Raw genomic sequence first — 54504 nt, forward strand, 5'->3', positions numbered from 1 at the left:
TAAGAGACAGGTGGTGTGGAGGCGGCCCCGGCAGAAGTCGGCGAGGTCCTCGGCATTGCGGATGCGTCCTGCCTCGACGGCCGGTTCCGCGCCGCCGGAGTGCGCGTGGCCGCCGGCCGGGAACCGGCCGTCGGCCAGGACGAGCAGAGCTGCACGACTCATCGGTGGCCTGTTCTCAGAAGAGGAAGTAGCGCTGGGCCATGGGGAGTTCGGTGGCGGGCGCCGGTTCGACCGGTTCGCCGTCGATCGTCACGGCGAAGCTGTCGGGGTTGACGTCGACGCGCGGCAGCGCGTCGTTCTCCCGCATGTCGGCCTTGCCTACTCCCCTGGTGCTGGTGATGGAGACAAAGCGCTTCCCCAGCGCCAGCCGCTCCGGCAGCCCGTCCTCGATCGCGGCGGCTGCCACGAAGTTGAACGAGTTGGCGCCCGGGGCCCGGCCGACCGCTCCGAACATGGGCCGGGGCAGGACTGGCTGCGGGGTGGGGATGGAGGCGTTGGCGTCGCCCATCTGCGCGTACGCGATCTGGCCGCCCTTGATGACGGTCTGCGGTTTCACCCCGAAGAACGCCGGTTCCCACAGCACCAGGTCGGCGAGCTTGCCGGTCTCGACGGAACCGATCTCGCGGTCGAGTCCCTGGGCCACCGCGGGGTTGATGGTGTATTTGGCGACATAGCGACGAACCCGCCGGTTGTCGGCACTCCCGTCGCCGGGCAGCGCGCCGCGCCGCTTCTTCATCACGTGCGCGGTCTGCCAGGTGCGCAGGACGACCTCGCCGATGCGGCCCATGGCCTGGGAGTCGGACGAGATGATCGAGATGGCGCCGAGGTCGTGGAGGATGTCCTCGGCCGCGATGGTGGAGGGCCGGATCCGTGATTCGGCGAACGCCAGGTCCTCCGGTACCGCCGGGTTGAGGTGATGACAGACCATCAGCATGTCGAGATGTTCCTCGATGGTGTTGACGGTGTGCGGACGGGTGGGGTTGGTGGAGCTGGGAAGGACGTACGGCTCGGACACGACGCCGATGATGTCCGGGGCGTGCCCGCCGCCCGCACCCTCGGTGTGGTAGGCGTGGATGGAGCGCCCGGCGATGGCGGCCAGGGTGTCGGCGACGAAGCCGGCCTCGTTGAGCGTGTCGGTGTGGATGGCGAGCTGGGCCCCGGTCTCCTCGCAGACGGACAGGCAGGCGTCGATGACGGCGGGGGTCGCCCCCCAGTCCTCATGGATCTTGAACCCGAGTGCTCCTGCCCGCAGTTGGGAGCGCATGGCATCGCGCGACATCGTGTTGCCCTTGCCGAGCAGGCCGATGTTGACGGGGTAGGCGTCCAGCGCCGCGAACATCCGGGCGAGGTGCCAGGGGCCCGGGGTGATGGTGGTGGCCTTGGTGCCCTCGGCCGGTCCGGTGCCGCCGCCGACAAGCGTGGTGATGCCGGAGGAGAGTGCCTGGTCGATCAGGGTCGGCGAGATGAAGTGCACATGTGCGTCGATGGCGCCCGCGGTGATGAACTTGCCGTTGCCCGCGATGATCTCGGTCTCCGGCCCGATGACCAGCTCCGGGTGGACGCCGTCCATGGTGTCCGGGTTGCCGGCCTTGCCGATGCCGGTGATCCGGCCGTCGCGGATGCCGATGTCCGCCTTGACGATGCCCCAGTGGTCGATGATGACGGCGCCGGTGATCACCGTGTCGGGGGCGCCTTCGGCGCGGGTGGTGCGCGCCTGGCCCATCGATTCACGGATCACCTTGCCGCCGCCGAACACCGCCTCGTCGCCGGCGAGTCCGGGTCCGCCGCTGCGGTCCTCCTCGATCTCCACCAGCAGATCGGTGTCGGCGAGACGGATCCGGTCACCGGCGGTGGGGCCGAACAGGTCCGCGTACACGGCGCGATGGAGTTCAGCCATCGAGAGCACCTCCGGTCTCGCCACGCAGGCCCGGGACGATCCGCCGTCCGGCCAGGGGCACGAGTTCGATGTCGACGGGTATGCCGGGCTCGAAGCGGACGGCGGTTCCGGCGGCGATGTTCAGCCGCAGACCGCGGGCCGCGGTCCGATCGAACTCCAGCCCGGGATTGGCCTCGGCGAAGTGGTAGTGCGAGCCGACCTGGACCGGCCGGTCGGCCGCGTTGAGGACGGTGAGGAGGGTGACGGTCCGGCCCTCATTGAGCGGCACCGGCCCGTCCGCGTACAGGATCTCGCCCGGGATCATCGGCGGCGGCCCTTCAGACGATCGGGTCGTGGACGGTGACGAGCTTGGTGCCGTCCGGGAAGGTCGCCTCGACCTGTACGTCATGGACCATCTCGGCTATGCCGTCCATGACGTCTTCGCGGCTGAGCACCTTGCGCCCGGACGCCATCAGCTCGGCGACCGTACGGCCGTCGCGGGCCCCCTCCAGCAGATGCGAGGTGATGAGGGCAATGGCCTCGGGGTGGTTGAGCCGCAGTCCGCGGGCGCGGCGCTTCTCCGCCACATCAGCGGCTACGTGTATGAGCAGACGTTCCTGCTCGTGCGGGGTCAGTTGCACGTGTCCACCTCACAGTCGTCCGCCCAGTTCCGGCCCTGGGCGCAGCGCGACACTAGCCGCATTCAACAGACTGTTGAATATCGAACGGGTGCCGCACGGCGAGGTATTGCACGTTAGAGCCGAAGTCTTTCCGGCGCGTTAACTGGCCTTTTGCAAATCCATGGACATGACGCCGCGCAGCCCGTCCTCAAGAGTCCCGGGTCCCGGATCACCGAACACGGCCGGCCGGACGATGCGTCCCTGGCCGGTGGCGACCCGCGCGTCGGGCCCTCGGCGGATGCAGTCCCCCGCCACTTCAGCGGCAGGAACGGCCTGATCGCGGCCATCGCGTGCGAGGCGGTCCGTGGCGTCCGGGCCGGCGTTCGGGCGGGCCGCCCCGGCCCGGTGGCACCGCGCGATCCGCCGGTCGGAGTCGTCGGTTCCGGCCCGGCGGATCAGTCCGGCAACGACTCGAAGAGCGGGACGGCGCCTTCGAAATCCATCGCCTCGACTCCCGGGACGGCGACCGCGGCCCCCGGCACGGACGTGACGGCGGGGCCGACTGCCGATCCGCGCGGCAGCGCCCTCGGTGCGGGCAGCCCGCCCTGGCCATCGCGGGATCGAGAGCTGCCCTGCCCCGGCCGCCACGAACGGGGAGGGCCCCTCTTTCGCGTCAGGACCCCGGGCGCTGCTCCCCCCGGTACTCCGCCGCGATCCCGAAGCGGCGCCGTTCGCCGGGAGCGGAAGAGGAGGAGCCGATCGAGGAGACCGAACTGATCACCTGCTCCTGTTCCGCCACCTCCTCGTTCTCAAGTCTCTCCAGGTCAGCGGCTGAAACCAGGGCCACGAGCGGCTTGCCGTGCCGCGTCACGACCACTCGTTCACCGCCATAGACGACGCGGTTGATCAGCTCGGCGAGCTCAGCTCGGGCTTGCGTCACCGGAATCTCGTAGGCCATGCTCACCATCATAACCTTCTGTACGTCCTGTACATTTTTCACGGAAGCGCGCGGGCACCCTCATGTACCCCTGCACGCCCGGAGGAGAGGCCCTCGCCATGCACCGCCCCGCCGCCCGTCATGTACTCCCCGAGTTCACCGAGCGCACGTCCCAGGGCACCCGCACGCTCGATCCGTACTCCAAGCTGCTGGCCGAACGGGTCGTCTTCCTCGGCACCCCGGTCGACGACATCGCGGCCAATGACCTGGTCGCACAGTTCATGTACCTGGAGCACGACGCGCCCGACCGGCCCATCCAGCTCTACATCAACTCCCCCGGCGGCTCGTTCGGAGCCATGACGGCGGTGTACGACACCATGGCGTTCCTCACCTGCGAGGTGGAGACCTTCTGTCTCGGCCAGGCGGTCGCCGGCGCCGCCGTACTGCTGGCCGCAGGAGCCCCCGGAAGGCGGCACGCACTGCCCGGCGCGCGAATCGTGCTCCAGCAGCCCGAACTCCCCGAGCCCGTGCAGGGGCAGCCTTCCGATCTGGAGATCGAGGCCCGGGAACTGTCCCGGATGCGCGAGACGCTGACCAGCATCCTGGCTCGTCACACCGGCCGCTCCACCGAACAGATCACCGCCGACACCGAGCGCGATCTCTTCCTCGACGCGAAGGGCGCCAAGACCTACGGACTGGTCGACCACATCGTGCAGAACCGGGGGCCCGCCGTGCCGCCCACCGCGCGGTGAACCCCCGATGCAACCACCGGAGTTCCCACCGCTGCCCGCCCTGACCCGCGCGGAGGGCGAGTTCATCGACCGCTACCTGCAAGTCGTCGACCAGCTGGGCCGGATCAACCCCGCCCGTGCGGACGGCACCTACGGGGCCCTGCGCGCCGCACAGGCTCTCGCCTCGCACGCGGCGTCCCTGCGGGATGCGCTCGCGCTGATGCACGAGCGCGGCGAAACACGGATCCACTCCGCCACGTTGACGCGGGCGCTGCGGGTACTGGACGGTGAGCGGCGCGCCGGCCGGGTCACCGTGCCACCTGCCCCGATGAGTTGATCAACTCCCTTGCGCCGACACGCCCGACGCGCGAACCGAAATCTCTCGCTCGTTCGGCGTAGGTGTTACCTCGCACGAGCGACAGCTCAACTTGCGCTTTCGAGGTGGACGGTGAGTGAGATCTCCCGTTCCACCGCTGGTACGGCACCGGTCGGAGAGTGCCGCCCATGCATCAAAACATCCCTTATCCACCCGAACGGGTCATACGTGACGAGCCTCACATATCGTCGTTTCACCTCGGAAATCCGGCGTTCGGTGAGTCAAGATCCCTGGGACGACAAGCCCCCGCCACCGCGGCGGGGCGGTCCGGGCGGACGCCGAGTCCTGCCGCTGTCCGGATGCCTGGTCGACAGGAGTGGATCGGCAGGAGTGGAGGACCCGAGCGCAACGGGCCGACCGGATCTCCGGTCGTCCCTCGGGGTGAAGCCGCCGTGTGCGGCCGGGCAACTTCGCCAGCCCGAACCCGACAGGTCATCCTTCACAGGCGGCTGACGAAGGGTTGCGCATGACTGCGCAGGTTCATGTCCCGTCTCTGCTCGCCCGGGCCACGACGGCCTCGGTCATGACTCTCGCCGCCGTCGGCGGCACGCTGTTCGTCCCCGGCGCCATGACCGAAGCCCAGGCCGCGACTCATTCGATGAAGGCGCTCAACATCGCCGCGTCGAAGAAGGGATCGCCGTACCGGTGGGGCGCCAGCGGGCCCAGCCGTTTCGACTGTTCGGGTCTGACGCTCTATTCGTTCAAGAAGGCGGGCAAGAAGCTCCCGCGTACGGCCCAGCAGCAGTACAACAAGACCCGCCACATCTCGGCCTCCAAGCGGCAACGCGGCGATCTGGTCTTCTTCCACTCCGGCAGCGGCGTCTACCACGTGGGTATCTACGCGGGCAGTGGAAAAATCTGGCACTCGCCGAAGACCGGCGCCGTGGTCCGGCTGGAGAAGATCTGGACGAAGAGCGTCTACTACGGACGGGTCAGCTGACGCCGCCACCCCGTCATCGACCCAGCACCCGAGGCACCGTGGACCAGGCGTCGCGGGCCCGGCCCGACCGGCGGGACGCGGCAGAGATCAGTGCAGCAGGGTGCCGGTCACCAGTACCAGCCCCAGTGCGGTGAGTGCCGCGCCGCTGCCGCCCTCGATGGCCCGGGCGGTGCGCGGCCGGCGCAGCCATCGGCCCAGGCGGTCCACGAGGAGCGCCACGGCCGGGAACCAGATCAGCGCCAGCAGCACGACGATCGCGGCGAGCAGCAGCGTCCTGGGCAGCGGTGCGGCCCCGGCGGGGACGAACTGCGGGAGCAGGCTGAGGAAGAGCACCGGCGCCTTGGGGTTCAGTGCGTTGGTGAGGAAGCCCTGGCGCAGGGCCCGACGCGTCCCGTGCGTGGCGTCCGCGCCGTCGTCCTGTCCGGCCGCGGCTTCGGCGGCCTCCGCCCGCCCGGGGCGGCGCCGGGCCGCGCGCAGAGCGCTGATGCCCAGATAGAGCACGTACGCGCCACCGAGGAGCTGAACCGTACGGAACAGCACCGGGACCGCCACCAGCACGGCGGCCAGACCGGCGACGGCGAGCGCGGTGTGCACGAGCAGTCCCCCTGCGACGCCGAGCGCGGTCGCCACCCCCGCCGACCGCGAGGCGAGGGCGTTGCGTACGACGACGGCGAAATCCGCTCCGGGCAGCGCGACCATGGCGGCGGCGACCCCGAGAAAGGCAGTGAGCTGGGCGTCCATGGCTCCACCCTGGACCCGTTCGGCCTTTAGCATGTACTTGCAATCTTGTGGGTCTGCCAAAAGGAATGCTTAATGTATGACCCGACGCGGCTCGCCGCATTGGTGGCGGTGGCCGAGGCCGGTTCGATCACCCGGGCCGCCGCCCGCCTCGGCTACACCGCGCCCGCGCTCTCCCAGCAGCTGGCCAAACTGGAGCGGGAGGCCGGTGCCGCACTGCTGGTCCGGCACCATCGGGGCGCCCGGCTCACCGCGGCGGGCGAACTGCTCGCCGGCCGGGCCCGGCGGGTCCTCGACGAGATGGACCAGGCCAGGCACGAGCTGGCGCGCCTCGCCGGGCTCTCCGGCGGACGGCTGCGGGTCGGCACCTTCACCACTGCGGGCATCCATCTGCTGCCTCCGGTACTGAGCGCCTTCCGCCGCGCCCACCCGGATGTGGAGCTGGTCGTCACGGAGTACGAGCCCCCTGCCGGGGTGGCGGCAGTGGCGGCGGGCGAGGTCGATCTCGCGCTGACGCACGCATACGAGCCGGCCGCCGCGACACCGCTGCCCTCGGGTGTCAGTGCCGAGCCCCTGCTGGTCGAGGAGCTGGTGCTGATCACCGCCGTCGGGCAGGTCCTGGCCGACGGCAGCGGACGGCTTCCGGTGACGGACCTCGCGGGCCGCCCGCTGATCAGCAGCGCACCCACGCATCCGCCGCGGCGCGGGGTGGAGAGCGCGCTCGCCGAGGCCGGCGCGCTGCCCGCGGTGGTCTGCGAGTCGCCCGGCTATGCGCTGGTGTGCGCGCTGGTCAGCGCGGGCATCGGGATCGCGGTGGTTCCCGAGATGGTCGCCGCGATGTCGTCGACTCCGCTTGCCGTACGGAGGCTGGAGCCTGCCGCGTTCCGCAGGACGATCTCGGTGGTGCACCGCGGTGACCGGTCGAGCGCTGCCGCGGCCACGCTGCGGGCCCTGCTGCGCAGCGGCTTCGGGCGGGCAGCCACGGCGTAGCGGCCCGGCGCGGACGGGCCGGCGTTCAGCCCTGGACCGGAACATTCCAGGGGAGGGCGATCCAGACCGTCTTGCCGCCATCGGGAGTGGGTGTGACGGTCAGCCGGCCGCCGTACTCCTTGGCCAGTGAGCGGATGATCACCATGCCGCGCCCGTTGTCCTGCCGGACTGCGGCGGGCAGCCGCTGGGGCCATCTCGGGTGACTGTCCGTCACCCCTAGATGCAGCTGTTCCTCGCGCTCCAGCCGGAGGTCCACGGTGAAAGTGGGTGACTGGCCGAAGGTGTGCTGGACAGCGTTGGTGGCGAGCTCCGAGATGATGAGGCGCACCGTGTCGGCGGCATCGGACCCGTCGGGAAGTCCCCAGTCGGCCAGTACCCGGGCCACGAACCTCCGGGCCGCGGAGACCGAGACCGGCTCGCTCAGCAGAGTGACGCTCGCCTCTTGATGGTCCGCCATGGCCGGCCGCCCCTTTCCCACCCGGTACCGACCGGCGATCGGTCCGTGCTGTGCTTCGCGCCAGATTGCCACTGATGCTGCCCTCTGTGACGACGATCCACCAAGATATGCATATATCTGTCGCTCGATGCGGTGAACTCTTGGCTCGATGCCGTGCGGGGGCGGCACACTGTCCGCTCAGCAGGGAGTGGGAGGGAGGCACTACATGCAGCACGGCCCTGCGGTGCGACGCCGCAAGCTCGGGGAGGAGCTGCGGAGTCTGCGCCACACGACGGGACTCACCAGCCGGGAGGCCGCGCATCTGCTCGGCTGGCACCAGTCGAAGGTGAGCCGGATCGAGACCGGGGTCAGCGGTGTGCGGCCGGGAGACGTCACCCGACTGCTGGACGCGTACGGCGTCGACGACCCGCAGTTGCGGGATGTCCTGGCGGCCCTCGCCGGTTCGGCGGGCGGTGGCGGCGCGGGCTGGTGGCACGCCTACCGGGGTCTCATCCCGCCCCAGTACCGCGACTTCATCAGCCTGGAGTCGCAGGCACGTACCGCGCGCACGCTGGAGACCTCGGTGGTGCCCGGCCTGCTGCAGACCGCCGACTACGCACGTGCGGTGACCCGGGCCTCGCTCGACGGCCTCCCGGCCGGTCAGCTGGACTCGCTGGTGGAGGTACGGCTCGCCCGGCAGGGGGTGTTGCGGAGAGATCCCCCGCTGCGGCTGAGCGCGGTACTGGACGAGGCGGTGCTGAGGCGGGCGGTCGGCGGCCACCGGGTGATGAGGGAGCAGTTGCGCCATCTGATCCGGCTGGCCCAACTCCCGCATGTCGACCTTCAGTTGCTGCCGTTCTCGGTCGGCGGCTATGTCGGCCTCACCGGACCTTTCGTTATCTTCTCATTTCCGAACACTTCTGATCTGGATGTGGTCGTTCTCGACCATTTGACGAGTAGCCTCTACCTGGAGCGGAAAGAAGACCTCGAGGCGTACAGCTCGGCCTTCCGCACTCTGCAGGCACACGCGCTGTCGCCGGAGCACTCGTTGGACCTGATCGCCGCGATCGACCGCGGCGGTCGGTAACTACGGACTGCCCGAGGGGGGCGTCATGTCGGATTGCCTCGCACAGCACGCGTTACGGTGGCGGCGCAGCAGCCGCAGCACGGGAATGAACAACTGCGTGGAGGCCGCGTCCTACGGCACGGGACGGCTGGCCGTGCGCGACTCCAAGGATGTGTCCAGGCCGCCGCTGAGATTCTCGGCAACGGCCTGGACGTCCTTTGTCTCCGGTCTGGACCTCGGTCCGGTCCGCTGACGTCTTTGGGCCGGCCGGCCGCAGGTCGGCCCGGACCGGCGGTGGGCCGCACGGCACCGGATGACGGCCCTGCCGTCTCAGGCGTCCGGAGCGGTCCGCCGTACGATCGCCACCGCGGTCGCGATCTGCGCATCCGTCAGGTCGGCGCGTGCCGTCAGCCGCAGCCGGGAGATGCCGTCCGGCACCGAAGGCGGCCGGAAGCAGCCGACCGCCATACCGGCCGTACGGCAGCCGGCGGCCCAGCGAACGGCAGCGTCGGCCGACGGCGCGCGCACCGAGACCACAGCCGCGTCGGGGCGTACGGCGGCCAGGCCGGCCCCGGTCAGCTGTTCGTACAGGGCGGTGGCGACCGCACGGGCCCTGGCCGCGCGTTCCGGTTCGCGGCGCAGCAGGCGGAGGCTGCCGAGTGCGGCGCCGGCGGCGGCCGGGGCGAGCCCGGTGTCGAAGATGAACGTACGGGCGGTGTTGACCAGGTGGTCGATGACACGGGCGGGGCCCAGGACCGCCCCGCCCTGGCTGCCCAGGGACTTGGAGAGCGTGAGCGTGCCGACGAGACCGTCGCCGCCTGCGAGGCCGGCGGCTGCGAGCGCCCCTTGCCCGCCCTTCCCGAGCACCCCCAGACCGTGCGCGTCGTCGACGAGCAGCGCGGCGCCTTCCGTGCGGCAGACCTCGGCGAGCTCGGCCAGCGGCGCGGCGTCGCCGTCGACGGAGAAGACCGAGTCGGTGACGGCCAGCGCCCTTCCGTCGTGCGCCTGCAGGGTCTTGCGCACGGCCTCGGGGTCGGAGTGCGGCACGACGGCGGTCTCGGCCCGGGAGAGCCTGCAGCCGTCGACGATCGAGGCGTGGTTGCCCGCATCCGACACGATCAGGGAGCCCCGGCCGGTGAGTGCGGTGAGTGCGGCGAGGTTGGCCGCGTAGCCGGAGGACAGCACGAGCGCTGCCTCGAAGCCGCAGAAATCCGCCAGCTCCTGCTCGACCTCCGCGTGCAAAGCGGTGGAACCGGTGACCAGCCGGGACCCGGTGGCCCCGGCACCCCAGCGGTGCGCCGCGTCCGCCGCTGCCGCGGTCACCTCCGGGTGCCTGGTCAGGCCGAGGTAGTCGTTGCTCGCGAGATCCAGCAGTTCCGTCTCGGCGGACCGGGGCCGGAGCGTCCGGACGAGTCCGGCGTCCGCGCGGCGGCGCGCCTCGTCGTCGATCCAGTCGAACGGGGCGAAGGGCATGGGCAGTCCCTTTTGTAGGCAACTCACAGACCTTAACCGTGAGCGCCGCCGGACACGGTGTGGCCATGCACACACCCTGACGCCTCCGTGTTGTCCGGTTCATCCTTGGCTCGGAGGCGTGCCGTGCGTCAGGATCGAAGCCATGGATCTCCTGAACACGCTGGTGGACAAGGGACTGCGGCGCGAGCTGCCGACCCGCGAAGAAGCGCTCGCCGTACTGGCGACCCCGGACGACGATCTGCTCGACGTGGTGGCCGCGGCCGGAAAGGTGCGCCGCCAGTGGTTCGGCCGGCGCGTGAAGCTGAACTATCTGGTCAATCTGAAGTCCGGCCTCTGCCCCGAGGACTGCTCGTACTGCTCGCAGCGGCTCGGCTCCAAGGCCGAGATCCTCAAGTACACCTGGCTCAAGCCCGACGAGGCCTCGAAGGCGGCCGCCGCGGGGGTGGCGGGCGGCGCCAAGCGCGTCTGTCTGGTCGCCAGTGGCCGCGGTCCGACCGACCGCGACGTCGACCGGGTGTCGCAGACCATCGAGGCGATCAAGGAACAGAACCAGGGCGTCGAGGTCTGTGCCTGCCTCGGTCTGCTCTCCGACGGGCAGGCCGGCCGGCTGCGTTCGGCGGGCGCCGACGCGTACAACCACAACCTCAACACGTCCGAGGCGACGTACGGGGAGATCACGACCACCCACACCTATGCGGACCGGGTGGAGACGGTGCACCAGGCGCAGGCGGCCGGTCTCTCCGCCTGTTCGGGGCTGATCGCCGGCATGGGTGAGAGCGACTCCGATCTGGTCGATGTGGTCTTCGCGCTGCGCGAGCTGGACCCCGACTCGGTGCCCGTCAACTTCCTGATCCCCTTCGAGGGCACCCCGCTCGCCAAGGAGTGGAACCTGACTCCGCAGCGCTGCCTGCGGATCCTGGCGATGGTGCGGTTCGTCTGCCCCGACGTGGAGGTACGGCTCGCGGGCGGACGCGAGGTGCATCTGCGCTCGATGCAGCCGCTCGCCCTGCACCTGGTCAACTCGATCTTCCTGGGCGACTATCTGACGAGTGAGGGCCAGGCCGGGCAGACGGATCTCGACATGATCGCGGACGCCGGTTTCGAGGTCGAGGGGGCGGGGACGACCACGCTCCCCCGGCACCGCGCGGAGGCGGAGGCCGACGGCGGGTGCGGTTCGCATACGGGTGGCTGTGGCTCGCACGCCGGTGGTTGCGCGCCCTGCGGCGACGGGCAGGAGGCGGAGGCCGTGCCCGCGGTGGCGGCCGAAGCCGCCGCCCGGACGGATCTGGTGGCGGTCCGGCGTCGCGGCGCGGGTACGGATCTCGCACCCAATGCCTGAGCCCCTCTCCCCCGCCGGCCTGCGCGCTCTGGACCGGGCCCACGTCTGGCACCCGTACGGCCCGATGCCCGGCCGGCAGGAGCCGCTGGTCGTGGAGTCCGCGTCCGGAGTGCGACTCCGGCTCGCTGAACCGGCATACGGTCAGGACGAGTTGGTCGACGGCATGTCGTCCTGGTGGTCGGCCGTGCACGGCTACAACCATCCGGTGCTCAACGATGCGGCCCGCGGACAGCTGGACCGGATGAGCCATGTGATGTTCGGCGGACTCACCCATGAGCCTGCCGTGCGGCTGGCTGCCCGGCTGGTCGAGATCACCCCGGAGCCGCTGCAGCACGTCTTCCTGGCCGACTCCGGATCGGTCTCGGTCGAAGTGGCCGTGAAGATGTGCCTGCAGTACTGGCGCTCGGCGGGCCGGCCCGCCAAGCAGCGGCTGCTGACGTGGCGCGGCGGCTACCACGGCGACACCTGGCAGCCCATGTCGGTGTGCGACCCCGAGGGCGGCATGCACGAGCTGTGGTCGGGCGCATTGCCGCAGCAGGTCTTCGCGGACGAACCCCCGGCCGGCTTCGACGCGGAGCCGGACGCCGCGTACGCGACGCATCTGCGGGAACTGATCGCACACCACGCCGATGAGCTGGCCGCGGTGATCGTGGAGCCTGTCGTCCAGGGGGCCGGCGGGATGCGGTTCCACTCGCCCGGCTATCTCCGCGTGCTGCGCGAGGCGTGCGACGAGCACGGCGTGCTGCTGGTGTTCGACGAGATCGCCACGGGATTCGGCCGTACGGGGAAGCTGTTCGCCGCGGAACACGCCGGGGTCTCCCCCGATGTGATGTGCGTGGGCAAGGCCCTGACCGGCGGCTATCTGACGATGGCCGCGACGCTGTGCACGACCGCGGTGGCCGAGGGCATCTCACGCGGCGAAGTACCGGTGCTCGCCCACGGCCCGACCTTCATGGGCAATCCGCTCGCCTCCGCGGTCGCCTGCGCCTCCATCGACCTGTTGCTGGGCCAGGACTGGGAGCGGGAGGTCAAGCGGATCGGAGCCGGTCTGAGCGACGGACTGGCCGCGGCGTCCGGACTGCCCGGAGTCCGGGACGTGCGAGTGCTCGGCGCGATCGGCGTCGTACAGCTCGATCACGAGGTGGACATGGCGGCGGCGACGGGGGCGGCGGTGCGCGAGGGCGTGTGGCTGCGGCCATTCCGCGATCTCGTCTACACCATGCCGCCGTACGTGACGGGCGACGACGACGTGGCACGGATCTGCCGCGCGGTGTGCGCTGCGGCGCGGGAGGGCTGAGATGAACGTTCTGGTAGTGACGGGTACGGGCACGGAGATCGGCAAGACGATCGTGACCGCGGCCGTGGCGGCGGCCTGCGAAGGCCGTCGGGTGGCCGTGCTCAAGCCGGCCCAGACGGGGCTGGCGCCCGGTGAGCCGGGTGACGCCGCCGAGGTGGCGCGACTGGCCGGGAGTCATGTGACGGCGGTCGAACTGGCCCGCTTCCCCGAGCCCTTGGCACCTGCCACGGCCGCCAGGCGGGCGGGTCTTGCACCCGTGCGTCCGTACGAAATCGCCGAGGCGGCCGAGAAGCTGGCGGCCGAGCACGATCTCGTGCTGGTCGAGGGTGCGGGCGGGCTGCTCGTACGGTTCGACGACGACGGGGCCACCCTGGCGGATGCGGCCCGGCTGCTGTCCGCACCGGTCCTGGTGGTGACGCCCGCCGGTCTCGGCACGCTCAACTCCACGGCACTGACCTCGGAAGCGCTGCGTGGCCGCGGACTCGACTGCCTCGGCGTGGTGGTCGGCAGCATGCCCGCCGAACCGGATCTGGCGGAGCGCTGCAATCTGACAGATCTCCCGGTGGCGGCAGCGGCACCGCTGCTGGGCGTCGTCCCGGCCGGTGTGGGGGCCCTGAGCCCCGCCGCGTTCCAGGCCCGGGCCGGGAGCTGGCTGGCCCCGCAGCTGGGCGGGACCCGTCCGCCCGGCTGACCTGCCGCGCGCAGAGGGACGGCCACATCGGAACCGGGAGGGTGGGACGGGCGGAGCAGAACGGGCAGAATCGGGGTAGCCGGAACTGACCGGAAGGCCGGTTCGGGTCGGACGCCCGGTTCGGGTCGGAGGGGCCTGTTCGGGTCGGAGAGGCCGGGCGCGGGTGCGCTGCCCCGGTATCCGCTCGTCGTCCGTCGATGAGGTCTGCCGAGCGAGGAGGTCCATCATGCAGTTGCGCAGCGCGAAGAGCCCCGAGAACGCGGTGCACCATCCCGTCTTCGCCCGCTACTACGCCCGGATGAGCGTGGCAGCGGACACCACTGCGGGCGTCGCCGCCGTGCGGGCGGAACTCCTGTCCGGGCTCTCGGGGCGTGTCATCGAGATCGGCGCGGGCAACGGTCTCAATTTCGCCCACTACCCGTCGGCGGTCTCCGAAGTGACCGCGATCGAACCGGAACGCACACTGCGGCAGCTGGCGGTGCGGTCCGCGCTCGACGCCGGGATTCCGGTGGACGTCATGCCGGGTACGGCGGAGGCGCTGCCGGTGAAGGACCAGGCGTTCGACGCGGCCGTCGTCTCACTGGTGCTGTGCACCGTACGGGATGTGCGGCAGTCACTCGCGGAGATCCGGCGGGTGCTGCGACCCGGCGGTGAGCTGCGCTTCTTCGAGCACGTACGGGCCGAAGGCAGGGCCATGGCCGCTACCCAGCGCGTCCTGGACCGGACCTTCTGGCCGCTGCTCGCCGGTGGCTGTCACACGTCGCGCGACGCGCTTACGGCGATCGAGGCTGCGGGGTTCGTGGTGGAGACGCATCGGCGGGTCCGCATTCCCGAGTCCGGTGTCCGGCTCCCCACGTCCGACTGCGTGCTGGGCGTGGGGCGGCGACCGCCACCGGAATCCGGGCGGCCGCCCGGAGCTCACTGACCGCGCTGACCGCCATCCGGATGCCGCACCGGGTACGCGGCGTCCCTTCACCGGGCGTTCGGCACGCGGACTGCGTTCACAGGCTCCACTGGCGTAGTTCGTCGGCGATGGCTCGGACGTCCGCCTTGCCCTCCTTGACCAACAGCGCCAGATCGCGCACCTGCTCCGGCGAGGTGATGACCTTCAGCCCCGACGCGACGAGATAGCCGTAAGCCACCGCGGAGGCGAACATCGCGTTGGAACGCTCCAGCGCGGGCACGTGCAGCAGCAGCTGCAGCAGAGCCGCAGCCCGTGAATGCGGGTCGCTGTAGACCGGACTGCCGAAGATCTCCGCCTCATGGCGGGCGACGGCGGCCACGAGTGCGCCCCAGTCGGTGACCTGAGGGTCGCCGGGCGTCTTGTGCTCCGCGACCATGAGCAGCCAGGAAAGATGGATCCGGAGATTCAACGGCTGCCTTTGCGCTCCGTGCCGAACTCCTCGGCGAACACCGATTCGTACTGCTTCATGAAGTCGGCGGCAGCTTCGACGAAGGTGTGTCCGACTTCGCCCGCATCCTGCTTGACCAGCTCCTCTATGTAGCGGTTCACGCTCATCCCCCTCTGGAGCGCGCGCTGCCGCGCGGCCTCGGCGGTTGCCTCGTCCACTCGTACGTTCAGCTGAGTCTTGGGCACACCATCACGCTAGCGCGGGACCGCTAGCGTCGGCAAGGGGAACGGACCGCGGCCGACCGCGGCTCGAACGCGGATCCCCCGCCGCCGGACCGTGCCCGCGGGACGCCGCACTCCCGGCCACCCGGGACATCGCCGCAGGCCGCCGACCGTAGGCACGCGCGGCCTCGCACGCCTACGGTCGGAATATGACCCACGGATGACCGACGGATACCGCACCCGATCACCCTCTCGTTCGAACAGGTAGTCATAATTCCTGGTCAGGAAGGCGACATCAGCACAGTCGGCCAGTCGGCCGAGTCCTGGCCCCGAATGCGTCCAACCGTCCAGATTCCGCGACGACTCATGGAGTGCAGATTGAGTACGACGTTCCGTTCCCGCATCACCGCCAGGTTCGGTCGCAGTTATCTGGCCAGGATTCAGAAGCACGGGATCGGCTCCTCCACGATGAGGCTGCTGCCGGAGGATCTGCTGATGATGCTGCGCAGGGACGGTCTGGATCCGGTGCGGCAACTGGACCGGACCAGGGCGGACGCGCCGGTGTCCAAGGTCTCGCTGCCGTTCGGCATGGATGCCTGGGTGGTCACCGGTTACGAGGAGTCGAAGGCGGTGCTCGGCTCCGCCGACGGATTCAGCACGGACTTCGCACACCTGGCCGGGAACGCCGGGATCGCCCCCGAGCAGAGCCCCGGCGGGCTGGGGTTCAGCGATCCGCCCGTGCACACGCGGCTGCGGCGCATCCTCACCCCCGAGTTCACGATGCGCCGGCTCCGCCGGCTGGCTCCCCGGATCGACGCCATCGTCGAGGAACGCCTCGACGCGATGGAGGCGGTGCGAGGTCCGGTCGACCTGGTGCACGAGTTCGCGCTCCCCATCCCCTCCCTCACGATCTGCGAACTCCTCGGCGTGCCGTACGAGGACCGGAACGACTTCCAGCAGCTGGCCATGGACCGCTTCGATCTCTTCGGCGGAACGACGGCACCCTTCGGCGCCATGTCGGCATCACTGGACTACTTCAGGGAGGTCGTCAGGGCACAGCGGGCAAAGCCGGGCGACGGCCTCCTCGGCATGATCGTGCGTGAGCACGGCGACAGTGTCGACGACGAGGAACTCGCGGGCCTCGCAGACGGGGTGCTCACCGGCGGCTTCGAGACGACGGCCAGCACCATCGCGCTCGGCTCGCTCGTGCTGCTGCAGAACGATGACGTCCTCGCGCGGCTGCGTACCGACGACACCATGACCGTGCCGTTCGTCGAAGAGGTGCTCCGTTACCTCTCCGCCGTCCAGATCGCCTTCCCCCGGTTCGCGCGTCAGGACATCGAGATAGCCGGGGTGGTCATTCCGCGCGGGGACATGGTGCTCTGTTCCCTGAGCGGCGCCAACCGCGACCGGTCCTACGTCATGGACGACGGCCGATTCGACCCGCACCGGACGACCCCGACCGGGCATCTCGCCTTCGGCCACGGCATCCACCGCTGCATCGGAGCGGAACTGGCGCGCATGGAGCTGCGCTCGGCCTACCCGGCCCTGGCCCGCCGGTTTCCCGGCATGCGGCTCGCGGTACCGCCGCAGGATCTGGCCTTCCGCAAGCTGTCGATCGTCTACGGCATCGAGTCGCTGCTGGTGCACCTGCGCTGAGCCAGATGGCGCACCCGCGCGGCGCATCACCCTCCGCCCATCAGGACTCGCCACCGCGCACCGGGTCAGAAACTCGTTCGCTGCTCGGAAGATCGTTCTGCTTGGCTTGTCCGATGAGCGATCTTCACATCCGACATGCCGCCCCCACCGACATCGACGCCGTGCTGCGGTTCTGGCGCACGGCCGCAGAAGGCACGAGCATCAGCGACGACCACGACGGGGTGGGACGGCTCGTCTCGCGCGACCCCGAAGCCCTGATCCTCGCGGAGCGTGACGGTGCACTGGTCGGCACGGTCATCGCCGGCTTCGACGGCTGGCGATGCTCCGCGTACCGGCTCGCCGTCGCCCCGGACCTCCGCCGGCAAGGCATCGCCACGGCTCTGCTGGAGGCAGCGGAACAACGGTTCGCCGCACTCGGCGGACGGCGCGTCGATGCCATGGTCCTGGAGGCCAACGAGCGCGCGCACCACACCTGGGAGGCGGCCGGTTACCACCGCGAGGACCACTGGCGACGCTGGGTGAAGCCACTGCAGGGGTGAGAGCGCCGCAGGGGGAAGGCTTCACAGCGGGCGAGCTCGGCAGAGTGACCGGGGAACCCGGCCTGCGGCCCTTGCCCGGTGCCGCCGCGAGGTCCCGGCCCGGGACGACGAGCAACTTTGCCGATCCTTTAACATTGGTGTTTCCTTGCCGATCCCTACGAAAGGTGTGAGCGTCCATCCATGGGCGAGCCTCCCGGTAGCCGATATCGCCGACGCCGCGCGATCCCCCTGTCCCTGCCCGATCATGGGACGGAGGTGAACCGATGACCGAAGTGCTTCTGCTGCTCGTGGCGGTACTGCTCTCCCTTGCCTGCGGCGCCTTCGTCGCGGCGGAGTTCTCCCTGACCACGGTCGAACGCGGCCAGCTCGAACGGGCTGTGGAGGAGGGTGAGCGCGGCGCATCGAGCGCCATGAAGGCCGTACGCAGTCTCACCTTCCAGCTCTCCGGAGCCCAGCTGGGCATCACCGTCACCAATCTGGTGGTCGGCATGCTCTCCGAACCTTCCATCGCCAAACTGATCCGGGGCCCGATCGAGGCGGTCGGGCTGTCGCCCGGCGTCGCGTCGTCCGTGGCCCTCGTCATCGGTACGGCTCTGTCCACCGTGTTCCTGATGGTCGTCGGTGAGCTCGTCCCGAAGAACTGGGCGATCTCCTCGCCGCTCGCGGTGGCGAAGACCGTGGCCACCCCGCAACGGGCCTTCACTGCCGTCTTCCGGCCCTTCATCAGCCATCTCAACAACACGGCCAACCGGATCGTGCGCCGTTTCGGGCTCGAACCCGCAGAGGAGCTCGCGTCGGCCCGCAGCCCCCAGGAGCTGGTGGCACTGGCACGGCACTCGGCCAAGGCCGGCGCCCTGGAAGCGGACACCGCCGAGCTCTTCGTCCGCACGCTCAATCTGTCGGAACTCACCGCGGAGAACGTGATGACCCCGCGGGTCCAGGTCACCGCACTGGAGGTGCGGGCCACGGCGGAGGATGTCGCCAATGCCACGCGGGCGACCGGACTGTCCCGGTTCCCCGTCTACCGGGGCAGCCTCGACACCGTCGTCGGCGTCGCCCACATCAAGGACGTGCTGGCGATCCCCGCCGAACAGCGACCGCGTAAGCGGGTGGCGGACATGCTGCGCGAGCCACTGCTCGTACCGGAGACCCTGACCGTCGACCGCTTGCTGGACCGGCTCTCCGGCAAGCTCGCCATGGCCGTCGTCATCGACGAGTACGGCGGCACGGCGGGTGTCGTGACGCTTGAGGACATCGTCGAGGAGGTCGTCGGCGAGGTGCGGGACGAGCACGACCCGCACGAGACACCGGATCTCGCACCGGCCGGTGAGGACGCCGACGGACGCACGCTGTGGTCGGCCGACGGCGCGGCCCGGACCGACCAGCTGAAGAGGATCGGACTGAGAGTGCCGGACGGACCGTACGAGACGCTTGCCGGGCTGATCGCATCGGAGGTGGGCCGGATCCCCGTCGTGGGCGACTCGTTCGAGTTCGCCGGCTGGCGGCTCGACGTGGTGGACGCCTCCGGGCGCCGCGCCGCGCGGGCACTGCTGCACGCCCCGCTGCCCGGCTCCGACGAGCCGTCGGAGGACGTGCGATGACCGCCGTACAGCTCTTCATCGGTCTGCTGACACTGGTGGTGAACGCCTTCTTCGTCGGTGCAGAGTTCGCTCTCATCTCCGTACGGCGCAGCCAGATCGAACCGCAGGCGGAGGACGGGAACCGGCGTGCCCGAAGCGTCATCTGGGGGCTGGAACACGTCTCGGCACTGCTCGCCGCGGCTCAGCTGGGCATCACGCTCTGCACCCTGATCCTCGGTATCGTCGCGGAACCGGCCATCGCCCACCTTCTGGAGCCGGTCTTCGACACCGTGGGCATGCCGCACGGGCTGATCCACCCCATCTCGTTCGTGATCGCCCTGTCCGTGGCCACCTATCTGCACATGCTGCTGGGCGAGATGGTGCCGAAGAACATCGCACTCGCCGAGCCGGTGCGGACCGCCCTCTTGCTGGGTCCGCCGCTGGTGACGCTGGCCCGGGCGCTGCGTCCGGTGATCTTCACGATCAACGCCTTCGCCAACGCGCTGCTGAAGTTGCTGCGAGTGGAGACCAAGGACGAGGTCTCGGCGACCTTCTCGGACGACGAGCTGGCCCGTCTGGTGAAGGACGCCGGTGACGCCGGGCTTGTCGACGACCGGGCGGCGGAGCGACTGCATCACGCGCTGGAGCTGGGCCGCCGGCCCGTGCGCGATGTTGTGCTGCCGGTGGACCGGGTGATGTACACGAGGGTCGGTACGACCCCCGAGGAGCTGGAGCGGCTCTCGTCGGAGACCGGGTTCTCCCGCTTCCCCGTGATGGACAGCGAACAGCGGATTCTGGGCTACCTGCATGTGAAGGACGCCCTCGACGCCACTCCCCGCGATGTGCCGTTCCCGGTGACGGCGATGCGGCCGATCGCCCGGGTGCGGGCGTCCACGCCGCTCGACGACGTGCTGACCGCGCTCCGGCGCAGCCGTACGCACCTGGCGGCAGTCCTCGACGAGGACGACCGGCTGGCCGGAATGGTGACGATGGAAGACGTGCTCCGGGAACTCGTGGGACGACCACAGGCTCGTTGATCCCGGATTACCGGGAGGCAGGCGGGCGGGTCCGGGCTCCGGTCCGGGCCCCCCGCCCCCGGGCCCTCCCTGCTCCCGCCCTGGCCGTCCGGGCAAGGAGCCTGCTCCGCGATACGATTCGCATCGCCATGGAAATGAATGCCACCTACACCAGTCTCGTCGCGATCGGCGACTCGTTCACCGAGGGCATGTCGGACCGGCTGCCGGACGGTTCGTACCGGGGCTGGGCCGACGTCCTCGCCGCGCGGCTCGCAGCCCGGACGCCCGGCTTCCGCTACGCCAATCTCGCCGTTCGGGGGAAGCTCATCGGCCAGATCGTCGACGAGCAGGTGGACATCGCCGCAGCCCTGCGCCCCGATGTCGTGACGCTGGTCGGCGGACTCAACGACACCCTGCGGCCCAAGTGCGACATGGGCATGGTCCGGGGCCGGCTGGAAGAAGCCGTGGAGCGCCTCGCGCCGTCGTGCAAGAAGCTGGTACTGATGCGCAGCCCCGGGCGCAACGGACCCGTGATGGAACGGTTCCGCCCGCGGATGGAGGAGCTGTTCTCCCTGGTCGACGACCTGGCCTCCCGGCACGGTGCGGAGGTCGTCGATCTGTACGGGGCACGGGTGCTCGGTGACCAGCGGATGTGGGACGTCGACCGGCTCCACCTGACCGCCGAGGGACACCGCAGGGTGGCCGAGGCGGTCTGGCAGACCCTGGGCCTGCCGCCGGAGAACGACTGGCAGGCACTCCTGCCCGATGCCGTCCCGCCGCGCTGGGCGACCCGGCGCGTCGATGATGTGCGCTTCGCCCGTCAGCACCTGTTCCCGTGGATAGGGCGGCGTCTGACCGGCCGCTCATCCGGGGACGGACGCTGGGGCGCACAGTTCAACGCCGAGCTGGGCCGGGCCTTCTGGGTCACGTCGGACGATCCCACCCCGGGCCCGATCGCCACGTGGCGACGGGTGGACGTGGACGACTAGATCACTCGGTAACCGGACTGATCGGTACGCGAGTTGTTCCCCGGCGGGGCTGGTGCGGCTGATGCGGGTCGGGAACCATGAGCTTGCGCGGTACGGCGATTGTCCGCGCGCAGGCCGGGCGACGCGAAGAGGACCGATGGCTGACGAGCAGGGCATACAGACACCGGTGAACGGCATCGACATGGGCACGCCGCATTCGGCGCGGGTGTGGAACTACTGGCTGGGCGGCGAGGACCACTACGAGGTGGACCGCCGGCTCGGGGCGACGCTGGAAGAGCTGTACCCGCAGATCACCGAGATAGCTCGCGCCTCCCGGGCATTCCAGGCGCGAGCAGTACGATACCTGGCCGGCGAGGTGGGGGTCCGGCAGTTCCTGGACCTCGGCACCGGCCTGCCCACGGCCAACGCGACGCACGAGGTCGCGCAGGATGTCGACCCGACAGCACGCATCGTGTACGTCGACAACGACCCGATCGTCCTGGCTCACGCCCGCGCCCTGCTCTCCAGCCATCCCGGGGGAGCGACGGACTATGTGCACGCGAACCTCAGGGACACGGGGACGGTGCTGCGCGAGGCCGCCCGGACACTGGACCTCGGCCGTCCGGTGGCGGTGATGCTGCTGTCGACCCTGGGGCACGTGGCGGATGCGAACGAGGCTGCCGCACTGCTCCGCGGCTACCTGGATGCCCTGCCTGCGGGCAGCCACCTGATGCTGTGCGACACCATCGAAACACCGGAGACCCGGGCAGGATCCGACGAGTACGCCAGTGGGGGTGCCATGCCGTACATTTCGCGTCCCAAGGAGGTCATGGGGACCTTCGCGGACGGGCTCGACCTGGTGAAGCCGGGCTTCGGGTCGATCAGCCTGTGGCGCCCCGACGGACCGGTGACCGGCGATCCGGTCGACCAGTGGGGCTTCGTCGCCGCCAAGCGGTGACACCCCTCGCCTGCCCGACCGGACTCAGTGCCGGTTGGGCTCCGGCATGAGGGCCGGGCGGACATCGAATGCCGCCGGGCACCGGGCCCACGGGAGCCGTCATTGCTCCCGGCCGGACCGACGAGTGCCGGTGGCCGCGGCCTGTAGCAACCCACAAACCGGACCGCGGCGCCGACCTGCACAAACCGCCAGTAGAATCTGGACACGTGACTGCTGTGTCTGCGAAGCCTCGCATCCCCAATGTCCTGGCCGGCCGCTACGCCTCCACGGAGCTGGCCGTCCTCTGGTCCCCCGAGCAGAAGGTGAAGCTGGAACGTCAGCTGTGGCTGGCGGTGCTGCGCGCCCAGAAGGATCTCGGGATCGAGGTGCCCGACGCCGCTCTCTCCGATTACGAGCGCGTCCTCGACCAGGTCGACCTGGCCTCGATCGCCGAGCGCGAGAAGGTCACCCGGCATGACGTCAAGGCCCGCATCGAGGAGTTCAACGCCCTCGCCGGCCATGAGCAGGTCCACAAGGGCATGACGTCCCGCGACCTCACCGAGAACGTCGAGCAGCTCCAGATCCGGCTGTCCCTGGAATTGATGCGGGACCGGACGGTGGCTGTGCTGGCCCGCCTCGGCAGGCTCGCGGGAGAATACCGCGAGCTGGTCATCACCGGCCGCTCCCACAACGTCGCCGCACAGGCGACGACACTCGGCAAGCGCTTCGCGACGGCGGCGGACGAACTGCTGGTCGCTTATGGCCGTCTTGAGGACCTGCTCGGCCGCTATCCGCTGCGCGGTATCAAAGGCCCCGTCGGCACGGCCCAGGACATGCTCGACCTGCTGGGCGGCGACGCGGGAAAGCTGGCGGATCTGGAGCAGCGCATCGCCGGCCACCTCGGCTTCGCACAGGCCTTCACCTCGGTCGGCCAGGTCTATCCGCGCTCGCTCGACTACGACGTGGTGACCGCGCTGGTACAGCTCGCCGCCGCGCCCTCCTCGGTCGCGAAGACCATTCGGCTGATGGCCGGCCACGAGCTGGTGACCGAGGGCTTCAAACCCGGCCAGGTCGGCTCGTCCGCGATGCCGCACAAGATGAACACCCGTTCCTGCGAGCGCGTCAACGGCCTGATGGTGATTCTGCGGGGTTACGCCTCGATGACCGGCGAGCTGGCCGGCGACCAGTGGAACGAGGGCGATGTGTCCTGCTCCGTGGTCCGCCGGGTGGCCTTGCCCGACGCGTTCTTCGCATTCGACGGTCTGGTGGAGACCTTCCTGACGGTGCTCGACGAATTCGGCGCCTTCCCGGCCGTCGTGGCGCGCGAACTGGACCGCTATCTGCCGTTCCTCGCCACGACCAAGGTGTTGATGGGTGCGGTGCGCGCCGGTGTCGGGCGTGAGGTCGCCCACGAGGCCATCAAGGAGAACGCGGTCGCCTCCGCGCTGGCCATGCGTGAGCAGGGCACGGAACGCAACGAGCTGCTGGACAAGCTGGCTGCCGACAAGCGCATTCCGCTGGACCGTGCCGAGCTGGACGAGCTGATGGCCGACAAGCTCTCGTTCACCGGCGCGGCCGGCGACCAGGTCACCGCTCTCGTCGCCCGGATCGAGGAGATCACCAAGCAACACCCGGAAGCCGCCGGGTACACACCGGGCTCCATCCTCTGACGACCGGCTCCACACCCCGATGACACCCGATGAGCTCCAGGCCGCGCGCGACCGCACCGTTCCCGATGTGGTCGCGGGCGGCCTGCGCGTGCTGTTCTGCGGAATCAATCCGAGCCTGATGACGGGTGCCACGGGCCACCATTTCGCATTCCCCGGCAACCGCTTCTGGCCGGTACTCCACCTGTCTGGTTTCACATCACGGCAGTTGAGGCCCTCCGAACAGTCCGAGTTGCTCCTGTACGGGCTCGGCATCACCAATGTCGTCGCCAGAGCCACGGCACGGGCCGATGAACTCTCCGCCGAGGAGTTCCGCGCAGGCGGAGAGATCCTCACCGCAAAGGTGGAACAGCTGCGGCCGCAGTGGCTGGCGGTAGTCGGCATCACGGCCTATCGGACCGCGTTCGGGGAACGGCAGGCCCACATCGGACCGCAGGAACGGGCGATCGGCGGCACACGCATCTGGGCCCTGCCCAACCCCAGCGGCCTCAACGCCCACTGGACCGCGCAGACGATGGCCGAGGAGTACGGACGCCTCCGATCGGCCGTCGCCTCGCACACCCTCACCGACCGCGCCGGGACCTGACCGCCGAGGCGGAATGCCGGCCCGAATCGGCTGCTGCCCTCGTCCGCCCCTCCCCGAATACAGGTCGGATACGTCTTACGCGCTCCCCACGCCATACACGGGCTGTCTCCCCACGGGTTACGGCGGGTCTATCTCCGTTACCACGACCGTCAGCTCACACCCCGGCCCACCATCCTCCAGGCAGAGCCCCAGTGCGATCCACAGTTCCTCTATGTGCCAGAGCCGAAAATATTCGCAGCCCGCAGCGGTCTCGGCCCATGGGTCGGGTATCACCTCGCCGGACATCATGCGCTCCTGCGCGCTCCACAGGCTGATCATCCGCGGATCCCCCCATCGCGCACCGAGCAACGCGATCAGCGCGTCATGCTCCGCCAGACACTGCACCCGGTGCTCCAGGCGCGCCGCCTCGTCATCGTCCCAGCCGTCGTCATCCGCGTGCAGGAAAGCCATGTGATAGCCGGGCCCGCTGACTCCCGTGCCCGACCGGATGCGCTCCACGGGGAACTCCCGGGTGCGCATCCCGTCGATGAGGCGGAGGTGATGTGCGGTGGTCATGCCGTCAGTAAACCGCCCTGCACTGACAACCGAAGCCCCGCCCCATGCTTTGAGAGCATTTCAGCCACCTCGTCCTGCCGTCCCAGCCCCGGCTCGGGTGCGCCCCGAGTCGTATGTCTCCGAACCGTGCGCGCTCCCGGCCGAATCCGTGGGTCGAAGCGGTGGGTCGAAGCGGTGGGTCGAAACAACCCCGTGGTTCGAATCAACCCGGTGGGTCGAACCGGTGGGTCGAACCGGTGGCCAAGTCGCCCCGACGTACTAGGCGTCGCGGCGTCGCAGCGCCCACCACCCTGCCAGCAGTGCTGCCGCGGCCCAGGCTGCGGTGACCGCCAGTCCGGCCCAGGGCCCGAGGCTGCCTTCCGGGTGCTGGTGCAGCACCAACTGTCCGGCCCGGTCCGGCAAATAGGCGGCTGCTCCGCCCGCGATGTCCCCGACCACGAACGAGACGATCAGGATGAAGGGGATGAGCAGACTGAGCACGGCTATCGCGCTGCGCAACAGAACCGTCAGTCCCGCCGCGAAGAGCGCCATCAGCGCCAGATACATCCCGCCTCCGAACGCCGCCCTCAAGGCGCCCGGTTCCCCCAGTCCGATCGCGTACTCCCCCATGAACAACTGCCCCACCAGAAAAGCGGTGAAGGTGGTGGCGAGGCCGACGACCAGAGCCGCTCCCCCGACCAGTGACATCTTGACCGTGTAGAAGAGGGTGCGGCGTGGAACGGCTGCGAGTGACACGCGCAGCGCACCGTTGAGGTACTCGGACGAAATCGCCGTGGCTCCGAAGCTGATGGCCGCGATCTGGCCGAAATTCAGTGCGTAGAAGGCGCCGAAGACAAGTTCGGCGTCCGCATTGTCCGCCTCGGCCTGGCCGACGGTGGCGAACGCAAGCACTGTGACGGCCAGGGTGACGAGGAAGACCGCCATCAGGGATCCCGCGATGGAGCGCACCGACCTGATCTTGATCCACTCGGAACGCAGGACTGCGGTTGCCGACACGGTCAGGCCTCCTGACGGGTGGTGGGCGAAGCAGCGACGGACGCGAATTCCGCGGCATCGGCCGTGAGCTCCAGATAGGCCTGTTCCAAGGTGGCCTGTTCGTCGGTGAGCTCAAGCACTGCGATCCCCTCGACGGCTGCTATCGCTCCGATCTCCTCCGCCTTCACACCCTCGACGGTCCAGCGGCCGTCATCTCCCTCTGCGGCCCGGTATCCCTTGCGTGTCAGAACCTCACCGAACCGACTGGATTCCATCGTGCGCATCCGCACCCGGGGCCGGCTGCGGGAGTCGAGGAACTCCTGCATCGGCAGATCCACGAGAAGGCGCCCCCGTCCGAGCACGATCAGATGGTCGGCGAATGACGACGTCTCGTTCATGAGATGGCTGGAGACGAGCACGGTGCGGCCCTCTCGGGCGAGCCTCTTCATCAGTTCCCGGATCCAGACAATGCCCTCCGGATCCAGCCCGTTCGACGGCTCGTCGAGCATCACCACCTCCGGGTCACCGAGCAGTGCTGCCGCTATTCCGAGCCGCTGGCGCATGCCGAGGGAGAACGTCTTGATCCGGCGCCCGCCGACCTGGCCGAGCCCCGCCTCCTCCAGCACCTCCTCGACCCTGCCGGCACTGATGCCATTGCTCGTGGCGAGCGCCAGCAGGTGATTGCGGGCCGTCCGCGAACCGTGAGCGGCCTGCGGGTCGAGAAGCACCCCGACGCGGCGCAGCGGATCGTCGAGAGCCGTGTACGTCTGGCCGCCGATGGTGGCGGTGCCCCCGGTGGGCCGGTCCAGCCCGAGGACCAGCCGCATGGTGGTGGACTTGCCCGCCCCGTTGGGCCCGAGGAATCCGGTGACCCTGCCCGGCCTCACGCTGAAGGTGAGCCGGTCCACGGCGCGGGTCGCGCCGTAATCCTTGGTGAGCTCGTGGACATCGATACTGGTCATGTCCTCAGCCTGGCGGCCTCGCCGGCGGCAGTCCTCCCCCGCCGGAGTGGATCATCTCCCCCGCTCGGGGGAGCCGTCCCGCCTTGGCGCGCTGGCACGATGGGCAGCATGCTCCGCTTCCTCCTGCCGCTGGCCGAACAGGTCACCTACACCCGCTGGCTGCATCTGCTCCTGCCGTCCGCGGTCGTGAGCGTGTGGCTGTACATCTCGATGGACACGCCGTGGGTGCCGGTCGCACTCGCGGCGCTGGCCGGCCTGATACCCGGTATGCGGCTCGCCGAAGGGATCCAGGCACAGCTGCTGCTCACGCCTGCGGAGCGTGGCGACCCCGACGCGAGTATCTCGGCGGTCGTGTCCACCTCGTGGTCCGAGCGCTGGCGGACGTCGCTCTGGCTGGAGGTGCGCCTGCTGTGCGCGGGGCTGGTCGGCTTTGCCACGGTGTGGCTCGGGGCGACGACGGTCGACCTCGTCCGCTCCGCGCTCGGTACGAACCCGAGCGACGAATGGCTTGTCAGCGGGATGGGGACTCACTGGTGGGCCGCGGTCCTCGCCCCTGTTCCCCTGCTGGTGCTGCTCGCCGTGGTGGTGGCATGTGGGGAGCTGATCACAGCGGCCGCTCGTTGGCTGCTGGGCCCGAGTCCGGTCCAGCGGCTTACGGCGCTGGAGGAGCGCACCGAGCAGCTCCTTGAGCGCAACCGGATCGCGCGCGAACTGCACGACTCCATCGGACATGCCCTCACGGTGGCTGTCGTGCAGGCGGGGGCTGCGCGGGCGGCCGGCGATCCCGGGTTCACCGAGCGGGCCCTGGTGGCGATCGAGGAGACCGGCCGTGACGCGCTCGAAGACTTGGAGCGGGTGCTCAGGGTGCTGCGCGAGTCGGACGCACCTTCCGGAAAGCAGCCGTCCCTGAGTGAGGTGGACCGATTGCTGGACTCCGCACGGGGTGCCGGGGCCAAGGTCGATGCCGAAGTGTCCGGTCCGTTGGAGCAGGTGCCGGGGTCGGTGTCCCGGGAGGGGTACCGCATCCTTCAGGAGTCCCTGACCAACGCGCTGAGACACTCAGGGCCCGTCCCCGTCCGGGTGCGTATCACCGTCGCTGACGGACGGCTGGAGTTGGAGGTGACCAACCCCTTCGAGGGTTCGACCGGTACGCCCGGGGGCGGAAGCGGGCTGCGGGGCATCCGGGAGAGGGCGGCCCTGCTGGGTGGCAACGCCAAGACCGGCCTGTACGGAAGGGAATGGATGGTGCACGCGAGCCTTCCGCTGAACCGCATACGCTGACGGGATGCCGGTTACCGTTCTTCTGGTCGACGACGAACCCCTGGTCCGTGCGGGTCTGCGTGCGGTTCTGGAGGCCCAGCCCGATATCGAGGTCGTCGGTGAGGCGGGTGACGGAGCGGCGGTGATCCCGCTGGTGCGTCAGCTGCGCCCCGATGTCGTGGCGATGGACGTCCGCATGCCGCTCATGGATGGCATCGAGGCGACCCGGTTGGTGCTGCGTACGGTGCCCGATCCGCCGAAGATTCTGGTGGTGACGACGTTCGAGAACGACGAGTACGTCTACGAGGCGCTGCGCGCGGGGGCGGACGGCTTTCTCCTCAAGCGGGCGCGACCGGCCGAGATCGTGCATGCGGTGCGGCTGGTGGCGGAGGGTGAGTCACTGCTCTTCCCCGCGGCGGTTCGCCATCTTGCCGCCGAATACGGGACAAGCAGGGCGCGGGAGGCCATGGAGAGAGCCTCGCTCACCGAGCGCGAGGCCGCGGTGCTGCGGCTGATGGCCCGGGGCCTGTCCAACGCCGAGATCGCCGCGAAGCTCGTGGTGGGTGTCGAGACGGTGAAGACCCACGTCAGCGCTGTTCTCGCGAAGTTGGGCGCCCGGGACCGGACGCAGGCGGTCATCGCCGCCTATGAGTCCGGATTCGTCGCCCCGAGTTGATTCTGCCCGTTCCGGACCGCCTTGCGTCCCGCGGTCGCCCTGCTCCTGAGCAACGAGTACGATCCGCCTGACATGCGCACGAGCTGGGAGGACACACCGTGGGCCGGCTGACCGGTGGGGACCCGTCGTTGCTGCGCCGGATCAATTCCGCGGTGGTGCTGCACGCCCTCAGGGGCGCCGGTTCCCCGACCCTCACGGACCTGACCCGCATCACCGGTCTGTCCCGGCCGACGGTCGAGGGCGTTGTGGAGGGCCTCTTCGAGGCGGGCCTGGTCGTCGAGTCCGCGCCCGACGGCGCCGAGGCACGTCGGCAGGGCCGTCCGGCACGCCGGTTCCGGTTCCGTGCCGAGGCCGGGCATCTGCTGGGCATCGAGATCGGCCCGCACCGGGTCTCGGCGCTGCTGTCGGGTCTGGACGGCAGGATCATGAGTGCCGGCTCCCGTGCGGTTTCGGAGACCGCCTGCGCCGACGACCGCCTCGACAAGGTGCGGACCGTGGTCGCCGACGTCCTGCGGCGGACCGGCGTCGCCCGCAGCAGCCTGCGTGCGGTCGGGGTCGGCAGCCCGGGCATCGTGGAGGCCGACGGCACCGTCCGGCTGGGCACCGCACTGCCGGACTGGACGGGCCTGGCGCTCGGCGAGCGGCTGCGGCGCTCGTTCCGCTGTCCCGTTCTCGTGGAGAACGATGCGAACGCGGCAGCTGTCGCGGAGCACTGGAAGGGTGCGGCCACGGAGTCCGACGACATCGTGTTCGTGCTGGCGGGGCTGAGCCCGGGAGCTGGTTCCCTGATCGGCGGACGCCTGCACCGCGGTTTCGGCGGTGCGGCGGGCGAGATCGGTGCGCTGCACCTCCTGGGCCGTGACGTGACACCGGAGAAGCTGCTGTCCACAACGGACACCCCCTTGGACCCGCTGGACGAGCACGCGGTAGCCGCGGTCTTCGCGAAGGCGCGGCACGGCGACGAGCAGGCGCAGGCTGCGGTCGAGCGGTTCATTCAGCGGCTGGTCCACGATGTGGCGGCGCTTGTGCTGGCGCTCGATCCCGAGCTGGTGGTCATCGGGGGCTGGGCGGCCGGGCTGGACGGGGTACTGGACCCGCTCCGCGGGGAGTTGGCCCGCTACTGTCTTCGGCCGCCGAGGGTGGCGTTGTCGCTGCTCGGTGAAGCCGCTGTGGCCACGGGGGCGCTGCGGCTGGCGCTCGACCACGTCGAGGAGCAGCTCTTCGCCGTGGAGGGAACGGCGACGGCCCGCCGCTGAGTGCGACGGGCCGTGCGGGGGGGCCTGCTGGGCGGCCGGGACGTGCCTGGTCAGGAAGCGCGGCGCTCCGGGTCGTGGTGGCTGATCTCCACGTCGCCCGAGTCGCCGAAGGTGAGCCGGCAGGTGTCGGCCCGGTAGGTGGCGATGGAGACGGCCGCGGTGCCACCGGCGGCGAGGTACCGGGTGGTGACGACGAGGACAGGAGCGCCGGGAAGCCGGTCGAGTTCCTTGGCGTCGTCCGCGCGGGCGGAACCGAGCTCCACCGAGCGGTCCTGGCCGTCGAGTCCGAGCCGGTGCAGTTCGCGCACGACGCTGCGGGCCCGGGAGGCGCCGGACGGGGTCTCTATGCCGGAGAGTTCCGGCACCGAGGACGACGGCACGTACAACAGCTCCGCCGCCACGGCCTGCCCCTGGGTGACCCGGATCCGGCGCACGATGTGGACGGGCTCGTCGTTCGCCACGTCGAGCGCACCGGCCACAGCGGCAGGTGCCGCCGCGGTCTGGCAGTCGACGGGCTGCCATGCCTCGCCCGCGCCGCCCCCGGTCCAGTCGTGCTGGGCGGTGGAAACGGCCACACCCACGCGAGGCGGCGCGACGGTCGTGCCGACGCCCCGGCGGCGCTGCAGTCTGCCTTCGAGTTCGAGCTGCTCCAGGGCTTGCCGGAGCGTGGCCCGGGCGACGCCGAACCGGGCGGCGAGCTCACGCTCGTTGGGAAGGATCTCCCCCACCGCAAAGTCCGAGTCGAGTGCCTCACTGAGCACGGTCTTGAGGTGCCAGTACTTCGGCTCCTGCACCGATTCCAGCTGCGTGGTCCCCACCCTTGTCCTCCGCAATCGCCCAGCGGCTTTTCCGCGACGTTATTTATTAAAGGTTCCTGTCTTAACGTTGCGACCATAGGACGGCACACCCCCTTGGTCAAGACCAATGCTTAGCCGGTAACGCTGCGAAACGGCACTCTGCCGCAGAGTGTTCACAGGACGTTCGTGGAGCGGCGTACCGCGCGCAGCGCAAAGCCCCACGTCCGGGGAGGTCCGTGGGGCTTGAGGGGCGAGACGGGCGCTGAGCGGGCCCCTTCCGGCCTCGATCAGCCGGAAGGGGATTTACCGGTTGGAGCGGCCGACGGGCCCGGACGGCTATGCACCGCTGAATCCGGTGAGTTTGTCAGGGTTGCGAACGATATATACGCACTGAATGACTCCGCCCCGCACATCCACCTGAATGACACAGTCGGGTTTTCCACCGAAAAGGACCAGCAGCGCCGGCCCGCCGTTCGCCTCCACGCTCCGGATCTCGAGGTCCGGAGCCGGTTGGCCCGCAACGGCCTGGAGGAAGCGGCTGACCTTGTCCGCGCCCTCCAGGACCCGCAGGGGAGCCTTCGCCTTCCCGCCGCTGTCTCCGACGAGGCGCACGTCCGGCGCGAGGAGTGCGAGAAGTTCCTCGATGTCACCGCCCGCAGCGGCCGCGAGGAAGCGTTCGGTGAGGTCACGGCGGTGGACGGGGTCGACGTCGTAGCGCGGCTTGCGGTCCTCCACATGCCGCCGGGCACGCCCGGCGAGCTGGCGGACAGCGGCTTCGGTCCGGTCGAGCGTCGTGGCGATCTCTCCATAAGGAAAGCCGAAGGCCTCACGCAGGACGAAGACGGCCCGTTCCAGCGGTGACAGCGATTCGAGGACGACCAGCACCGCGACCGAGACGGATTCGGCGAGGACGGCCTGCTCCGCCGTGTCGGGCACGGCTGGGCCGAATTCGGTGACGACGGGCTCCGGCAGCCACGGCCCGACGTATGCCTCGCGTCGTGTCCGGAGCCGGCGCAGCCGGTCGATGGCGAGGCGAGTGACGATCCGGACGAGGAAGGCACGCGGTTCGCGCACGTCCTCCCGCGCCGCGGCCGACCAGCGGAGCCAGGCCTCCTGGACCACATCCTCCGCGTCCGCGATCCGGCCGAGCATGCGGTAGGCGACCCCGGTGAGCACGGGCCGTTGCTCTTCGAAGACGTCGGTCGCGGGGTCGGTGGTCACCGTCACATCCCAGCCGACGTTCCGCACACTGTCCAGCCCGAATCGCCCGGACCCCTTGAACTCCAAGCTACCTGGCGGTAATTGTTGTTGACGCATTGTCTAAGTCGCCTGAGGCACGGCCTTCGCGTGCCGGAACAACCGGGAGCAACTCCATGGCAGCCACGGTCTCGTTCACCGTCGAGTCACCCCGCGGGCCGCGGACCGTATCCGTAGCGTACGAGCGGACGGGTTCCGGTGAGCCGCTGCTGCTGCTCCACGGCATCGGCCACCATCGCCAGGCCTGGGACCCGGTGATTCCCGTCCTCGCCGTGGAGAGGGACGTCATCGCCATCGACCTGCCCGGCTTCGGAGCCTCTCCCGCACTGCCCGATGACCTCACGTACGGCCTGACGACCGTGGCGCCGCTGCTCGGGGCCTTCTGCGACGCGCTGGGCGTGGACCGACCGCATGTGGCGGGCAACTCGCTCGGCGGGCTGCTGGCACTGGAGTTGGGGCGCGAGAAACTCGTACGCTCGGTGACGGCGCTCTCGCCCGCCGGGTTCTGGACCGAGGGCGAGCGGCAGTACGCGTTCAGTACCCTGCGCGCCATGCGGCTGGCCGCCAGGTCGATGCCACTGCCGCTCGTCGAGCGGCTCTCCCGCACCGCGGCCGGCCGCACGGTTCTCACGAGTACCATCTACGCCCGGCCCGGCCGCCGTTCACCGGAAGCCGCGGTCCTGGAGACCGTCGCTCTCCGGGAGGCGACCGGGTTCCACCAGACGCTGGCGGCCGGACGCGATGTCCGGTTCACCGAGGATGTGCCGGGGCTACCGGTGACCGTCGCCTGGGGCAGCAGCGACCGGCTGCTCCTGCGCCGCCAGGGGATCCGGGCCAAGCACACCGTCCCCGGCGCCCGGCTGGTCCGGCTGCCCGGCTGCGGCCATGTGCCGATGAACGACGATCCGGCTCTGGTGGCGCGGGTGATTCTCGACACCAGCCGCTGAGCCCGTCTCCGGCACGCGCCTGCGCCCTCGCAGGACGCCCGACCCGAGCGCCACACCCAGTCCGACCAGACAGCTGCCCGCGGCCTGCGCGAGACCGTATGAACCCGTGCCGACCAGCGGGGCGGTGAGTGCGGCCGAGACCGGGATCAGACCGGAGAAGAGCGTGGCGCGCTCGGCGCCGATGCGCTGCATGCCCATGTACCAGCAGACGAATCCAATGACCGTCACCACAGCGGCCTGCCAGAGCAGCGCCGCCGTCTCACCTGGAGAGGGCATCCGCAGGAAGCTGCCGCCGTCCAGCAGCAGCCCCAGCGCGGCCGACTCGACCGCGGCGATGAAACAGACCGTGGCGGAGAGCAGCTTCGGGCCGAGCGGACGGAGCACCGGTACGGCGATAACGGCGAAGCCCACCTCCCCGACCAGCGCACCCACCGAACAGAGGATGCCCGCCGTGTCCGTACGGCCCCATCCCTGCACCGTGAACGCTCCGGCTGCGACCAGCGCGGCAGCGTAGAGCACAGGGCGAGCAGGACGGCGCCCGTCCAGCAGCGGCACGAGCACGGCGACAATGATCGGGGCGCAGCCTACGAAGACTCCCGGAACGGCGGGCTCCGCTGATCGCTCGGCGGCCAGTACGGCCAGGTTGAAGCCGACCATGCCGACAGCAGCGAGGAGCCCGAGCCGCCCCCACTGCCGGCCACTGAGCCTGCGCAGGACTGCGGCGGGCGGGGGCGCTCCGCCGCGCCGCAGAAGGGGCAGGAGCAGCAGGCCGGCCAGCCCGTAGCGCAGTGCCTGGCCGCCCGCGTACGGGTAGTCACCGAGCACGCTGTTGGCGGTGAAGGAGGCGCCCACGAGGACGGCGGCGACAGTGGCGAGAAGGGTCCCGCGGAGGTAGGTCACATTCATGACACCGAAGTTAGGCAGCGCGGTGGCCGGGTTTAAGGTCCACTTCCATGATGTCTTCGGGGACCAATCCTGCACCGGACAGCGCAGGCGCGGACCGTGAACCGGTCTCCGCCGCCTGGGAACTGCTGCTGCCGGCGGTGTCAGCCCCGGCCCGCGGCCGCGGTCGCGCCCTGCAGTCGGCGCTGCGCGAGGCCGTCCGTTCCGGCCGCCTCTCACCTGGGACGCGGCTTCCGGCAAGTCGTGAACTCGCCGCCGATCTGGGTGTCTCACGCGGTCTGGTCACCGAGGCGTACGAACAGCTGACGGCCGAGAGCTATCTGCGCAGCGGGCTCGGCTCGGGGACCTGGGTGAGCGGGGCGGTGCGGGCCGCGGCGGGCGGGGCCCGCGATCTTGCCCCGCGCGACCCCAGTACACGCGTCGACTTCAGGCCCGGGACCCCGGACCTCTCGCTCTTCCCGCGCACTGCCTGGGCCGCCGCCCACCGTTCGGTGCTCGGCAGGCTGCCGCACAGCGCCCTGGGCTATCCCGACCCACGGGGACTGCCGGAACTGCGGGTCGCTCTCGCGGCGATGCTGACGCGACGTCGCGGTGTGGTGGCCGATCCGGAGCGGCTGCTGGTCTGTTCGGGCGTGGCGCAGGCGACGACACTGCTCGGGTTCGCGCTGCACGGGCAGGGGATGCGCACGGTCGGTGTCGAGGATCCCGGGAGTCCCGAGCACGGCGCGCTGTTCGCCTCGACGGGTCTCGCCGTGTCCCGGCTGCCGCTCGACGGCGAAGGTCTGGCGACCGAGCCGCTCGCGCGCTCCGGGGTCCGCGCCGTGATGACCACCCCGGCTCATCAGTTCCCCACTGGAATCGCATACTCCGCAGCCCGTCGCAGTCTGCTCCTCGACTGGGCGAGAGATGTCGACGGAGTGCTCGTCGAGGACGACTACGACGGTGACTTCCGCTACGACCGGGCGCCCGTCGGCGCTCTGCAGGGGCTGGATCCGGAGCACGTCGCGTACACCGGTTCGGTGAGCAAATCACTGGCACCCGGTCTGCGGCTCGGATGGCTGCTGGCACCGGCGTCCATGACGGACGAGATCGTCGCACGCAAGCGCACCATGGATCTCGGCAATCCGGCCGTAGACCAGGCGGTCCTCGCCGATTTCATCGCCCGGGGTGGCTATGACCGCCAGTTGCGACGCTGTCAGCGCGCGTACCGGGAACGCCGCGACGCCTTGACTGCGGCCCTGGCCGAGCACTTTCCCGGCACCGAGGTCAGCGGTATCGCCGCGGGGCTTCACATCATTGCCCGGCTGCCCGAACGGTACGGTCCCGAGGCCGGGTTCGCCGCCCGTGCCGCCGGGGCCGGAATCGCGCTGCGGCTGCTGAGCGCCTGCGGCACCGCGGAGCCGGCGGACGATTCGGTGAGCCTGGTGCTGGGTTACGCGCAGCTGACCCCGGTGGACATCGCCCGGGGCGTACGGCTGCTGGCCGAGGCCCAGCGGGGGCACGGCTGAGCGGAGGCCGGGACCGGGTATTCACCTCGCGTTGGTGTGCCCGCCTCCGTCGGGCGCGAGGGTGGGCCGGTCACCCAGCAGTCCGTCCGCCCCACCCGCTGCCCCGGAGGCGCTTCGATGCCGTTCCGTCCGCGAATTCCGTCCCCCGACCGCCGTTCCGTGCTGCGCGGTTCGCTGGCCGCCTCGGCCGCCCTCTCCCTTCCTGTGGTGGGCGCGGCGGCCCCCGCTTTCGCGCGGTCGGGCCGTCCGGCCGCGTCCTGGGGTGTGCAGGTGGGTGACGTCACGGCGTCATCCGCGCTCGTGTGGGTGCGATCCGACCGTCCGGCCCGGATGGTCGTGGAGACCTCGTCGACCGAGTCGTTCCGGCGCCCGCGCCGCTGGCACGGTCCTCTGCTCGGCCCGGGTACCGACTTCACCGGTACGACAGCGCTCTACGGTCTGCCGCCGGGCGAGCAGGTGCACTACCGGGTGACGCTCGCCGCTCCGGACGATCCCCGCCGCACCGGTGAACCAGTGTACGGAACCTTCCGCACGGCACCGGCCCGCCGCCGGGACGGAGTGCGCTTCCTGTGGTCCGGGGACATCGCGGGACAGGGCTGGGGCATCAACCCGGACATCGGCGGATACCGGGTGTACGACGAAATGCGCCGCCTGGACCCGGACTTCTTCCTCTGCAGCGGCGACAACATCTACGCGGACGGTGTGATCGAGCCCAGCGTGCAGCTGCCGGACGGCCGTGTCTGGCACAACATCACCACCGAGGAGAAGGCGAAGGTCGCCGAGACGCTCGCCGAGTACCGGGGCAACTTCCGCTACAACCTCCTGGACGACAACCTCCGGGAGTTCAACGCGCAGGTGCCCTCGATCATCCAGTGGGACGACCACGAGGTGCGCAACAACTGGTACCCCGGGCAGATCCTCGACGACGACCGCTACACCGAGAAGAACGTGGACGTGCTCGCGGACCGCTCGATGCGGGCCTTTCGCGAGTACTTCCCGGTGTCCACGCTGCACCGGCAGTCGGGCGGTGACCGGGTGCACCGAGTGGTGCGGCACGGCCCGCTGCTCGATGTGTTCGTCCTGGACATGCGCTCGTTCCGCAACGCCAACTCACCCGGCCGGCAGCCGGACGACACGACCGGAATCCTCGGATCCGGGCAACTGGCCTGGCTCAAGGGCGAGCTGTCCCGGTCCCGGGCCGTGTGGAAGGTCATCGCCGCGGACATGCCGCTCGGCCTGGTCGTGGCCGATGGGGCGACGGACTTCGAGGCGGTGGCGCAGGGTGATCCCGGGGCTCCCCTCGGCCGCGAACTGCAGATCGCCGAACTGCTCCGGTACATCAAGCACCACCGGATCACCGGCACGGTCTGGCTGACGGCCGACGTGCACTACACGTCGGCCCAGCACTACGCCCCCGAGCGGGCGGCGTTCAAGGACTTCGCTCCCTTCTGGGAGTTCGTGACGGGGCCCGCTGGCCGCCGGTCAGTTCCCCTCCAATCCACTCGACGGCACATTCGGACCCGATCAGGTGTTCGTTCAGGCGCCCGATCGGGCGAACATGTCGCCTATGGAGACCCCTCCCCTGTTCGGCGAGGTCGACATCGACGGGGACAGCGGCGAACTGACCGTCCGGCTGCGGGCTCAGGGCGGCACCGTCCTGTTCAGCAAGGCGCTGCAGCCAGGTCGCGTGGGGCAGTGAGCCGCGAGGCCCGAGCGGCTCCGCTGCAGGGCCGGGGTGCGGCGTGGAGGCCGGCACCCGGGCCGCCCCGCGAACCGGTCCGGGCCGACTGTCAGTGGTGGGTTCTACCGTTTTCTTCATGACCCGATCCGTACACGCGCTGGCCTATGCACGTCCGTCCGTTCTGAAGTCCTCGCAGGCAGGGCAGTCGCTCGGCCTGGAGACGGCAGGCGGTCTCACCCCGAGCGGGGCCGAACCCCACCCCCGGTTCTTCGAGGGATTTCTCACCTCGCCCGCGATCGCGGCCCGTGGACTGCTCGCGGTGGCGGACGTGGCGTCCGCGCGCTACTACCAGCGGACGCTGTCGTCCTCGCTCGACCCCGTGGTGACGGGCAACGGCGACCGGCTGCGCTTTGAATCCTTCTCCGGCTGCTGCGGGGTGTACGCCCGCCTGGACGTGCTGCGCGACGGCCTGGACGGGGCGGATACGGGTCACGGCACGACCAATGTGGATGTGAACAATCCGCTGCGCGAGGCACTTTCGCGGATAGGCGGCAACGATCCGCTGCATCTGCGGGTGGGGCCGCAGGAGATGGCGGTCACCACACTGGACGGCCCCGTCGTGGAGAAGAAGGTTCCGCTGCCCGACCGGTGGCTGCGAGGCTTCGCCGAGGCTCAGGTGGCATCCGCCGCCTTCGATCTGCGGGCCGAGCTGCCGGCGGCGGAGGCCGTCCGGTTCCTGCGGTCGCTGCCCCGCTCGTCGGGCAACGCGTCGCGCGGCGCCCAGTGGGTGCTCCCGGCCGGAAAGACCCTGCGGCCGACGACGCGCCCTGCGACGGGAGCCGTCTGTCTGCCCGGGCCCCAGCGGCTGACCACGCTGCAGCGCGTCCTCCGGCATGCTACGGCGCTGCGGGTGTACGGACCGGTGGCCGACGGCGTCGCCGCAGCGAGCGCCTGGGAGGTCGTGCTGCCCGGCATGCGGCTCACCCTGACCCTGTCCCCCGAGGCATCACGCGGCTTCTCCGGCGAGGGCGGAGTGCTCGAAGCGCTCGCCACCGACGATGCCGCGGCCGACGCCGAGCTGATCTCGGTGCTGCTGGCCTGGGAGCCCAGGATCGAACCGGCCGATCTGGCGGAACAGTCGGGCCTGCCGGTGGAGCGTGTGCGTGCGGCGCTCGTCCGGCTGGGAACCGCGGGCCGTGTCGGCTACGACCTTGCGGACGCGGCCTACTTCCACCGCGAGCTGCCGTACGACGCGGACCGGGCCGAACGGCACAATCCGCGGTTGGTGGCCGCACGGCGGCTGGCCGAGTCGGGCGCGGTCGTCCTCGACGGCGATGTGGCGACCGTGGCCTCGGGCGACCGGTGCTACCAGGTCCGCGAGCGGACCGGCGCGTTGGGCTGCACCTGCCAGTGGTGGGCCGACTACCGCGGTCGCCGCGGCCCGTGCAAACACGCACTCGCCGTCCGGATGGCCCGCCGGGGCGCGACGGCCGGCGCAGGTGCGCGATGAAGGAGCTGCTCACCGCGGTGCGCGAGGGCCGCCACGACGACGTTCCCGCCCTCCTGGCCCCACTTGGCCGGGCCGAACGCAGACTGGCTCTGGCCGAGTTGAAGGCGCTGCGCACACAGGCGCGGGGCTGGGACCGGCACGAACGCAACAAGACCCTCAAAGCCGTACTGGTGGCCGGTGCGGGCTGCCACACCGGGCCCGCCGGGTGCGCGACATGGATCGGCGCCAGGGAACTGCGTGAGTGGGCGCATTCGCCGTACCCGTTGGTCCTGGCGGTCCTGGCGGACCGCGATCCGGCCTACCTCACCGATCTCGTCCGCCGTCTGGCTGCCCGTTCCGTCGATTCCGAGGCGGAGTACCGGCTCGTCGTCGAACTGGCCCGGATGGCGGACTGCCCGCTGCCCGTCTCCGACGGCATGGTCCGGGGATGGGCCGAGCGGATCACCACCGCCCGGTGGCAGCAGCCCCGCCGGCCGCTGGTCGACATCCTGCGGGCCGAACCCCACCTCGATGTGCTGGCGCCGCATCTCCTGGAGATGCCGGAGCTGCCCGCGGCGGTGGCCTGGGGCGGTGATCCGGCCACCGACGGCCACTGGCCATCAGCGCTGTCCGCCCTGGCCGCAGAGTGTGTGCTGGACCGGTCCGCCCTCCTGGACCGCTGCACCACCCGGCTGCTGCGCGGCGGAAAGACGGCCGACCTGCGCTTCTGCCTGCTCCTCCTGCGCAGCCTCGAACCCACCGCGCAGGAGGAGGCCGAGCGGGTCGCCGACTGGATCGCCCTGGCCGGGGACGGCCCGTCGCCGGTGGCCGGACACGCCCAGGAGGTGCTCAGCCGGCTGGACGGCCACGGCAGGCTGTCGGTGGCCCAGCTGGCCGACGCCTCGAGTCCGGTGCTCTTCCGCACGGAGAAGAAGCTGGTCCGCTCCCAACTGGTCCTGCTGGGAAAGGTGCTGCGCCGGGATCCGTCGGCGGCCGGGCAGCTGCTGCCCGTGGTCGCCGAGGCGTTCGGGCACCCGGATATCGGCGTCCAGGAACGGGCACTCAAGCTCACCGCCCGCCACCTCGCCTCGTCTCCGCCCGCGCTGCGCGAGGAACTTGCCTTCTCGGCTTCACAGTTGGGGCCCGTGCACCGTTCGGCAGCCCGCGCGCTGTTCGGTGATCTGCTGGACGCCGGACCGGCCGGGGATGCCTACGAGGAGATCCTTCCCACGGCTCCGGTCCCGCGACGCCTCGACCCCGCCCCCGAGACCGCGGCCGAGCTCGTCGAGGACGTAGTGTCCCTGCTGCGGTCCGGGTCGCGGGAGGTCGCCGACTTCGAGAGGGCTCTGGACGGACTGATCCGGTGTGCCCACACCGGCAGGACGGCCCTGACCGATGCCCTGCGTCCCGCGCTGGCGGATCAGTGGTGGGCAGGATCCGGTCGGCAGGACGAGGCGCCCCTCCCGTCCTCCAGGAACCTCGACGGCCTGCACATCGTCGCGGCAGCACTCTTCGGCCGGACCTCGGAGCAGACCATCGCCGCCGGCCGGACACGGTGGACGGCGACGGGCTCCTGCTTCCACGCCGCACTCGACGGGGCGATGCTCGCCCGGCTGTGGGAGGCAGCCGCCGCGATCCGGGCCGGAAGACTCCCGTTCCTCCTGGCGACGCCGACCTGGCACACCGGGTCCATCGACCCGATGGAGCTGGTCGGCCGGCTACGCCGCTACCAGGCGCTGGGGGTCGGCCCGGGACCTGCCGACTTCGCCCAGGCACTGCTGCGTGTCCGGCGCAGCGGCGGCCAGGAGGCCGCCGCTCGCGCCACAGGGCTCGGCAGCGCGGAGGGCGACCGGCTGGCCGCCTGGCTCCGGGCGGACGAACCGGTGGCGCCGGCCCTGCGTCCGTACGTGGAAGACGAAGCCCCGCCCGGCCAGGGCTGGTTGCAGCAGTCGGCGGCCGGGGCGCGGCGCATGCTGCTGGCCACGAGGGAACGCCTGGCCATCCAGCAGGAGTTCCCCCGCGCCTTCCACTGGCTCGGCCGCCCGCACGCCCCCGGGCAGCAGCAGTGCTACCACTGGGGCACCGGTGCCCCGCAGCTGGCCGTGCTTCCCGAGGACGCCGAGACGCTGGCGGCGTGGCTGCTGCCCTCCGTCGCCACGTGCGCCGATGACCAGCGAGGCGGGGCATCGATTCTGCCGGCGCTCGTCGAGACCGGAGGGCCCCCGGGCCGCTCCCTTCATCTCGCGCTGGCCTACGCGCTCGGGGCCCGCTATCCGGAGGACCGGCTGTCGGCGGTGGACACCCTGCTGATCCTTGCCGCCGGAGGCCGGCTGGATGCGCCGCTCCTGGGCGACGAGCTGGCCGTGCTCATCGACCGGGGACTGGTGAAGCCCGGAAGGCTGGCCGCCTCGGCCGGTTCCGCCGCCGCCACCGGCGCGTACCGGACGGTGCTCTCCGTGCTGGTCAAGGCGCTTCCCACGCTGCTGGCGCGCGAGCCCGCCCCCCGGGGCCTGAACGACCTGCTCGCGGTGGCCGCGGAGTGCGCGGAGCACGGTGGCGCGCCGGGCACCGGCCCGATAGCCGGCCTCGCCGCAGTGGCCGCACGCGGCGGGTCGACACAGCTGGTGCGTCAGGCGGCACGGCTGGAGTCCGCCTGGCTCGGGGGGCCGGCTTGCTGAGCCCTGGCCGAGGCGCGTGACTCGTAGGCCCCTGCCATCCGGCCAACGAGCACCGCCGGTCAGCCGACCAGAGAAATCCGTTGGCCAAACGGCCGGAAAGCGCCCTGGCCAACCGGCCAAAAACAGCTGATAGGCGACTAGATCCACACTTAACCCATCGGTCACAAGGCGTTCGTGATCAGGCAACACCGCTCGGTCACAGTGAGGACATGACTGATGTGACATCCGCCAAATCCGCCCGCCGCCCCCACCACTGGCGACGGGATCTGATGGAACTCGCCGCCCTGTTCACCGCGGTCGCCGTCGCCGACGCGATCGCCAACCTGATCGGGCACCAGCCCGACGGGCCGTATCTGCTCATGGCCTCGGCCCTGGTACTCACTGCGACCGCCGGGTTCCACACCTGGTGGGCGCGGCGCCACAGTCACGCGCCACCGCCGGATACTGACGGCTCGTCCGGCACGGACGGCACGGGCGGGACAGGCGGCTCCGCCGTTCAGCCGGTCGTGCCGGCCCTGTCCACGACGCCGGGCGCGGATGCCGGGGCCGAGGACGAATCCGAGGCAGGAGCCGGAGAGACGACGCTGTGGCGGATGCGTACCACCGTCCGGGACGCTCCCGGCAGCCTGGCCGCGCTCTGCACCGTGCTGGCCAGGCACGGGATCGACATCCTCACCCTCCAGACACACCCGCTGGCGCAGGGCACCGTCGACGAGTTCCTGCTGCGCGCACCCGTCACACTGCCGGCCGCGCAGTTGACCCGGGCGATCTCCGCCGCGGGCGGCAGCTCCACCTGGATCGAGCGCGCGGACGCCCACGACCTGGTGGACGCGCCGACCCGGGTGCTCGGTCTTGCCACCCGCACCGCTCTGGACGCCGCCGAACTGCCCCTCGCCCTGCGGCAGCTGCTCGGGCGGTGCACCATTCACTCGTCGCCCGCGGTCTCGGTCACCGGCCGCGCCACCGGTGAGACGGCACCTGTCGAAGGGGTGCTGGAAGAAACGATGATGCGGCTGCGCGATCCGTCGGGCGGCGTCATCACCGTGGAACGGCCCTATCTCCCGTTCACGCCCACCGAGTTCGCCAGGGCACGTGCCCTGGTCGAGCTGGACGCCCGGCTCGGCCCCCGCGTCCCGCGCAGCGAGCACGTACTCACCCTGCCCGAAGGCAACGAGATCACTGTGCGCCGGGCGGACCACGCGGACCTCGACGCGGCGCGCGCCATGCACGAGCGCTGCTCGGAGCAGACGCTGCGGCTGCGCTACCACGGCCCGGTCCGCGACGCCGACCGCTATCTCGACCACCTGCTGAGCCCGCGCTTCGGCCGCACCCTCGCCGTGCAGACGGCCTCGGGCCGGCTGGTCGCCCTCGGCCATCTGCTCTGGGACGGGGACGAGACCGAGGTCGCCCTGCTCGTCGAGGACGACTGGCAGCGCCGCGGGATCGGCTCCGAGCTGCTCGGCCGTCTGGTCGCGCTCGCCGTCGAGGCCGGCTGCGAGAGCGTCTACGCCGTGACCCAGGCGTCCAACACCGGCATGGTCGCCGCCATGCGCGCGCTCTCGCTGCCGCTCGACTACCAGATCGAGGAAGGCACGCTCGTGATCACCGCCCGGCTGGACGCGAGCCCGCTAGGTTCCCTGCCGTCGCACGAGTCACACGGGCAGTCGCGCCGCTGAAGCCCTGACGCACGGGCTCCTCCGAGCTCAGCGCCTGGCAGAGATCGGCCCAGAGGTCCTCGACGTCCTCCAGGCCGACCGACATGCGCAGCAGCCGGTCGCCGACCCCCGACGCCTGCCGGTCTCCCTCGTCCACGATGCGGTGGCTGATGGAGGCCGGGTGCTGGATCAGGCTGTCGACACTGCCGAGACTGACCGCGGGCGTGATGAGCCGTACCGCAGCGATCACCCGGTGCGGGTCCCCGAAGACCTCGAACGAGACCATTGCGCCGCCCAGTTCGGGATAGTGGACCCGGGCGATCCGCGGGTCGGCGGCCAGTCTGCGGGAGAGTTCCGCGGCGCTCGTGGCGGCGGCCCGTACCCGTACCGGCAGGGTGGCGAGACCGCGTAGCAGCAGATATCCGGCCATCGGGTGCAGCACTCCCCCGGTGGCGAAGCGGACCTGGCGCAGCCGGGCCGCGAACTCCTCGTCGCAGGCGACGACTCCGCCCATCACGTCGCCGTGGCCGCCCAGGTACTTTGTCGCGCTGTGCAGCACGATCCGCGCGCCGTGCTCGACGGGCCGCTGGAGCACCGGGGTCGCGAAGGTGTTGTCGACGAGCAGCGGCACGGAGCCGCAGGAGTGCGCCACCGACCGGATGTCCACCTCGGCGAGCGTCGGATTGGCAGGGGTCTCCACCATGACCAACCCCGTGTCGGGTCGGATCGCGTCGGCGATGCCCGCCGGATCGGTCCAGGTGACCTCGGTGCCGAGCAGTCCGGCACCGAGCAGATGATCGCTGCAGCCGTACAGCGGGCGGACCGCGACCACATGACGCAGCCCCATGCTCGCTCGGGCCAGCAGAACGGCGGTGAGGGCCGCCATGCCGCTGGCGAACGCCACGGCGCTCGCGGTCCCTTCGAGCCGGGCCAGAGCCGTCTCGAACCGCGCGGTGGTCGGGTTGTCGAGGCGTGCGTAGACCGGCGGCCCGTCGAGCCGGGTGCCGGTGGCGGCGAAGGCGTCGATTCGCTCCGCCTCGGCCCGGGAGTCGTACGAGGGGTAGGTGGTGGACAGGTCGATCGGCGGGGCGTGCAGGCCGAGAGCCGCGAGGTCGTCGCGTCCGGCGTGCACGGCTTCGGTGGCCAGCGCCCTGGACCGGGTGGTCGGCGAGGGTGCCATCGGTGCTTCGGTGTCCATGACACCACTCTGAACAGTCAACGGGATTTCAGCGGTGATCCCCGTGCTACGTTCGGCGAATGACCGATTCCATCGCCCTGGACACGGTGGATCTGCATATTCTGCGCCTGCTGCAGAACGATGCCCGGACCACCTACCGCGATCTCGCGACCGAGGTCGGAGTCGCCCCGTCGACCTGCCTGGACCGGGTCGCCCGGCTGCGCCGCACGGGCGTCATTCTCGGCCATCAGCTGCGACTGGACCCGGCCAGGCTCGGCCGCGGGCTGGAGGCCCTGCTGTCCGTTCAGGTCCGGCCCCACCGCAGGGAACTCATCGGCCCGTTCGTCGAACGGATCAGGACGCTTCCCGAGTCCCGGGCGCTCTTCCATCTGACCGGCCCGGACGACTATCTGGTCCATGTGGCCGTTGCCGACACCGCCGACCTGCAGCGGCTGGTTCTGGACGAGTTCACCTCGCGCCGCGAAGTGGCCCGGGTGGAGACTCGGTTGATCTTCCAGCAGTGGGAGTGCGGACCGCTGCTGCCACCCTCCGCCCCTGCGGCAAAGCCGGCTACGTGCCAGGTTCCCGGGCCCGGTTGATGGTGACGGGGAGCCCCACTCCGTACGAGGATGTCCACATGTCAGACACTCCGAGCAGCGCGCTGCCCCGCCAGATCGCCGACGCATACGTCGACGCATTCATCCGGCTCGACCCGATTTCCGGCACCTATCTGGGTGTCGCGGAAAGCTCGCGCCGCCTCCCCGACTTCTCCCCCGCCGGCCAGGAGGCACTGGCCGCACTGGCCCGCGCCACGCTCGTTCAGCTCGACCGGGCGGAGCAGCTGCCCGGCGCCGCCGATGACGCCGAACGGCGTTGCGGCCGCCTCCTGCGCGAACGGCTGACGGCCGAACTCGCCGTTCACGAGGCCGATGAGGCGCTGCGCGCAGTCTCCAACCTGCACTCCCCTGCGCACTCCATCCGTGAGGTGTTCACCGTGACGCCGACCGAGACGGACGAGGACTGGGCGGCTGTGGTGGACCGGCTCCGCGCCGTTCCGGCCGCGCTCGCCGGCTACCGCGAGTCGCTCGCGCTCGGTCTGGAGCGCAAGCTCCACGGCGGCCCGCGTGCCACAACCACCTTCGTCGGCCAGCTCGACGAGTGGATCGGGGACGGCACGACGGGGTTCTTCCAGGACTTCGCCGCGGCCGGTCCGGCCGCTCTGCGCGACGCACTGGACGACGGTGCGCGGCAGGCCGCGCAGGCGCTGGAGGGCCTGCGGCAGTGGATGCGTGACGTGTACGCCCCGGCCGTCGCGGGTTCACCGGACGTGGTGGGGCGCGAGCGGTACGCCCGCTGGTCGCGCTACTTCAACGGCACCGACCTCGACCTCGACGAGGCGTACGCGTACGGCTGGTCCGAGTACCACCGGCTGCTTGCGGAGATGCGGACCGAGGCCGAGAAGGTGCTGCCCGGCGCGGGCCCCTGGGAGGCGCTGGCCCATCTCGACGTGCACGGCAAGCACATCGAGGGGGTCGACGAGGTCCAGGCGTGGCTGCAGGGCCTGATGGACGAGGCGATCGAGGCCCTGGACGGTACGCACTTCGAACTCGCCGAGCAGGTTCGCCGGGTGGAGTCCCGGATCGCCCCGCCCGGCGGCGCGGCGGCGCCGTACTACACGGGTCCGTCCGAGGACTTCTCCCGCCCCGGCCGCACCTGGCTGCCGACGATGGGCGAGACCCGGTTCCCGGTGTACGACCTGGTCTCCACCTGGTACCACGAGGGTGTTCCCGGCCATCACCTCCAGCTCGCCCAGTGGGCCCATGTCGCGGAGAGCCTCTCCCGCTACCAGGCGTCCATCGGGATCGTCAGCGCCAACGCCGAGGGCTGGGCGCTGTACGCGGAGCGGCTGATGGACGAGCTGGGCTTCCTGCCCGACGCCGAGCGCCGGCTGGGCTATCTGGACGCGCAGATGATGCGCGCCTGCCGGGTGATCGTGGACATCGGCATGCACGCGGAGCTGGAGATCCCGGCCGACTCACCGTTCCACCCGGGTGAGCGCTGGACTCCCGAGCTGGCCCAGGAGTTCTTCGGCAACCACAGCGGACGGCCCGCCGACTTCGTGGAGAGCGAGCTGACCCGCTATCTCTCGATGCCGGGGCAGGCCATCGGTTACAAGCTCGGCGAGCGCGCCTGGCTGCTCGGCCGGGAGAACGCCCGCGCGGCGCACGGCGACTCCTTCGATCTCAAGTCCTGGCACATGGCCGCCCTTTCGCAGGGTCCGCTGGGTCTGGACGATCTGGTCGACGAGCTGTCGAAGCTCTGACCCGGCCTGCGGGCCGGTCCCGGATCCGTCTCCGGGACCGGCCCCCCGCCGCAGTCCCCGGAGCCGGCCCGTGCGGTGAGCAGGTCGGCGTCGTGCCGCCCCGGCCCGTGCCAGGTCTCGAACGCGAAGCCCTCGCGCACCCAGTACTCGAAGCCGCCGAGCATCTCCTTGACCCGGTAGCCGAGTCCGGCGAGGTCGAGTGCGTCACGGGCGACGACTGCTTCGTGCTCAAGGTGACGGCACGCTCCACGAGCCATCTGGAGGCGGTGTCCGGGAAGATCGGTGCCCTGGGCTCCGTCACCACGAGCGCCGGCTACTCCTCGCCGCTGCCCCGGCGGGCGGTCAGCCGCTGACTCCGTCGGCGGCCCGGTGCCGCACCTCGGATCCGCGCCGCTCCTTCACCACTTCGAGCTGGGCCGGGATCCGCCGGCGCAGATCGGCGACATGGCTGACGATGCCGACACTGCGATCCCGCTCCCGCAGCGAGTCCAGCACGTCGAGCACCTCGTCGAGGGTCTGGTCGTCCAGGCTGCCGAACCCCTCGTCGATGAAGAGAGTGTCCAGCCGTACGCCACCGGCCTCGTCGGTGACGACGTCGGCGAGGCCGAGCGCCAGGGCGAGCGAGGCGAAGAACGTCTCGCCGCCGGAGAGCGTGGCCGTATCGCGTTCACGGCCGGTCCAGGCGTCGATGACATGCAGCCCGAGCCCGGCCCTGCGGCCTCCGGTGCGGGCATCGGAGTGGACCAGTGTGTAGCGGCCGGACGACATCCGCCGCAGCCTGGCGCTGGCGGCCGCCGCCACCTGTTCGAGGCGGGCCGCGAGCACATAGGACTCCAGCCGCATCTTGCGCTCGTTGTCCGCCGAGGTGCCGGCGGTGAGACCGGCGAGCCGGGCGATCCGCTCGTACTCCTCGCGCACCGGGCCCAGGGCCCGCACCTCGTCCGCCGCCTGCCGGGAGAGCCGGGCAAGTTCGGTGCAGCGCTCCCGAGCCGCGGCGTGGGCGCCGGACCCGTCCCGCAGCAGCCGCTCCGCCGTGTCGTACGCCGCCTGTGCGGTGTCCGGGGCGGCCGGGGGCCTGCCCGCGGCCGCGCGCGCCTGCGTCTCGGCGAGCCGGTCGGCCACGGCCGCGGCCTCGGCCTGCCAGACATCGATCAGGTGCTGGAGCTCTCGCTGCCGGGAGTCGGGGAGCACCGTCTCGGCGGCGGACTGCGGGGTGTCGAAGCCGGCCCGGAACGCCGAGTCGGCGAGTCTGCCGTCCGCCTCCTTGAGCCGCACCGCCGCGTTCTCCTCCTCGCGCAGCGTCCCGGCCGCCTCGACCAGCAGGACGATCCGGCGCTGGAGGAGGGCTGCGTGCTCGGTGACGCTGCCGGACTCGCCGCGGGCCTGTGCCAGGACCTCCTCCAGGGCCGTCTGTTCGGCGTCGAGGCCTTCGCGCCGGGATGTGCGGGCGGCGGCCCGGCGTTCGGCCTGCTGACGGTCCCCGGCCCGCTGTTCCTGTTCGCGTTCGGCGGCGGCGAGTGCCTCGCGCGCCGCGTGCGTCCCGGTGGCGGTCCGGTGCGCCTCGGTGTGTTGCCCCGTCAGGGCGGACACGAGCTCGGCGAGCGCTTCGACAGTCGGCTCGGCGGCCCGGGCCTCGCCGTCCGCCTTCTGCGCGCCGCCGGACGCGTCCGCGGCCTGCCCGTCCCCGGTGTCCGCAGCTTCGGCACGAGCCGCCGCGTACCGCTCGCGTACGGCTCCGAGGGCGTGCTCCGCCTCGGTGCGCGCCTGCTCGGCGCGCCGGTGGGCGGCCTCGGCCGCCTCCTCCGTGGCCTGGTCGACGTGTCCGTCCCCGGCACGGGCGGGCTGCGGGTGCTCCGCCGAGCCGCAGACCGTGCAGGCCTCACCCTCGACCAGTTCCCGGGCGAGTTCGGCAGCGATGTCGCGCAGCCGTCGTTCCCGGAGGTCGAGCCAGGACTCACGGGTGGCGAGGGCACGCTCGCGGGCCGCACCGAGGCGCCCTTCGGCGTCCGACGCCTCCGCGGCCAGCGCGTCCCTGCGCCTGGCGGCGTCGAGTCGCCGGCGGGCCGGTTCCAGCCGGCCGGCGAGCAGTTCGGCGCGGGTCGCGGCTTCCTGGGCCGCCTCGATGCGGGTGTGCAGGCGGTGCCGGGTGGCCTCCCAGCCGGCCAGCCAGCTCTCGGCGTCCCGGATCAGCTCGTCGTCAGCCCTGGCCTGCCGTTCCAGCGCGTTCCGTTCGCTGTCGATCTCGGCGCTGCGCCGTTCGGCGCGGCGTGCGGCGTCCAGACCTCCGAGCTCCTCGCGGAGCCGGCGTTCCAGGGCCGTCAGCTGTTCCGCGCCCGCGTCGGCCAGATCGCCGGGCAGCCCGGCCCGGGAGCGGTCGCGGGCCGTGACCGCCCGCCGGTACGCCTGTGCCGCCTCCTCGCGGAGCTCCAGTGCGGGGGCGACCAGATCCGCCTTTCGGGCGCGCTTCAACTGCTCCTGCGCCCGGTCGTGCTCGGGGCGGCCGGCTTCGACCGCAGCGGCACGTCGCCGTGTTTCCTCGTACCGCTGCTGGAGCCCGGCCAGTTCGCGCTCGGCCTCCAGCTCCAGGCGGGTGGCCGCCTGGCGGTTCTCGGCCCCGGTCAGTACCGAAGCGGTGATGTCGAGCCGTTCGCGGGCGCTGCTGCGGGCGGTCGCTGCCCATTCCAGTACGGCGTCCGCAAGTCCCGGTTCGCCGGGCTGGGCCTCGGGCAGCGGGCACTCGCCCCCGGCGGGACCGGCCGCCTGGGCGATCCGCTGCGCGACGGCGAGGATCTTCTCGTCCCCGGCCCTGACCTGTGTCTCGGCGGCGCGGCGCAGCTCGGCGAGGCGCTCCTCGACCGCGGCGAAACGACGGGTGTCGAAGAGCCTGCCGAGCAGTTTGCCGCGCGCCTCGGCGTCGGCGCGCAGGAAGCGTGCGAAATCGCCCTGCGGCAGAAGCACCACCTGGCAGAACTGGTCCCGGCTCATCCCGATGAGCTGGGTGATCTCCTCGCCGATCTCCTGGTGCGAGCGGCTCAGCGCCCGCCACCCCTCCTCGGCGTCGTACTCGCGCAGCCAGCTCTGCGCCTTCTCCGTGGTGTAGCCGCCGCCGCGCTTCCTGGGGCGGGGCTGGGCGGGCCTCCGGGTGATCTCCAGCCGACGGCCGCCGACGGTGAGTTCGAGCCGGATCTCGGTCGGCAGGTCTGCCGGGGCGTGGTCGCTGCGCAGCGAGGTCCCGGGGCTCTGCCGGGCGCCGGGCACGGCGCCGTACAGTCCGTAGCAGACGGCGTCCAGGACCGAGGTCTTGCCGGCGCCGGTCGGCCCGTGCAGCAGGAAGATTCCGGCCGCCGAGAGCGCGTCGAAGTCGATCTCCTGCGTGGCGCCGAACGGTCCGAATGCGGTGATGCCGAGCTTGTGGAGCCTCACCGGTTCACCTCGCGCACGCCGTCGTCGACCCGTACGTGGTCGAAGGCGCCGCGCAGCACCGTCCGCTCCAGTTCGTCGGTGCCGTATCCGCCGCGGACATGGGCCACGAAGTCCTCCGCGATGCTCTGGTCGTCGCGTCCCCGCAGCCGCTGGGCGTAGGAGGTCCCCTGGTCGTCGGGGGCCCGTTCCGGATCGAGGACGAGGCTGAGCGTGTGCGGGAACCGCTCGACGAGGCGGGCCATCGGCTCGGCCGGGCGGACCGGGTCGGTGAGGGTGGCCTCCACCCAGGAGTCCTGGTGCCGCTCCAGTGCGGGGTCCTCGATCAGGGCGTCGAGACGGCCGCGGAGCCTGGCGAGCCGGCGGGGCACCGGGCAGTCGACGCGTTCGGCGGCGACCGCGCCCGTGGCGTCCAGGTCGATCAGCCACATCGTCTTGCGGTGGGCGGTTTCGGAGAAGGAGTACGCGAGCGGGGAGCCTGAGTACCGGACGCGTTCGGTGACGGTCTGGCAGCCGTGCAGGTGTCCGAGCGCCACGTAGTCGACGCCGTCGAAGACCCCGGCGGGGACCGCGGCCACCCCGCCGACGGTGATGTCGCGTTCGCTGTCACTCGGCTCGCCGCCCGCGACGAAGGCATGGGCGAGGACGACGGACCGGGTGGTGGCGGGCCGGCTCCCGAGGTCGGCGCGGACCCGGTCCATGGCAGCGCTCAGGACGGCCTCGTGCCCGGCCCGTTCGGCCTTGAACTCGTCCTTGACGAGGGCGGGTTCCAGGTACGGGAGCCCGTAGAACGCCACATCGCCGTGCGCGTCGCCGAGTACGACCGGGGTGGCGCAGTGCGCGGGGTCGGTGCGCAGATGAATACCGGCCCGTCCGATGAGTCCGGCGCCGACACCGAGCCGGCGGGCCGAGTCGTGGTTCCCGGAGATCATCACGGTCGGGACGCCTGCCGCGGCGAGCCGGTGCAGCGCGTCGTCGAAGAGCGACACGGCGGAGAGCGGCGGCACCGCCCTGTCGTACACATCACCCGCGACGAGGACGGCGTCGACCTCGTGCTCGCGGACCGTCGCCACCAGGTGGTCGAGGTAGGCGGCCTGGGCCTCCAGCAGCGAGACCCGGTGGAACGACCGCCCCAGGTGCCAGTCCGATGTGTGCAAAATCTTCAAGACCCGGCTCCGACCTGCATGTTTCGTTTCCTCCGCCCTCAAGGCCGCGCCCGCTGTGCTCCGGGGCGGCCGGGCCCTGCGGGCGGTACTCCTCATCACCCGCGTGGCCCTGCCCGCGCACCACAGTACTCAGGCGTCGCCGTACGCCTCGCCGCCCAGCTCCAGTTCCGCCTCGCCCGCCGTCGCGTCGGCCAGCCAGCGCCGGAACTCCTCCACGTCGGCGTCCGGCAGACCGATCCCGATGGTCACCGCCTCCGCGTACCGGACCTCGCGCACGGTCCGTCCGGTGGCCCGCAGTTCGTTCTCCAGCCGGCCCGCCCGCTGGTGGTTCACGGTCACGGTGGCGAGCCGGAAGCGCTGCCGGGTGAGGCTGCCGACGGCGTCGAGCGCCTCGCCGACCGCTCCCCCGTAGGCCCGGATCAGTCCGCCCGCACCGAGCTTCACTCCGCCGTAGTAGCGGGTGACGACCGCGACGACGTACCGCATCTCGCGGCGCGTCAGCATCTGCAGCATGGGCACTCCGGCGGTGCCCCCCGGCTCGCCGTCGTCACTGGCCTTCTGCACGGAGGCGTCGGCGCCGATCACGTACGCGAAGCAGTTGTGGGAGGCGGACGGGTGTTCCCTGCGGACCTCGGCGACGAACTCCTGTGCCTCCTGCTCGGTGGCGGCGGGGGCGAGCGCGCAGATGAAGCGCGACCGGTTGATCTCGGTCTCGTGCACGCCCGCTCGGGCGACTGTCCGGTACTGCTCCTGCATCCGGCCAGCCTATGCGCAGGCGCGGGAATGGTCCGGGGCGGCCGTCCGTTGTGCGGATCATGTACGCAGACACGGAGACGATCCGCAGGATTCTGACCGGCACCGGCGACACCTGGGCGGTGGTGGGCCTCTCCAACAACCGCTCGCGCGCCGCCTACGGGGTGGCCGAGGTCCTTCAGCGCTTCGGCAAGCGCGTGGTCCCGGTGCATCCGAAGGCGGAGCGGGTGCACGGCGAGGACGGCTACGCCGCACTGGCGGACATCCCGTTCCCGGTCGACGTGGTGGACGTCTTCGTCAACAGCGAACTGGCGGGAGCGGTGGCCGACGAGGCGGTCTCGATCGGGGCCTCGGCGGTCTGGTTCCAGCTCGGCGTGATCGACGAGCAGGCGTACGGGCGCACCCGCGCGGCCGGGCTCGACATGGTCATGGACCGCTGCCCCGCCATCGAGATCCCCGCGCTCGGCCGCTGAGGGCGGACCGCTGGAGCAGCCCCCGAAGGCTGTCACCGTTCGGCCGAATGTGCGTGGTGTCACACTCCGCTCCCGGCTGCAACAATGACCCGCTGTGAGTACTGCCCCCGCTCTCCGTGTGCTGACCGTCTCCCACAGCCGCGCCCGGCTGGCCGGACATCTGGCCCGGCTCGGCGTGGAACGGGGAGGCGTCCTCATGGTGCACGCCTCCCTGCGCGCGGTGGGGGCGGTGGACGGCGGGGCCCGCGCCGTGGCGGGCGCCCTGCGCGATGCGCTGGGACCGCAGGGCACGCTGGTCGTCCCCTCCTTCACTCCGGAGAACTCCGACACCTCGCCGCACTACCGCTCGCGGGTACGCGGTCTCGGCGACCGGGACCGGGAGGCCGTGCGGGCGGCCATGCCCGCGTTCGATCCGGCCACCACGGCCGCTCCGTCGATGGGCCGCCTGTCCGAGACGGTGCGCCTGTCCCCCGGTTCCCTGCGCAGCGTCCATCCGCAGACGTCGTTCGCCGCGGTGGGCCCGCTGGCCGGCCGTGTGGTGGCGGACCACCTCCCCGACTGTCATCTGGGCGAGGACTCCCCCCTGGCCCGGCTGCACGAACTGCGGGCCCAGGTCCTGCTGCTGGGATGCGGCTTCGACTCCTGCAGCGCGTTCCATCTCGCCGAGTACCGCGTGCCGTCCCCACCCAGGCGCACCTACCGCTGTGTGGTGCGGAACGGTGGCGAACGGCGGTGGTGGGAGTACGAGGACGTGGCCCTGGACGACAGCGACTTCGCGGCCCTGGGCGCCGACTTCGAACGGTCGGCCCGCTCCCCGGCCGTCTCCGACGGCGTGGTCGGCTCGGCCGAGAGCCGTCTGTTCCGCTTCCCCGAAGCGGTCCGGTTCGCCACGCGGTGGCTGCCGGCGCACCGGAGGCTCCCGGCGGAGAGCTTCCTCAGGCCCTGAGACCGAGGCCTTCGACCACGACCGCGCCGGGCAGCGCCGCCAGCGCCTTGCCCGGCATGATCAGCTTGCCGCGCCGGCTGCCGCTGCCGATCAGGACCCACTCCTGGTCCACGACGGCGGGGTCGATCAACAGGGGCCAGGATTCCGGGAGTCCGACGGGCGTGATCCCGCCGTACTCCATGCCGGTGTCGCCCACCGCCGTGTCCATGGGGGCGAAGCGCACCTTGCGGACACCGAGGTGGCGGCGGACCGTGCCGTTCACATCGACGCGGGAGTGGGACAGTACGAGGCAGGCGGCCAGGGTCACGTCTTCCCCGCGCTTGCCGGCCACGACGACGCAGTTGGCCGAGCAGTTCAGCAGATCGTTCCCGTGGTGCTCCACGAAGGCGGCCGTGTCGGCGATCTCCGGGTCCGTGTCGACGTGGATGATCTGCTCTGCGGGGATACCGCCCCAGCCTTCGCGGACCGCTGCGGCCACCGGAGCGGTGAGCAGTTCGAGGCGTTCGGCGGCGGGGCGGGCTTCCTCGAAGGAGCCGATGGGTGCGTGCATACCCGTCACGCTAACAGCCCCGCACACCGGGCCGGTTGGACGTCTCACCTGACGGGCGGGATGGACACGGCCATGGTGAGCGCGACGGGCTCGGAGCCCTCGTTGCGGTAGGCGTGGGGGTGGTGTGCCTCGAAAGTGGCGGAGGTACCGGCGGGCACGGCGTACGTGGCGCCGTCCACGACCAGCGTGAGATCGCCCTCGGTGACATGGAGCAGTTCGACGGTGCCCTCGGGGTGCGGGTCGGACGCGCTGCTGTCGCCGGGCATCAGGCGCCACGACCAGAGTTCCAGCGGCCCCCGGGCCTCCGTGCCGACCAGCAGTGTGGTGGAGCTTCCCGCCTCGGTGGACCACATGCGTACCGCCTGGCTGGTGGGCACCAGCCGGACCGGGGAGCCCTGGTCGTAGTCGAGGAGCGTCGTGATGCTGACACCCAGCGCGTCGGCGAGCTTGACCGTGGTGCCGACGCTCGGGTTGGTCCGTGCCTGCTCGATCTGGATGATCATGCCGCGGCTCACCCCGGCGCGGGTGGCGAGAGCGTCCAGGGTGAAGCCCCGCTCCCCGCGCCAGCGCTTGAGGTTGCGCGCGAGGGACTGGGTCAGCTGGTCGAGATCAGTCACATTCCGTCCAAGATTCCGGCCGTCCAATATTCTGGATGACAGAGTCGAAAATGCTGCACTACGGTGTGGTGCACCGAACCGTTCACCGCACTGTACTGCGAGGCCTGCCCATGACAGCACTGTTCGCCCTGGCCACCAGCCTGCTGTGGGGGCTGGCCGACTTCGGCGGCGGGCTGCTGACCCGGCGTACGCCCGCACTCACCGTCGTGGTCGTCTCGCAGACCGCCGCGGCGGCCGTGCTCGCCGTGATCGTGATCGCGACGGGCGCATGGAGCGAGGCGGGCGGGCAGCTCTGGTACGCCGTCGCGGCCGGAGCGGTCGGGCCGGTCGCGATGCTGAGCTTCTACAAGGCGCTGGCGCTCGGGCCGATGGGCGTGGTGTCCCCGCTCGGGTCACTGGGGGTCGCCGTGCCGGTGAGCGTCGGGCTGATCGTCGGCGAGCGTCC

The 54504-nt window shown here is 71.0% G+C and carries 52 protein-coding genes, 3 pseudogenes and 1 riboswitch (1 of these 56 only partly in view); of the genes and pseudogenes, 33 read left to right on the forward strand and 22 right to left on the reverse strand.

Annotation, left to right across the window (positions count from 1 at the left end):
- From ACFVW8_RS11125 to ACFVW8_RS11145, 5 genes and pseudogenes are all read right to left on the reverse strand, one after another.
- A pseudogene (locus tag ACFVW8_RS11125) lies at positions 1 to 162 on the reverse strand (urease accessory protein UreF); the annotation flags it as partial.
- Positions 163 to 175: 13 nt separating this feature from the next.
- Positions 176 to 1897 carry an urease subunit alpha gene (locus tag ACFVW8_RS11130; protein WP_389688430.1) on the reverse strand — a complete coding sequence of 574 codons (1722 nt, stop codon included), beginning with the start codon at positions 1895 to 1897 and terminating at the stop codon, positions 176 to 178.
- On the reverse strand, positions 1890 to 2201 hold the full coding sequence (locus tag ACFVW8_RS11135; RefSeq protein WP_389688432.1) for an urease subunit beta: 312 nt from the start codon (positions 2199 to 2201) through the stop codon (positions 1890 to 1892). Before ACFVW8_RS11135 ends, ACFVW8_RS11130 begins: the two co-directional genes overlap by 8 nt.
- A 13-nt stretch (positions 2202 to 2214) precedes the next feature.
- Complete coding sequence (locus tag ACFVW8_RS11140; RefSeq protein ID WP_389688434.1) at positions 2215 to 2517, reverse strand: urease subunit gamma; 303 nt, start codon at positions 2515 to 2517, stop codon at positions 2215 to 2217.
- A 652-nt stretch (positions 2518 to 3169) separates the two neighbouring features.
- Positions 3170 to 3454 (reverse strand): type II toxin-antitoxin system Phd/YefM family antitoxin, encoded by a 285-nt coding sequence (locus tag ACFVW8_RS11145; RefSeq protein WP_389688436.1) that lies wholly within the window; start codon positions 3452 to 3454, stop codon positions 3170 to 3172.
- 98 nt (positions 3455 to 3552) lie between these two features.
- Here ACFVW8_RS11145 and ACFVW8_RS11150 point away from each other — a divergent pair, with 98 nt between their 5' ends.
- The 3 genes from ACFVW8_RS11150 (at position 3553) to ACFVW8_RS11160 (ending at position 5480) form a co-directional block, all read left to right on the forward strand.
- Positions 3553 to 4185 (forward strand): ATP-dependent Clp protease proteolytic subunit, encoded by a 633-nt coding sequence (locus tag ACFVW8_RS11150; protein WP_389688438.1) that lies wholly within the window; start codon positions 3553 to 3555, stop codon positions 4183 to 4185.
- Between the two features lie 7 nt (positions 4186 to 4192).
- Positions 4193 to 4501, forward strand: coding sequence for a hypothetical protein (locus ACFVW8_RS11155; RefSeq protein WP_389688440.1), 309 nt, complete (start codon positions 4193 to 4195; stop codon positions 4499 to 4501).
- 305 nt (positions 4502 to 4806) lie between these two features.
- Positions 4807 to 5003: riboswitch (cyclic di-AMP (ydaO/yuaA leader) on the forward strand.
- A 3-nt stretch (positions 5004 to 5006) separates the two neighbouring features.
- Complete coding sequence (locus tag ACFVW8_RS11160) at positions 5007 to 5480, forward strand: C40 family peptidase (RefSeq protein ID WP_389688442.1); 474 nt, start codon at positions 5007 to 5009, stop codon at positions 5478 to 5480.
- An 87-nt stretch (positions 5481 to 5567) separates the two neighbouring features.
- Here ACFVW8_RS11160 and ACFVW8_RS11165 read toward each other — a convergent pair whose 3' ends face one another.
- Positions 5568 to 6221, reverse strand: a complete 654-nt coding sequence (locus ACFVW8_RS11165) for a LysE family translocator (protein ID WP_389688444.1) — start codon at positions 6219 to 6221, stop codon at positions 5568 to 5570.
- Positions 6222 to 6293: 72 nt separating this feature from the next.
- Between ACFVW8_RS11165 and ACFVW8_RS11170 the strand changes: the two genes are divergently transcribed.
- Complete coding sequence (locus ACFVW8_RS11170; RefSeq protein WP_389688446.1) at positions 6294 to 7208, forward strand: LysR family transcriptional regulator; 915 nt, start codon at positions 6294 to 6296, stop codon at positions 7206 to 7208.
- A 25-nt stretch (positions 7209 to 7233) separates the two neighbouring features.
- Here ACFVW8_RS11170 and ACFVW8_RS11175 read toward each other — a convergent pair whose 3' ends face one another.
- Entirely contained in the window at positions 7234 to 7665 is a 432-nt protein-coding gene (locus tag ACFVW8_RS11175; protein ID WP_389688448.1) for an ATP-binding protein, read from the reverse strand.
- A 205-nt stretch (positions 7666 to 7870) separates the two neighbouring features.
- On the opposite strand from ACFVW8_RS11175, the gene ACFVW8_RS11180 reads away from it, so the two are divergent.
- Together ACFVW8_RS11180 and ACFVW8_RS11185 are read left to right on the forward strand one after the other, a co-directional pair.
- Positions 7871 to 8731: a helix-turn-helix domain-containing protein gene (locus tag ACFVW8_RS11180; RefSeq protein ID WP_389688450.1), complete on the forward strand. Its 861-nt coding sequence runs from the start codon at positions 7871 to 7873 to the stop codon at positions 8729 to 8731.
- 25 nt (positions 8732 to 8756) lie between these two features.
- Positions 8757 to 8963, forward strand: a complete 207-nt coding sequence (locus tag ACFVW8_RS11185) for a DUF397 domain-containing protein (protein ID WP_389688452.1) — start codon at positions 8757 to 8759, stop codon at positions 8961 to 8963.
- Positions 8964 to 9040: 77 nt separating this feature from the next.
- On the opposite strand, the gene ACFVW8_RS11190 is transcribed toward ACFVW8_RS11185, so the two are convergent.
- Positions 9041 to 10183: an 8-amino-7-oxononanoate synthase gene (locus ACFVW8_RS11190; RefSeq protein ID WP_389688454.1), complete on the reverse strand. Its 1143-nt coding sequence runs from the start codon at positions 10181 to 10183 to the stop codon at positions 9041 to 9043.
- 142 nt (positions 10184 to 10325) lie between these two features.
- On the opposite strand from ACFVW8_RS11190, the gene bioB reads away from it, so the two are divergent.
- The 4 genes from bioB to ACFVW8_RS11210 all read left to right on the forward strand — a co-directional run bounded on the left by bioB (position 10326) and on the right by ACFVW8_RS11210 (position 14435).
- A complete protein-coding gene (gene bioB / locus ACFVW8_RS11195) occupies positions 10326 to 11522 on the forward strand; it encodes a biotin synthase BioB (RefSeq protein WP_389688456.1) in 1197 nt (398 codons plus the stop codon).
- Entirely contained in the window at positions 11515 to 12819 is a 1305-nt protein-coding gene (locus ACFVW8_RS11200) for an adenosylmethionine--8-amino-7-oxononanoate transaminase (RefSeq protein ID WP_389688458.1), read from the forward strand. The genes bioB and ACFVW8_RS11200 overlap by 8 nt, the downstream gene beginning before the upstream one ends.
- 1 nt (position 12820) lies before the next feature.
- Positions 12821 to 13510, forward strand: a complete 690-nt coding sequence (gene bioD, locus ACFVW8_RS11205; RefSeq protein WP_389688460.1) for a dethiobiotin synthase — start codon at positions 12821 to 12823, stop codon at positions 13508 to 13510.
- Between the two features lie 226 nt (positions 13511 to 13736).
- The gene (locus tag ACFVW8_RS11210; RefSeq protein ID WP_389688462.1) at positions 13737 to 14435 is read left to right on the forward strand and encodes a class I SAM-dependent methyltransferase; all 699 of its coding nucleotides are present in this window, start codon (positions 13737 to 13739) and stop codon (positions 14433 to 14435) included.
- 76 nt (positions 14436 to 14511) lie between these two features.
- Here ACFVW8_RS11210 and ACFVW8_RS11215 read toward each other — a convergent pair whose 3' ends face one another.
- Together ACFVW8_RS11215 and ACFVW8_RS11220 are read right to left on the reverse strand one after the other, a co-directional pair.
- Positions 14512 to 14883: a fic family toxin-antitoxin system, toxin component gene (locus tag ACFVW8_RS11215; RefSeq protein ID WP_145767569.1), complete on the reverse strand. Its 372-nt coding sequence runs from the start codon at positions 14881 to 14883 to the stop codon at positions 14512 to 14514.
- Entirely contained in the window at positions 14880 to 15107 is a 228-nt protein-coding gene (locus ACFVW8_RS11220; RefSeq protein WP_329213408.1) for an antitoxin, read from the reverse strand. Before ACFVW8_RS11220 ends, ACFVW8_RS11215 begins: the two co-directional genes overlap by 4 nt.
- A gap of 342 nt (positions 15108 to 15449) precedes the next feature.
- Here ACFVW8_RS11220 and ACFVW8_RS11225 point away from each other — a divergent pair, with 342 nt between their 5' ends.
- The 8 genes from ACFVW8_RS11225 to mug all read left to right on the forward strand — a co-directional run bounded on the left by ACFVW8_RS11225 (position 15450) and on the right by mug (position 24035).
- The gene (locus ACFVW8_RS11225) at positions 15450 to 16742 is read left to right on the forward strand and encodes a cytochrome P450 (RefSeq protein ID WP_389688465.1); all 1293 of its coding nucleotides are present in this window, start codon (positions 15450 to 15452) and stop codon (positions 16740 to 16742) included.
- A gap of 113 nt (positions 16743 to 16855) precedes the next feature.
- Complete coding sequence (locus ACFVW8_RS11230; protein ID WP_389688466.1) at positions 16856 to 17281, forward strand: GNAT family N-acetyltransferase; 426 nt, start codon at positions 16856 to 16858, stop codon at positions 17279 to 17281.
- Positions 17282 to 17544: 263 nt separating this feature from the next.
- A complete protein-coding gene (locus ACFVW8_RS11235) occupies positions 17545 to 18882 on the forward strand; it encodes a hemolysin family protein (protein ID WP_389688468.1) in 1338 nt (445 codons plus the stop codon).
- Positions 18879 to 19898 carry a hemolysin family protein gene (locus ACFVW8_RS11240; protein WP_389688470.1) on the forward strand — a complete coding sequence of 340 codons (1020 nt, stop codon included), beginning with the start codon at positions 18879 to 18881 and terminating at the stop codon, positions 19896 to 19898. Before ACFVW8_RS11235 ends, ACFVW8_RS11240 begins: the two co-directional genes overlap by 4 nt.
- Before the next feature lie 128 nt (positions 19899 to 20026).
- Positions 20027 to 20866, forward strand: coding sequence for an SGNH/GDSL hydrolase family protein (locus ACFVW8_RS11245; protein ID WP_389688472.1), 840 nt, complete (start codon positions 20027 to 20029; stop codon positions 20864 to 20866).
- 136 nt (positions 20867 to 21002) lie between these two features.
- Entirely contained in the window at positions 21003 to 21803 is an 801-nt protein-coding gene (locus ACFVW8_RS11250; protein ID WP_389688474.1) for an SAM-dependent methyltransferase, read from the forward strand.
- Between the two features lie 206 nt (positions 21804 to 22009).
- Positions 22010 to 23452 carry an adenylosuccinate lyase gene (purB, locus tag ACFVW8_RS11255; protein WP_389688476.1) on the forward strand — a complete coding sequence of 481 codons (1443 nt, stop codon included), beginning with the start codon at positions 22010 to 22012 and terminating at the stop codon, positions 23450 to 23452.
- Between the two features lie 19 nt (positions 23453 to 23471).
- A complete protein-coding gene (gene mug, locus ACFVW8_RS11260) occupies positions 23472 to 24035 on the forward strand; it encodes a G/U mismatch-specific DNA glycosylase (RefSeq protein WP_389688478.1) in 564 nt (187 codons plus the stop codon).
- 117 nt (positions 24036 to 24152) lie between these two features.
- Here the strand turns inward: mug and ACFVW8_RS11265 are convergent, their stop codons facing one another.
- The 3 genes from ACFVW8_RS11265 to ACFVW8_RS11275 form a co-directional block, all read right to left on the reverse strand.
- Positions 24153 to 24590 carry a hypothetical protein gene (locus ACFVW8_RS11265; RefSeq protein ID WP_389688480.1) on the reverse strand — a complete coding sequence of 146 codons (438 nt, stop codon included), beginning with the start codon at positions 24588 to 24590 and terminating at the stop codon, positions 24153 to 24155.
- Positions 24591 to 24848: 258 nt separating this feature from the next.
- Positions 24849 to 25586 carry an ABC transporter permease gene (locus ACFVW8_RS11270; RefSeq protein WP_389688482.1) on the reverse strand — a complete coding sequence of 246 codons (738 nt, stop codon included), beginning with the start codon at positions 25584 to 25586 and terminating at the stop codon, positions 24849 to 24851.
- Positions 25587 to 25588: 2 nt separating this feature from the next.
- Positions 25589 to 26527: an ATP-binding cassette domain-containing protein gene (locus ACFVW8_RS11275; RefSeq protein ID WP_389688484.1), complete on the reverse strand. Its 939-nt coding sequence runs from the start codon at positions 26525 to 26527 to the stop codon at positions 25589 to 25591.
- A 108-nt stretch (positions 26528 to 26635) separates the two neighbouring features.
- Between ACFVW8_RS11275 and ACFVW8_RS11280 the strand changes: the two genes are divergently transcribed.
- The 3 genes from ACFVW8_RS11280 (at position 26636) to ACFVW8_RS11290 (ending at position 29719) form a co-directional block, all read left to right on the forward strand.
- Positions 26636 to 27808 carry a sensor histidine kinase gene (locus ACFVW8_RS11280; RefSeq protein WP_389688486.1) on the forward strand — a complete coding sequence of 391 codons (1173 nt, stop codon included), beginning with the start codon at positions 26636 to 26638 and terminating at the stop codon, positions 27806 to 27808.
- Positions 27809 to 27812: 4 nt separating this feature from the next.
- The gene (locus ACFVW8_RS11285) at positions 27813 to 28463 is read left to right on the forward strand and encodes a response regulator (protein ID WP_389688487.1); all 651 of its coding nucleotides are present in this window, start codon (positions 27813 to 27815) and stop codon (positions 28461 to 28463) included.
- A gap of 98 nt (positions 28464 to 28561) precedes the next feature.
- Entirely contained in the window at positions 28562 to 29719 is a 1158-nt protein-coding gene (locus tag ACFVW8_RS11290) for an ROK family transcriptional regulator (protein WP_389688489.1), read from the forward strand.
- A 50-nt stretch (positions 29720 to 29769) separates the two neighbouring features.
- On the opposite strand, the gene ACFVW8_RS11295 is transcribed toward ACFVW8_RS11290, so the two are convergent.
- A complete protein-coding gene (locus tag ACFVW8_RS11295) occupies positions 29770 to 30537 on the reverse strand; it encodes a GntR family transcriptional regulator (RefSeq protein ID WP_389688491.1) in 768 nt (255 codons plus the stop codon).
- A gap of 315 nt (positions 30538 to 30852) precedes the next feature.
- Positions 30853 to 31737: an RNA polymerase sigma-70 factor gene (locus tag ACFVW8_RS11300; RefSeq protein ID WP_389688493.1), complete on the reverse strand. Its 885-nt coding sequence runs from the start codon at positions 31735 to 31737 to the stop codon at positions 30853 to 30855.
- Positions 31738 to 31889: 152 nt separating this feature from the next.
- On the opposite strand from ACFVW8_RS11300, the gene ACFVW8_RS11305 reads away from it, so the two are divergent.
- The gene (locus tag ACFVW8_RS11305; protein WP_389688495.1) at positions 31890 to 32720 is read left to right on the forward strand and encodes an alpha/beta fold hydrolase; all 831 of its coding nucleotides are present in this window, start codon (positions 31890 to 31892) and stop codon (positions 32718 to 32720) included.
- A 57-nt stretch (positions 32721 to 32777) separates the two neighbouring features.
- Here the strand turns inward: ACFVW8_RS11305 and ACFVW8_RS11310 are convergent.
- Positions 32778 to 33626, reverse strand: a pseudogene (locus ACFVW8_RS11310) (DMT family transporter); the annotation flags it as partial.
- 47 nt (positions 33627 to 33673) lie between these two features.
- On the opposite strand from ACFVW8_RS11310, the gene ACFVW8_RS11315 reads away from it, so the two are divergent.
- From ACFVW8_RS11315 to ACFVW8_RS11335, 5 genes and pseudogenes are all read left to right on the forward strand, one after another.
- Entirely contained in the window at positions 33674 to 35131 is a 1458-nt protein-coding gene (locus tag ACFVW8_RS11315) for a PLP-dependent aminotransferase family protein (protein ID WP_389688496.1), read from the forward strand.
- A gap of 117 nt (positions 35132 to 35248) precedes the next feature.
- Positions 35249 to 36830: pseudogene (locus ACFVW8_RS11320) on the forward strand (alkaline phosphatase D family protein).
- A 118-nt stretch (positions 36831 to 36948) separates the two neighbouring features.
- Positions 36949 to 38322, forward strand: coding sequence for an SWIM zinc finger family protein (locus ACFVW8_RS11325; protein ID WP_389688498.1), 1374 nt, complete (start codon positions 36949 to 36951; stop codon positions 38320 to 38322).
- Entirely contained in the window at positions 38319 to 40979 is a 2661-nt protein-coding gene (locus ACFVW8_RS11330; protein ID WP_389688500.1) for a DUF6493 family protein, read from the forward strand. The genes ACFVW8_RS11325 and ACFVW8_RS11330 overlap by 4 nt, the downstream gene beginning before the upstream one ends.
- A gap of 209 nt (positions 40980 to 41188) precedes the next feature.
- Positions 41189 to 42655 (forward strand): GNAT family N-acetyltransferase, encoded by a 1467-nt coding sequence (locus tag ACFVW8_RS11335; RefSeq protein ID WP_389688502.1) that lies wholly within the window; start codon positions 41189 to 41191, stop codon positions 42653 to 42655.
- On the opposite strand, the gene ACFVW8_RS11340 is transcribed toward ACFVW8_RS11335, so the two are convergent.
- Positions 42582 to 43832 (reverse strand): trans-sulfuration enzyme family protein, encoded by a 1251-nt coding sequence (locus ACFVW8_RS11340; RefSeq protein WP_389688504.1) that lies wholly within the window; start codon positions 43830 to 43832, stop codon positions 42582 to 42584. The genes ACFVW8_RS11335 and ACFVW8_RS11340 overlap by 74 nt on opposite strands.
- 59 nt (positions 43833 to 43891) lie before the next feature.
- Between ACFVW8_RS11340 and ACFVW8_RS11345 the strand changes: the two genes are divergently transcribed.
- Genes ACFVW8_RS11345 through ACFVW8_RS11355 form a run of 3 tightly spaced genes read left to right on the forward strand, consistent with a single transcriptional unit; the run spans position 43892 to position 46487 of the window.
- Complete coding sequence (locus tag ACFVW8_RS11345) at positions 43892 to 44410, forward strand: Lrp/AsnC family transcriptional regulator (RefSeq protein ID WP_389688506.1); 519 nt, start codon at positions 43892 to 43894, stop codon at positions 44408 to 44410.
- 38 nt (positions 44411 to 44448) lie between these two features.
- Positions 44449 to 46134: a DUF885 domain-containing protein gene (locus ACFVW8_RS11350; RefSeq protein WP_389688508.1), complete on the forward strand. Its 1686-nt coding sequence runs from the start codon at positions 44449 to 44451 to the stop codon at positions 46132 to 46134.
- The gene (locus ACFVW8_RS11355) at positions 46062 to 46487 is read left to right on the forward strand and encodes an Lrp/AsnC ligand binding domain-containing protein (RefSeq protein ID WP_389688551.1); all 426 of its coding nucleotides are present in this window, start codon (positions 46062 to 46064) and stop codon (positions 46485 to 46487) included. Before ACFVW8_RS11350 ends, ACFVW8_RS11355 begins: the two co-directional genes overlap by 73 nt.
- Here ACFVW8_RS11355 and ACFVW8_RS11360 read toward each other — a convergent pair.
- The 3 genes from ACFVW8_RS11360 to ACFVW8_RS11370 all read right to left on the reverse strand — a co-directional run bounded on the left by ACFVW8_RS11360 (position 46477) and on the right by ACFVW8_RS11370 (position 51476).
- Positions 46477 to 49557: an AAA family ATPase gene (locus tag ACFVW8_RS11360; protein ID WP_389688510.1), complete on the reverse strand. Its 3081-nt coding sequence runs from the start codon at positions 49555 to 49557 to the stop codon at positions 46477 to 46479. The two genes, ACFVW8_RS11355 and ACFVW8_RS11360, sit on opposite strands and share 11 nt — an antisense overlap.
- Complete coding sequence (locus tag ACFVW8_RS11365) at positions 49554 to 50720, reverse strand: exonuclease SbcCD subunit D (protein ID WP_389688512.1); 1167 nt, start codon at positions 50718 to 50720, stop codon at positions 49554 to 49556. The genes ACFVW8_RS11360 and ACFVW8_RS11365 overlap by 4 nt, the downstream gene beginning before the upstream one ends.
- 129 nt (positions 50721 to 50849) lie before the next feature.
- On the reverse strand, positions 50850 to 51476 hold the full coding sequence (locus ACFVW8_RS11370; RefSeq protein WP_389688514.1) for a YigZ family protein: 627 nt from the start codon (positions 51474 to 51476) through the stop codon (positions 50850 to 50852).
- A 59-nt stretch (positions 51477 to 51535) separates the two neighbouring features.
- Here ACFVW8_RS11370 and ACFVW8_RS11375 point away from each other — a divergent pair, with 59 nt between their 5' ends.
- The gene (locus ACFVW8_RS11375) at positions 51536 to 51946 is read left to right on the forward strand and encodes a CoA-binding protein (RefSeq protein WP_389688516.1); all 411 of its coding nucleotides are present in this window, start codon (positions 51536 to 51538) and stop codon (positions 51944 to 51946) included.
- 94 nt (positions 51947 to 52040) lie between these two features.
- Positions 52041 to 52892 (forward strand): aminoglycoside N(3)-acetyltransferase, encoded by an 852-nt coding sequence (locus tag ACFVW8_RS11380; protein ID WP_389688518.1) that lies wholly within the window; start codon positions 52041 to 52043, stop codon positions 52890 to 52892.
- Here ACFVW8_RS11380 and ACFVW8_RS11385 read toward each other — a convergent pair.
- Together ACFVW8_RS11385 and ACFVW8_RS11390 are read right to left on the reverse strand one after the other, a co-directional pair.
- The gene (locus tag ACFVW8_RS11385) at positions 52882 to 53442 is read right to left on the reverse strand and encodes a YbaK/EbsC family protein (protein ID WP_389688520.1); all 561 of its coding nucleotides are present in this window, start codon (positions 53440 to 53442) and stop codon (positions 52882 to 52884) included. The genes ACFVW8_RS11380 and ACFVW8_RS11385 overlap by 11 nt on opposite strands.
- 44 nt (positions 53443 to 53486) lie before the next feature.
- Positions 53487 to 54059 (reverse strand): helix-turn-helix domain-containing protein, encoded by a 573-nt coding sequence (locus ACFVW8_RS11390; RefSeq protein WP_389688522.1) that lies wholly within the window; start codon positions 54057 to 54059, stop codon positions 53487 to 53489.
- A gap of 110 nt (positions 54060 to 54169) precedes the next feature.
- Between ACFVW8_RS11390 and ACFVW8_RS11395 the strand changes: the two genes are divergently transcribed.
- Positions 54170 to 54504 carry the beginning of an EamA family transporter gene (locus ACFVW8_RS11395; protein ID WP_389688552.1) on the forward strand. It continues 532 nt past the right edge of the window, so the window shows 335 of its 867 coding nt (coding positions 1-335); it begins with the start codon at positions 54170 to 54172; the stop codon falls past the right edge of the window.

The organism is Streptomyces sp. NPDC058221 (assembly GCF_042882365.1).
Classification (GTDB): Bacteria; Actinomycetota; Actinomycetes; order Streptomycetales; family Streptomycetaceae; genus Streptomyces.

Excerpts from the sequence above, each read along its gene's own strand:
- ACFVW8_RS11245 (WP_389688472.1), top strand. The coding sequence starts at position 20,027 with ATGGAAATGAATGCCACCTACACCAGTCTCGTCGCGATCGGCGACTCG.
- ACFVW8_RS11155 (WP_389688440.1), top strand. The coding sequence starts at position 4,193 with ATGCAACCACCGGAGTTCCCACCGCTGCCCGCCCTGACCCGCGCGGAG.
- ACFVW8_RS11330 (WP_389688500.1), top strand. The coding sequence starts at position 38,319 with ATGAAGGAGCTGCTCACCGCGGTGCGCGAGGGCCGCCACGACGACGTT.
- ACFVW8_RS11130 (WP_389688430.1), bottom strand. The coding sequence starts at position 1,897 with ATGGCTGAACTCCATCGCGCCGTGTACGCGGACCTGTTCGGCCCCACC.
- ACFVW8_RS11385 (WP_389688520.1), bottom strand. The coding sequence starts at position 53,442 with ATGCACGCACCCATCGGCTCCTTCGAGGAAGCCCGCCCCGCCGCCGAA.
- ACFVW8_RS11345 (WP_389688506.1), top strand. The coding sequence starts at position 43,892 with ATGACCGATTCCATCGCCCTGGACACGGTGGATCTGCATATTCTGCGC.
- ACFVW8_RS11350 (WP_389688508.1), top strand. The coding sequence starts at position 44,449 with ATGTCAGACACTCCGAGCAGCGCGCTGCCCCGCCAGATCGCCGACGCA.
- ACFVW8_RS11160 (WP_389688442.1), top strand. The coding sequence starts at position 5,007 with ATGACTGCGCAGGTTCATGTCCCGTCTCTGCTCGCCCGGGCCACGACG.
- ACFVW8_RS11240 (WP_389688470.1), top strand. The coding sequence starts at position 18,879 with ATGACCGCCGTACAGCTCTTCATCGGTCTGCTGACACTGGTGGTGAAC.
- ACFVW8_RS11325 (WP_389688498.1), top strand. The coding sequence starts at position 36,949 with ATGACCCGATCCGTACACGCGCTGGCCTATGCACGTCCGTCCGTTCTG.
- bioD (WP_389688460.1), top strand. The coding sequence starts at position 12,821 with ATGAACGTTCTGGTAGTGACGGGTACGGGCACGGAGATCGGCAAGACG.
- ACFVW8_RS11145 (WP_389688436.1), bottom strand. The coding sequence starts at position 3,454 with ATGGCCTACGAGATTCCGGTGACGCAAGCCCGAGCTGAGCTCGCCGAG.
- ACFVW8_RS11165 (WP_389688444.1), bottom strand. The coding sequence starts at position 6,221 with ATGGACGCCCAGCTCACTGCCTTTCTCGGGGTCGCCGCCGCCATGGTC.
- ACFVW8_RS11175 (WP_389688448.1), bottom strand. The coding sequence starts at position 7,665 with ATGGCGGACCATCAAGAGGCGAGCGTCACTCTGCTGAGCGAGCCGGTC.
- ACFVW8_RS11230 (WP_389688466.1), top strand. The coding sequence starts at position 16,856 with ATGAGCGATCTTCACATCCGACATGCCGCCCCCACCGACATCGACGCC.
- ACFVW8_RS11280 (WP_389688486.1), top strand. The coding sequence starts at position 26,636 with ATGCTCCGCTTCCTCCTGCCGCTGGCCGAACAGGTCACCTACACCCGC.
- mug (WP_389688478.1), top strand. The coding sequence starts at position 23,472 with ATGACACCCGATGAGCTCCAGGCCGCGCGCGACCGCACCGTTCCCGAT.
- ACFVW8_RS11135 (WP_389688432.1), bottom strand. The coding sequence starts at position 2,201 with ATGATCCCGGGCGAGATCCTGTACGCGGACGGGCCGGTGCCGCTCAAT.
- ACFVW8_RS11375 (WP_389688516.1), top strand. The coding sequence starts at position 51,536 with ATGTACGCAGACACGGAGACGATCCGCAGGATTCTGACCGGCACCGGC.
- ACFVW8_RS11335 (WP_389688502.1), top strand. The coding sequence starts at position 41,189 with ATGACTGATGTGACATCCGCCAAATCCGCCCGCCGCCCCCACCACTGG.
- ACFVW8_RS11340 (WP_389688504.1), bottom strand. The coding sequence starts at position 43,832 with ATGGACACCGAAGCACCGATGGCACCCTCGCCGACCACCCGGTCCAGG.
- ACFVW8_RS11250 (WP_389688474.1), top strand. The coding sequence starts at position 21,003 with ATGGCTGACGAGCAGGGCATACAGACACCGGTGAACGGCATCGACATG.
- ACFVW8_RS11235 (WP_389688468.1), top strand. The coding sequence starts at position 17,545 with ATGACCGAAGTGCTTCTGCTGCTCGTGGCGGTACTGCTCTCCCTTGCC.
- bioB (WP_389688456.1), top strand. The coding sequence starts at position 10,326 with ATGGATCTCCTGAACACGCTGGTGGACAAGGGACTGCGGCGCGAGCTG.
- ACFVW8_RS11170 (WP_389688446.1), top strand. The coding sequence starts at position 6,294 with ATGTATGACCCGACGCGGCTCGCCGCATTGGTGGCGGTGGCCGAGGCC.
- ACFVW8_RS11225 (WP_389688465.1), top strand. The coding sequence starts at position 15,450 with ATGGAGTGCAGATTGAGTACGACGTTCCGTTCCCGCATCACCGCCAGG.
- ACFVW8_RS11370 (WP_389688514.1), bottom strand. The coding sequence starts at position 51,476 with ATGCAGGAGCAGTACCGGACAGTCGCCCGAGCGGGCGTGCACGAGACC.
- ACFVW8_RS11210 (WP_389688462.1), top strand. The coding sequence starts at position 13,737 with ATGCAGTTGCGCAGCGCGAAGAGCCCCGAGAACGCGGTGCACCATCCC.
- ACFVW8_RS11275 (WP_389688484.1), bottom strand. The coding sequence starts at position 26,527 with ATGACCAGTATCGATGTCCACGAGCTCACCAAGGATTACGGCGCGACC.
- ACFVW8_RS11200 (WP_389688458.1), top strand. The coding sequence starts at position 11,515 with ATGCCTGAGCCCCTCTCCCCCGCCGGCCTGCGCGCTCTGGACCGGGCC.
- ACFVW8_RS11190 (WP_389688454.1), bottom strand. The coding sequence starts at position 10,183 with ATGCCCTTCGCCCCGTTCGACTGGATCGACGACGAGGCGCGCCGCCGC.
- ACFVW8_RS11185 (WP_389688452.1), top strand. The coding sequence starts at position 8,757 with ATGTCGGATTGCCTCGCACAGCACGCGTTACGGTGGCGGCGCAGCAGC.
- ACFVW8_RS11265 (WP_389688480.1), bottom strand. The coding sequence starts at position 24,590 with ATGACCACCGCACATCACCTCCGCCTCATCGACGGGATGCGCACCCGG.
- ACFVW8_RS11150 (WP_389688438.1), top strand. The coding sequence starts at position 3,553 with ATGCACCGCCCCGCCGCCCGTCATGTACTCCCCGAGTTCACCGAGCGC.
- ACFVW8_RS11285 (WP_389688487.1), top strand. The coding sequence starts at position 27,813 with ATGCCGGTTACCGTTCTTCTGGTCGACGACGAACCCCTGGTCCGTGCG.
- ACFVW8_RS11315 (WP_389688496.1), top strand. The coding sequence starts at position 33,674 with ATGATGTCTTCGGGGACCAATCCTGCACCGGACAGCGCAGGCGCGGAC.
- ACFVW8_RS11180 (WP_389688450.1), top strand. The coding sequence starts at position 7,871 with ATGCAGCACGGCCCTGCGGTGCGACGCCGCAAGCTCGGGGAGGAGCTG.
- ACFVW8_RS11305 (WP_389688495.1), top strand. The coding sequence starts at position 31,890 with ATGGCAGCCACGGTCTCGTTCACCGTCGAGTCACCCCGCGGGCCGCGG.